46 protein-coding genes (1 of these 46 running past the window's edge) are annotated in these 57,671 nt (G+C 72.8%); 32 read left to right on the top strand and 14 right to left on the bottom strand.

Annotated features, from left to right (window positions below):
• Positions 1-24: 24 nt before the first annotated feature.
• From ACH9D3_RS01530 to ACH9D3_RS01550, 5 genes are all read right to left on the bottom strand, one after another.
• Positions 25-1,446, bottom strand: a complete 1,422-nt coding sequence (locus ACH9D3_RS01530) for a family 1 glycosylhydrolase (protein ID WP_396409596.1) — start codon at positions 1,444-1,446, stop codon at positions 25-27.
• 58 nt (positions 1,447-1,504) lie between these two features.
• The gene (locus ACH9D3_RS01535) at positions 1,505-3,493 is read right to left on the bottom strand and encodes a beta-glucoside-specific PTS transporter subunit IIABC (RefSeq protein WP_396409597.1); all 1,989 of its coding nucleotides are present in this window, start codon (positions 3,491-3,493) and stop codon (positions 1,505-1,507) included.
• Positions 3,494-4,034: 541 nt separating this feature from the next.
• Positions 4,035-4,994 carry an NAD(P)-dependent oxidoreductase gene (locus ACH9D3_RS01540; RefSeq protein WP_396409598.1) on the bottom strand — a complete coding sequence of 320 codons (960 nt, stop codon included), beginning with the start codon at positions 4,992-4,994 and terminating at the stop codon, positions 4,035-4,037.
• Positions 4,991-6,190, bottom strand: a complete 1,200-nt coding sequence (locus ACH9D3_RS01545; protein WP_396398125.1) for a pyridoxal phosphate-dependent aminotransferase — start codon at positions 6,188-6,190, stop codon at positions 4,991-4,993. The genes ACH9D3_RS01540 and ACH9D3_RS01545 overlap by 4 nt, the downstream gene beginning before the upstream one ends.
• A gap of 150 nt (positions 6,191-6,340) precedes the next feature.
• A complete protein-coding gene (locus ACH9D3_RS01550) occupies positions 6,341-7,258 on the bottom strand; it encodes a LysR substrate-binding domain-containing protein (RefSeq protein ID WP_396409599.1) in 918 nt (305 codons plus the stop codon).
• Between the two features lie 139 nt (positions 7,259-7,397).
• On the opposite strand from ACH9D3_RS01550, the gene ACH9D3_RS01555 reads away from it, so the two are divergent.
• From ACH9D3_RS01555 to ACH9D3_RS01600, 10 genes are all read left to right on the top strand, one after another.
• Positions 7,398-8,591 carry a cytochrome P450 gene (locus ACH9D3_RS01555; RefSeq protein ID WP_396409600.1) on the top strand — a complete coding sequence of 398 codons (1,194 nt, stop codon included), beginning with the start codon at positions 7,398-7,400 and terminating at the stop codon, positions 8,589-8,591.
• 60 nt (positions 8,592-8,651) lie between these two features.
• Positions 8,652-8,975, top strand: coding sequence for a 2Fe-2S iron-sulfur cluster-binding protein (locus ACH9D3_RS01560; protein ID WP_396398128.1), 324 nt, complete (start codon positions 8,652-8,654; stop codon positions 8,973-8,975).
• Between the two features lie 2 nt (positions 8,976-8,977).
• Entirely contained in the window at positions 8,978-10,222 is a 1,245-nt protein-coding gene (locus tag ACH9D3_RS01565) for an FAD-dependent oxidoreductase (protein WP_396409601.1), read from the top strand.
• A gap of 313 nt (positions 10,223-10,535) precedes the next feature.
• On the top strand, positions 10,536-12,104 hold the full coding sequence (locus ACH9D3_RS01570; RefSeq protein ID WP_396409602.1) for a fumarylacetoacetate hydrolase family protein: 1,569 nt from the start codon (positions 10,536-10,538) through the stop codon (positions 12,102-12,104).
• A complete protein-coding gene (locus ACH9D3_RS01575; protein ID WP_396409603.1) occupies positions 12,101-12,790 on the top strand; it encodes an FCD domain-containing protein in 690 nt (229 codons plus the stop codon). The genes ACH9D3_RS01570 and ACH9D3_RS01575 overlap by 4 nt, the downstream gene beginning before the upstream one ends.
• On the top strand, positions 12,787-14,340 hold the full coding sequence (locus ACH9D3_RS01580) for an aldehyde dehydrogenase (protein ID WP_396409604.1): 1,554 nt from the start codon (positions 12,787-12,789) through the stop codon (positions 14,338-14,340). Before ACH9D3_RS01575 ends, ACH9D3_RS01580 begins: the two co-directional genes overlap by 4 nt.
• 47 nt (positions 14,341-14,387) lie before the next feature.
• Positions 14,388-15,554 carry a 3,4-dihydroxyphenylacetate 2,3-dioxygenase gene (gene hpaD, locus ACH9D3_RS01585; RefSeq protein ID WP_396409605.1) on the top strand — a complete coding sequence of 389 codons (1,167 nt, stop codon included), beginning with the start codon at positions 14,388-14,390 and terminating at the stop codon, positions 15,552-15,554.
• A gap of 15 nt (positions 15,555-15,569) precedes the next feature.
• Entirely contained in the window at positions 15,570-16,355 is a 786-nt protein-coding gene (locus ACH9D3_RS01590; protein ID WP_396398135.1) for a 2-keto-4-pentenoate hydratase, read from the top strand.
• Positions 16,340-17,155, top strand: a complete 816-nt coding sequence (locus tag ACH9D3_RS01595; RefSeq protein WP_396409606.1) for an aldolase/citrate lyase family protein — start codon at positions 16,340-16,342, stop codon at positions 17,153-17,155. Before ACH9D3_RS01590 ends, ACH9D3_RS01595 begins: the two co-directional genes overlap by 16 nt.
• Before the next feature lie 61 nt (positions 17,156-17,216).
• On the top strand, positions 17,217-19,112 hold the full coding sequence (locus ACH9D3_RS01600) for an FAD-dependent monooxygenase (protein WP_396409607.1): 1,896 nt from the start codon (positions 17,217-17,219) through the stop codon (positions 19,110-19,112).
• A 273-nt stretch (positions 19,113-19,385) separates the two neighbouring features.
• Here ACH9D3_RS01600 and mdlC read toward each other — a convergent pair whose 3' ends face one another.
• Positions 19,386-20,981, bottom strand: a complete 1,596-nt coding sequence (mdlC, locus tag ACH9D3_RS01605; RefSeq protein ID WP_396409608.1) for a benzoylformate decarboxylase — start codon at positions 20,979-20,981, stop codon at positions 19,386-19,388.
• 548 nt (positions 20,982-21,529) lie between these two features.
• Here mdlC and ACH9D3_RS01610 point away from each other — a divergent pair.
• Complete coding sequence (locus tag ACH9D3_RS01610; RefSeq protein WP_396409609.1) at positions 21,530-23,182, top strand: amidohydrolase family protein; 1,653 nt, start codon at positions 21,530-21,532, stop codon at positions 23,180-23,182.
• Positions 23,183-23,517: 335 nt separating this feature from the next.
• Here ACH9D3_RS01610 and ACH9D3_RS01615 read toward each other — a convergent pair whose 3' ends face one another.
• Both ACH9D3_RS01615 and ACH9D3_RS01620 read right to left on the bottom strand, forming a co-directional pair.
• Entirely contained in the window at positions 23,518-24,636 is a 1,119-nt protein-coding gene (locus ACH9D3_RS01615; RefSeq protein ID WP_396409610.1) for a glycosyltransferase, read from the bottom strand.
• Positions 24,633-25,790 (bottom strand): alpha/beta fold hydrolase, encoded by a 1,158-nt coding sequence (locus ACH9D3_RS01620; protein ID WP_396398141.1) that lies wholly within the window; start codon positions 25,788-25,790, stop codon positions 24,633-24,635. Before ACH9D3_RS01620 ends, ACH9D3_RS01615 begins: the two co-directional genes overlap by 4 nt.
• A gap of 227 nt (positions 25,791-26,017) precedes the next feature.
• Here ACH9D3_RS01620 and leuS point away from each other — a divergent pair, with 227 nt between their 5' ends.
• From leuS to holA, 4 genes are all read left to right on the top strand, one after another.
• On the top strand, positions 26,018-28,510 hold the full coding sequence (gene leuS / locus ACH9D3_RS01625; RefSeq protein WP_396409611.1) for a leucine--tRNA ligase: 2,493 nt from the start codon (positions 26,018-26,020) through the stop codon (positions 28,508-28,510).
• A 221-nt stretch (positions 28,511-28,731) separates the two neighbouring features.
• A complete protein-coding gene (locus tag ACH9D3_RS01630) occupies positions 28,732-29,706 on the top strand; it encodes a helix-hairpin-helix domain-containing protein (protein WP_396409612.1) in 975 nt (324 codons plus the stop codon).
• A gap of 836 nt (positions 29,707-30,542) precedes the next feature.
• Complete coding sequence (locus ACH9D3_RS01635; RefSeq protein WP_449555774.1) at positions 30,543-32,324, top strand: ComEC/Rec2 family competence protein; 1,782 nt, start codon at positions 30,543-30,545, stop codon at positions 32,322-32,324.
• Between the two features lie 79 nt (positions 32,325-32,403).
• Complete coding sequence (holA, locus tag ACH9D3_RS01640) at positions 32,404-33,405, top strand: DNA polymerase III subunit delta (RefSeq protein ID WP_396409614.1); 1,002 nt, start codon at positions 32,404-32,406, stop codon at positions 33,403-33,405.
• A gap of 99 nt (positions 33,406-33,504) precedes the next feature.
• Here holA and rpsT read toward each other — a convergent pair whose 3' ends face one another.
• Entirely contained in the window at positions 33,505-33,765 is a 261-nt protein-coding gene (rpsT, locus tag ACH9D3_RS01645) for a 30S ribosomal protein S20 (RefSeq protein WP_396398146.1), read from the bottom strand.
• Between the two features lie 384 nt (positions 33,766-34,149).
• Here rpsT and lepA point away from each other — a divergent pair, with 384 nt between their 5' ends.
• Both lepA and hemW read left to right on the top strand, forming a co-directional pair.
• Entirely contained in the window at positions 34,150-36,006 is a 1,857-nt protein-coding gene (gene lepA, locus ACH9D3_RS01650; protein WP_396398147.1) for a translation elongation factor 4, read from the top strand.
• Positions 36,006-37,250, top strand: coding sequence for a radical SAM family heme chaperone HemW (hemW, locus tag ACH9D3_RS01655; RefSeq protein ID WP_396409615.1), 1,245 nt, complete (start codon positions 36,006-36,008; stop codon positions 37,248-37,250). The genes lepA and hemW overlap by 1 nt, the downstream gene beginning before the upstream one ends.
• Positions 37,251-37,270: 20 nt before the next feature.
• Here hemW and ACH9D3_RS01660 read toward each other — a convergent pair whose 3' ends face one another.
• Positions 37,271-37,735, bottom strand: a complete 465-nt coding sequence (locus ACH9D3_RS01660) for a DUF4870 domain-containing protein (RefSeq protein WP_396398149.1) — start codon at positions 37,733-37,735, stop codon at positions 37,271-37,273.
• Between the two features lie 132 nt (positions 37,736-37,867).
• Positions 37,868-38,731 (bottom strand): DUF3097 domain-containing protein, encoded by an 864-nt coding sequence (locus ACH9D3_RS01665; protein ID WP_396398150.1) that lies wholly within the window; start codon positions 38,729-38,731, stop codon positions 37,868-37,870.
• A 175-nt stretch (positions 38,732-38,906) separates the two neighbouring features.
• Here ACH9D3_RS01665 and hrcA point away from each other — a divergent pair, with 175 nt between their 5' ends.
• The 3 genes from hrcA (at position 38,907) to ACH9D3_RS01680 (ending at position 41,912) form a co-directional block, all read left to right on the top strand.
• Positions 38,907-39,914, top strand: a complete 1,008-nt coding sequence (gene hrcA / locus ACH9D3_RS01670) for a heat-inducible transcriptional repressor HrcA (RefSeq protein WP_396409616.1) — start codon at positions 38,907-38,909, stop codon at positions 39,912-39,914.
• Positions 39,915-39,984: 70 nt separating this feature from the next.
• Positions 39,985-41,136 carry a molecular chaperone DnaJ gene (gene dnaJ, locus ACH9D3_RS01675; protein ID WP_396398152.1) on the top strand — a complete coding sequence of 384 codons (1,152 nt, stop codon included), beginning with the start codon at positions 39,985-39,987 and terminating at the stop codon, positions 41,134-41,136.
• Positions 41,133-41,912: a 16S rRNA (uracil(1498)-N(3))-methyltransferase gene (locus ACH9D3_RS01680; RefSeq protein WP_396409617.1), complete on the top strand. Its 780-nt coding sequence runs from the start codon at positions 41,133-41,135 to the stop codon at positions 41,910-41,912. Before dnaJ ends, ACH9D3_RS01680 begins: the two co-directional genes overlap by 4 nt.
• A gap of 16 nt (positions 41,913-41,928) precedes the next feature.
• On the opposite strand, the gene ACH9D3_RS01685 is transcribed toward ACH9D3_RS01680, so the two are convergent.
• Entirely contained in the window at positions 41,929-42,855 is a 927-nt protein-coding gene (locus ACH9D3_RS01685; protein ID WP_396409618.1) for a GerMN domain-containing protein, read from the bottom strand.
• Positions 42,856-43,164: 309 nt separating this feature from the next.
• Here ACH9D3_RS01685 and ACH9D3_RS01690 point away from each other — a divergent pair, with 309 nt between their 5' ends.
• The 8 genes from ACH9D3_RS01690 (at position 43,165) to ACH9D3_RS01725 (ending at position 52,342) form a co-directional block, all read left to right on the top strand.
• On the top strand, positions 43,165-44,241 hold the full coding sequence (locus ACH9D3_RS01690) for a PhoH family protein (protein WP_396398155.1): 1,077 nt from the start codon (positions 43,165-43,167) through the stop codon (positions 44,239-44,241).
• Positions 44,241-44,747: an rRNA maturation RNase YbeY gene (ybeY, locus tag ACH9D3_RS01695; RefSeq protein ID WP_396398156.1), complete on the top strand. Its 507-nt coding sequence runs from the start codon at positions 44,241-44,243 to the stop codon at positions 44,745-44,747. Before ACH9D3_RS01690 ends, ybeY begins: the two co-directional genes overlap by 1 nt.
• A 9-nt stretch (positions 44,748-44,756) precedes the next feature.
• Entirely contained in the window at positions 44,757-46,085 is a 1,329-nt protein-coding gene (locus ACH9D3_RS01700) for a CBS domain-containing protein (protein ID WP_396409628.1), read from the top strand.
• Positions 46,078-47,136: a GTPase gene (locus ACH9D3_RS01705; protein ID WP_396409619.1), complete on the top strand. Its 1,059-nt coding sequence runs from the start codon at positions 46,078-46,080 to the stop codon at positions 47,134-47,136. Before ACH9D3_RS01700 ends, ACH9D3_RS01705 begins: the two co-directional genes overlap by 8 nt.
• Positions 47,137-47,260: 124 nt before the next feature.
• Positions 47,261-48,724 carry an LCP family glycopolymer transferase gene (locus ACH9D3_RS01710; RefSeq protein ID WP_396409620.1) on the top strand — a complete coding sequence of 488 codons (1,464 nt, stop codon included), beginning with the start codon at positions 47,261-47,263 and terminating at the stop codon, positions 48,722-48,724.
• A 177-nt stretch (positions 48,725-48,901) separates the two neighbouring features.
• Complete coding sequence (gene leuA / locus ACH9D3_RS01715) at positions 48,902-50,647, top strand: 2-isopropylmalate synthase (RefSeq protein WP_396398159.1); 1,746 nt, start codon at positions 48,902-48,904, stop codon at positions 50,645-50,647.
• Between the two features lie 145 nt (positions 50,648-50,792).
• Positions 50,793-51,545, top strand: coding sequence for a DNA repair protein RecO (gene recO, locus ACH9D3_RS01720; RefSeq protein ID WP_396398160.1), 753 nt, complete (start codon positions 50,793-50,795; stop codon positions 51,543-51,545).
• Positions 51,546-51,547: 2 nt separating this feature from the next.
• Positions 51,548-52,342, top strand: a complete 795-nt coding sequence (locus ACH9D3_RS01725; protein ID WP_396409621.1) for an isoprenyl transferase — start codon at positions 51,548-51,550, stop codon at positions 52,340-52,342.
• Here ACH9D3_RS01725 and ACH9D3_RS01730 read toward each other — a convergent pair.
• The gene (locus ACH9D3_RS01730) at positions 52,294-53,355 is read right to left on the bottom strand and encodes an alpha/beta fold hydrolase (RefSeq protein ID WP_396409622.1); all 1,062 of its coding nucleotides are present in this window, start codon (positions 53,353-53,355) and stop codon (positions 52,294-52,296) included. The two genes, ACH9D3_RS01725 and ACH9D3_RS01730, sit on opposite strands and share 49 nt — an antisense overlap.
• A 93-nt stretch (positions 53,356-53,448) precedes the next feature.
• Between ACH9D3_RS01730 and ACH9D3_RS01735 the strand changes: the two genes are divergently transcribed.
• Positions 53,449-54,537, top strand: coding sequence for a quinone-dependent dihydroorotate dehydrogenase (locus ACH9D3_RS01735; RefSeq protein WP_396409623.1), 1,089 nt, complete (start codon positions 53,449-53,451; stop codon positions 54,535-54,537).
• Between the two features lie 164 nt (positions 54,538-54,701).
• Here the strand turns inward: ACH9D3_RS01735 and ACH9D3_RS01740 are convergent, their stop codons facing one another.
• On the bottom strand, positions 54,702-55,262 hold the full coding sequence (locus tag ACH9D3_RS01740; RefSeq protein ID WP_396398484.1) for a DUF3043 domain-containing protein: 561 nt from the start codon (positions 55,260-55,262) through the stop codon (positions 54,702-54,704).
• A 97-nt stretch (positions 55,263-55,359) separates the two neighbouring features.
• Here ACH9D3_RS01740 and ACH9D3_RS01745 point away from each other — a divergent pair, with 97 nt between their 5' ends.
• The 3 genes from ACH9D3_RS01745 to ctaC form a co-directional block, all read left to right on the top strand.
• On the top strand, positions 55,360-56,781 hold the full coding sequence (locus ACH9D3_RS01745; protein WP_396409624.1) for a dipeptidase: 1,422 nt from the start codon (positions 55,360-55,362) through the stop codon (positions 56,779-56,781).
• An 85-nt stretch (positions 56,782-56,866) separates the two neighbouring features.
• The gene (locus tag ACH9D3_RS01750) at positions 56,867-57,238 is read left to right on the top strand and encodes a HesB/IscA family protein (RefSeq protein WP_396398165.1); all 372 of its coding nucleotides are present in this window, start codon (positions 56,867-56,869) and stop codon (positions 57,236-57,238) included.
• A 249-nt stretch (positions 57,239-57,487) separates the two neighbouring features.
• Positions 57,488-57,671 carry the 5' end (the start) of an aa3-type cytochrome oxidase subunit II gene (gene ctaC, locus ACH9D3_RS01755; RefSeq protein ID WP_396409625.1) on the top strand. Its footprint extends 701 nt past the window's final position, so only the first 184 of its 885 coding nucleotides appear in the window; it begins with the start codon at positions 57,488-57,490; its stop codon lies off the right edge, out of view.

Below are 57,671 nucleotides of genomic sequence, written 5' to 3' on the forward strand. Positions count from 1 at the left end.
CCACCGCGAGCGGTCGGACAGGCTCTACTGCAGGTGCGCACCGTTGGTGGCGATGACCTGGCGGTACCAGTCGAAGGACTTCTTCCGGTACCGCTCCAGGGTCCCGGTGCCGTCGTCGTCGCGGTCCACGTAGACGAACCCGTAGCGCTTGCTCATCTGCGCGGTCGAGGCGCTGACCAGGTCGATGCACCCCCAGGTGGTGTAGCCCAGCAGCTCCACCCCGTCGGCGACCGCCTCGCGGACCTGGACCAGGTGGTCGTTGAGGTAGGCGATGCGGTAGTCGTCCACCACGGTCTTCGTGCCGTCGACCTCCACCAGCTCGTCGACCGCCCCGATGCCGTTCTCCACGATGAACAGCGGCTTCTGCCACCGCTCCCAGTAGTCGTTGAGCACCACCCGAAGGCCCTGCGGGTCGATCTGCCAGCCCCACTCGGAGGCCTCCAGCGTCGGGTTGGGGACCCCTCCCATGAGGTTGCCCGCTGCCGCGATCTTCTGTGCCGGGTCGGCCGTCTCGCAGATGCTCATGTAGTAGCTGAAGGACACGAAGTCCACGGTGTGGCGCAGGTCCTCCCGGTCCTGGTCGGTGATCTCCAGCTCGATCCCGTTCTCCCGGAAACGGCGCAGCAGGTACCCCGGGTACTCCCCGCGGCAGTGGACGTCCCCGAAGGCGTAGCTGTCGTGGGCGGTGTGCATCGCCGCCACCACGTCGGAGGGGTCCGGGGTGAGCGGGTAGGTCGGCATGGCGATGATCATGCACCCCACCTGTGCGCCGGGTGCGATCTCACGGGCCAGCCGGGTCGCCCGGGCCGAGGCCACCAGCTCGTGGTGGATCGCCTGGTAGAGGTCCTGCTGGGACAGCTCCTCCTTCGGCGTCGGGATGCCCCCCGAGAGGAACGGCGCGTGGATCACCGAGTTGATCTCGTTGAACGTCAGCCAGTACTTCACTCGCCGGCCGTAGCGCTCGAACAGGGCCCGGCAGTAGTTCTCGTAGAACCCGATGAGCTCCCGGGACGTCCAGCCGTCGTAGGTCCGGGCCAGGTGCAGCGGGGTCTCGTAGTGACTGATGGTCACCAGCGGCTCGATGCCGTGGCGTTCGAGCTCGTCGAGGACCCGGTCGTAGAACGCCAGCCCCTCCTCGTCGGGGGTCTCCTCGTCACCGTGGGGGAAGATCCGGGACCAGGCGATGGAGAAGCGGAAGGTCCTGAACCCCATCTCGGCGAACAGGGCGATGTCCTCGGCGTAGCGGTGGTAGAAGTCGATGGCCTCGAGCTTGAGGTTGTCCTCGGTGGGGCCCTCGGTGGGGGGCGTCATGATGCCGTCGGGCATGACGTCCTGGATGGACAGGCCCTTGCCGCCCTCGGCGTAGGCGCCTTCGATCTGGTTGGCGGCGGTGGCCCCGCCCCACAGGAACCCCTGGGGGAAGGTCTGGGGGATAGTCGTCGTCATGGGCTGCTCCTTCGTCTGTCGTCCATCATTCATCAGTGGTGGTGCTGCAGGTGGTGTCTCAGATCTGCACGGTCACGGCCGGCTGACCGTGCGTGACCGCGCCCCGGGCGACCGGGACCACGCTCGCCAGCTGGGCGGTGTTGGTGACGACCACCAGGGTCGTCGGGTCGTAGCCGGCCTCGGCCACCACATCGAGATCGACGACGGCCAGCAGGTCCCCGGCCTGCACGTGGTCGCCGCGGGTGACGGCGGGGCTGAAGCCGTGTCCGTCGAGCTGGACGGTGTCGATGCCGATGTGCACCAGCACCTCCACACCGTCGGCGGACTTGATGCCGTAGGCGTGCCCGGACTTCATCGCGGCCCTCACGGTGCCGGAGATCGGAGCGTGGACGTGCCCGTCGGTGGGGACGATGCCCAGGCCCTTGCCCATGGCCTCGGAGGCGAAGACCTTGTCCGGGACCTCGGCCAGGGCCACAGCTCGGCCGTCGACGGGGGAGAGGACCTCCACGGTGCCGGCGATCCCAGATGCGGTGGCGGTGCCGGTGGGCAGGGTGGCCGTGGCCGGGGCGGCACCGGCCGGGGTGCCGGTGGAGGCGCTGGTGTGCGCGGTACCGGAGGCGCTCGGGGCGCCGTCAGCGGCCGGATCCAGTGCATCGGTGTCCTGGGCCTGGACGTCGGCGGCGGGGACCGCGGTCTCCCGCGGGCCGAACAGGAAGGTCAGGGTGAAGGCGATGACCACGGCGACGCCGGTGCCGATCAGCTGCAGGGCAAAGCTGCCGACCTGCGTGAACGCCGGCAGGGCCAGCAGGGAGGGAAAGACGAAAGCGTTGGCCGCGTTGCCGCCGGCGGCCGCTATGGCCCCGCCCACGACACCGCCGACGATGCCGAAGTAGAAGGGCTTCTTCAGCGGCAGATTCACGCCGTAGATGCCCGGTTCGGTGATTCCGGCCAGGAAACCCGACAGAGCGGCCGGGCCGGCGACCTGACGACGTGCGGCGTTGCGGGTGCGGAAGAACACGGCCAGGGTCGCGGCGGCCTGGGCGAGCACGGCCGCGAGCAGCGGTCCCGTCAGGAGGGAGTGGCCCTGGGTGGCGAGGTCGTTGGTGATGATCGGGATGAAGCCCCAGTGCAGACCGAACAGCACGAACACCTGCCAGAACCCGCCCATGATGGCTCCTGCGAGCCAGGGAGCGACGCCGAAGACCGCGTTGACACCGGAGGAGACGGCCTGCGCGGCCAAGGTGGTGACCGGGCCGACGGTCATGAGGATGAGGGGAACCATGATCAGGATGGTGAGCAGCGGGGTGGTGAAGTTGCGCAGGGCCGAGGGCAGGACCTTGTTGAGGAACCGCTCCAGATATCCCTGCAGCCACACCGCCACGATGATCGGGATGACGGAACTGGTGTAGTTCATCATCACCACCGGCAGGCCCGCGAAGGACACCGGTTCGCCCGCAGCGCCCAGCGCCACGATCGCGGGGTACACCAGCGCCCCGGCGATGGCCATGGACGTGAACTGGTTGGTCTTGAACCGCCGGGCGGCGGTGATCGCCAGGAACAGTGGCAGGAAGTAGAAGATCGAGTCGGCGGCCGCTGCCAGGATGACGTGGGTCTGGGACTCGGCGTCGAGCCAGCCGAACTGGACGGCCATGCTCAAGAAGGCCTTCAGCAGTCCGGCACCGGCCAACGGCCACAGGATCGGGGAGAAGATCGAGGAGATCAGGTCGATCAAGCGGTTGAAGACGTTCCCGCTCGAGGCCACGTCCCCGCCTGCGGTGGCCTCGTCACCGGTGAGCTCGGTGATCTTGCCCAGTTCGGCGTAGACGTGCGGCACGTTGTCACCGATGACGACCTGGTACTGGCCCCCCGCCTGCATCACCGTGATCACCCCCGGCAGCCTCTCGACGGCGGTCTTGTCCGCCTTGGACTCGTCGCGCAGCTTCAGGCGCAGGCGGGTGGCGCAGTGGGTGGCACTGGCGATGTTGTTCTCACCCCCGACCTCGTGCAGGATCCCTTCGGCCAACGACCGGTAGTCCACAGCAGCCATGGCAGACCTTCCTCTCCGATGTCGGGCACAAAAAAAGACCCGAGCCGCACCACTGGTGCGTCTCAGGTCTTGCCCCGTGTCCGGGTGACAATCCTTCGCGGACAGGTATCGTCCGACATCGGAAGCATAAAGGTGATCGCTCTCACGTGCAAGGCGTGCGAGAAGTCATCCGGGTCGGGCCCGACGCACTGCTGCCCGACGGGGCTGCGGAGGACGGACACCTGTGCGAGGGCTCTCCTGCTGCGCACCACAACCGCTGAGGTGGACGCCGAGGCGGGAGGCGACTCTCTCGTCAGCTGCTTCTTCGGTGCTGCCGGTGGTGGCCACCAAGAGAGCCCCTCCGGGGCGGCACGGTCATCGACCCGCGGTCGACCGTGCCGCCCCTTCTTCGAGGGCGGAGGTGCGGGGAGCGACGGTTCCGGCACCTCCCACGACCGGTCGTCGACCAGCCGCCGGGACTCCTTCTGCCGTGTCATGGCGACCACGGCCGTCACCGGCCCGCGCGCCCCGCTGCCCCGAACTCGAGCTGTCGGACCCGCCGCTAGCCGATCGGTGCGGGCGGTCGTTCCCCGCTGAGCACGGCGAGCACGTTGTCGGCGGCGAGCATCGCCATCGCGGTGCGCGTCTCGATCGTGGCGGAGCCCAGGTGCGGCACCAGCACCACGTTGTCGAGCTCCAGCAGCTCGGGATGCACCCGGGGCTCGTGCTCGAAGACGTCCAGCCCGGCACCCGCGATCCGGCCCTCGCGCAGCGCGGACGCGAGCGCCGCCTCGTCGACGATCGGTCCGCGCGCGGTGTTGACGAGGTACGCCGAGCTCTTCATCGCCGTCAGCTGCTCGGCGCCGATCAGGTGGTGCGTGGCGGACCCGTAGGGGCAGTGCAGCGACACGACATCGGAGACGGCCAGCAGCTCGTCGAGATCGACCCGCCGCGCGCCCAGCTCGGCGGCGATGCCGGGATCGATCTCACTGCGCGACTGGTAGACGACCTCCATGCCGAAGGCCCTGGCCCGCCGCGCGGTCGCCTGACCGATGCCGCCCATGCCGACGACGCCGAGGGTCTTGCCCTGCAGGCTGCTGCCGAGCAGGAAGAACATGCCCCACTTCCAGGCCTGGCCGGAGCGGATGAGCCGTTCCCCCTCACCGAGCCGGCGGGTGGCCATGAGGATGAGGCCGAACGCGATGTCGGCGGTGGCGTCCGTGAGCACACCAGGGGTGTTGGTGGCCACGACGCCCCGTTCGGCGCAGGCCGGCACGTCGATGTTGTCGTAGCCGACGGCGACGTTCGCGACCACCTGGAGCTGCGGGCCGGCGGCGTCGAGCAGCTCGGCGTCGACGCGCTCGGTGAGCAGGCTCACGACGGCGTCGGCGCCGGCCACCCGGCGCAGGAGCTCCTCGCGGCCGATCGACTCCGGACCCGGCCAGGCATCGACCTCGTGCGCGGCGCGAAGCTTCTCGACCGCGGCGTCGGGCACACGTCCCGTGACGACGACCCGGCTCATGCCGACTCGATCCACTGGCACAGGCGGCCGAGGCCGTCGCGGATGTCGGGGACGTCGATGCCCGAGTAGGCGAGCCGGATGTACTGCCGCTCCTCGCCGGGCTGGCGCCGGCCGAAGTGCTCACGCGTGCAGAAGGAGACGCCCGTCTGGTGCAGGGCCTCGGTGGCGAAGTCGCCGACGGCCGTGTAGCCCATGCGCTCCATGGCGGCGGTGACGTCGGGGAACAGGTAGAACGTCGACTGCGGGACGGCGACGTGCATGCCGGGGGTGGCGTTCACCAGCTCGCACGCGGCGTCCCGGCGCTCGCGCAGGACGTCGAGCATCTGCTGCACGGGTTCCTGGGTGCCGCGGAGCGCTTCGATGCCGGCCCACTGCACGTAGTGCGTAGTGCACGACTCGTCGTTGGTGTTGAGCGTGCTGAGCACCTTGGCGAGGTGGGGCGGCGCGACGGCGCAGCCGAGGCGCGAGCCGGTCATGGCGAACTTCTTGCTGAACGTGTAGAGGATGACGGTGCGCTCCGCCATGCCGGGGAGCGACGCGATCGAGGTCGAGACCCCCTCGTAGCGCGTCTCGAAATAGGCCTCGTCGGAGAGCACCCAGAGGTTGTGCTCCTGGGCGAGCTGCGCGATGGCCTCGCGCTCGGCCGACGTCGACTCGGCCGAGATGGGGTTCTGCAGGTCGTTGTAGATGATCGCGACCGTGTTCGCGGTGATCGAGGCGCGCACCTGGTCGAGGTCGATCGCGAAGCCCCCCTCCGTGGGGAGGTAGCGGTAGGGCACGGCCGTGCCCCCGAGGTACTCGATCTGCGACTCGTAGATGGGGAAGCCGGGGTTCGGGTAGAGCACCTCCTCGCCGGGGTTCATGACCGCCTGCAGGAACTTCGTGATGACGGGCTTGCCGCCCGTCATCACGACGACGTTGTCGGGGGTGAGGCCGATGCCACGACGCGAGCCGAGGTCGTCGGCGAGGGCCTCGCGCAGCTGCGGGATGCCGGGGCCGGGGCAGTAGCCCGTGTAGCCGTCGGCGATGGCCCGGTTCATCGCCTCGACGATGTGCGGGGCCGTCGGGATGTTGATGTCGCCGAGGTGGAAGGGGTACACGCGGTTCCCCTTCGCCTTCCAGGCGGCGGCGGCTTGGGCGACGCTGAAGGCGGTTTCGGTGCCCAGCCGGTCGAGCCGGTGCGCGAGTTGCGGCATGCTGTTGCACTCCTCATCGAGTTGGCGATCAAGCTCCGGCGGAGCCGGTTCTAATACACGACTAATATATCAGACCGTGCCGTCTGCCCTGTGATCGAGGTCTCACGGAAGACGCTCATGGACCTCGACGTCCACGGCATCGGTGCGTGATCACCGGTGGACGGCGTGGATCTCCCGCGCGAGGGAGACCATGGCGTCGGCTCGACGGGAGCGACGCACGCCGGCGTCCCAGGCGAGGCCGACTCCCACCGGCTGCGGACCCGGTTCCACGGGGCGCGTGGTGAGCGGCCGGCCTCCCCAGGTGAGACTGCTCGAAGGGTGCTGGATCAGGACCGAGTACCCCAGACCCCGCCCGACCAGGGAGCGGGTGAGCTCGAAGTCGGTGGTGCGGAAGCGGACCCGCGGCGTGATGCCGGCCAGGTCGAACAGCGCCATGGTGTTCTCACGGCTCGGGGGCAGGTCCAGGAGGATGAAGGGCTCGGCAGCGAGGAGTTCCAGCGGCAGAGGTCGGTCCCCGTCCTGGGCCAGACGGTGATCGGCGGGAAGCACGACTCGCGGGGTGGCCTCGTAGAGGCGGTGCACCTGGACGTTCGGCGGCAGGGCCACGTCGTAGACCACGGCCAGATCGAGCTGGCCACGGGCCAGCCGGTCCACGAGATCGGCCTGGCTGCCGCTGACGAAGTCCAGGTCCACGCCGGGGTGCCGTTCGGTGTAGGCGGCCAGCAGCTCGGCCAGCACCGTGGGCGCCAGGGTGTGGTAGCTGCCCACCATGAGCGGACCGCGCAGTTCGTCTCCGGAGTCCCGGGCGCGCAGCTCCAGCTCCTCGGCCTCGCCCAGGAGGTTCCGGGCCTGGCGCAGCACGTCGTGCCCGCTGGTCGTGAGGCTCACGCCGTGCGCCCGGCGGCGGACCGTGAGCTGGGTGCGCAGCACCCGCTCCAGGTCGTCCACGGCCCCGGAGACCGCCGAGGGGGAGACGCGCAGCTGCTCGGCGGCTGCGGTGATGCTGCCGTGCTCCGCCACGGCGACGAAGCACTGCAGCTGGCGCAGGGTGTAGCCGACAAGTCTCATCCCCATCCCCTTCCTCTGATTTTCCGGGAAACATAGATCAATTTATGTTCTTTTCCAAGCTTGTGCCCGGAGTCACACTGGGAGGAGTTCTTCCTCCGGCCCCGTGCCGGTCCCGCCGTCCGCGAAAGAGGCCACCGCCATGACCGACACCGCCCCCGAAGCCGTCGACTGCCCCACCGCGGACTGGGTCACCATCCCGGACCTGTACCGGGACCCGTTCCCGATCTACCGGCGGATGCGGGAGGAGGCCCCGGTGCACTGGGTGCCGGCGGTCAACCGGTACATGGTCACCGACTACACCGCCTGCCACATCATCGAGCAGGACGCCGAACGCTTCAGCGCCGACGAGACCGATTCACTCATGAAGCGCTCGATGGGCCACTCGATGCTGCGCAAGGACGACCCCGAGCACAAGGTCGACCGGGACTCCTACGGGGCCACGCTGCGCCCGAAGACCATCAAGCAGCACTGGAACGCGATCTTCGCCACCAACAACCGCACCTACCTGGACGAGCTGAAGGCCAAGGGCCCCGGGGCGGACTTCGTCCGGGACTACGCCGCCCCCTACGCGGCCGAGAACCTCCGGCTGATCTGCGGGTTCCACAACGCCACGCAGCACGACATGCAGCGCTGGAGCCAGACCATGATCGACGGCACCGGCAACTACGCCGACGACCCGGACGTGTGGGCCCAGAGCGAGAAGTCCTCCGCGGAGGTCGACGCCGCCATCGACGAGATGCTGCCCCACCTCCAGGACCACCCCGACCACAGCCTGCTCTCCGGGCTCGCGTCGATGCCGATCCCGCTGGAAGCCATCCGCGCCAACCTCAAGATGACCATCGGCGGGGGCCTCAACGAACCCCGGGACGTGCTCTCCACCACGATCTGGGCGCTGCTCACCCACCCCGAGCAGCTGCACCGGGTGCTCGAGGACCCGTCCCTGCACCTGGCCGCCTTCGAGGAGTCCGTGCGCTGGGTCGCCCCGATCGGCATGTACCCGCGCCAGGTCGTGGCCGACACGGTCCTGGAGGGGATCCGACTGCCCGCCGGGGCCCGGCTGGGCGTGGTGATCGGGGCGGCCAACCGCGACCCGAAGATCTGGGACGACCCCGAATCCTTCGACATCCTCCGGCCCAGACGCCCGCACCTGGCCTTCGGCGGAGGCTCCCACTTCTGCGCCGGCACCTGGGTCGCCCGCGCCTCGGTCGCCCAGATCGCCATGCCCGCCGCGCTCACCGAACTGCCCGGCCTCCGCCTCGACCCGCAGGACCCGCCCCTGGACGCCGGCTGGGTCTTCCGCGGCATGATCCACATGCCCGTCCACTGGAACTGACCCCACCCCGCACCCCCACCGCGCACCCCGCACACCCACTGACTCGCACGAGGAGCTCCCATGCCCACCATCACCTACCACCAGCCCAGCGGTGCAGCCCGCACCCTCACCGTCGACGACGGCACCTCACTGATGCGCGCCGCCGTCACCGACGGCGTCCCCGGCATTGTCGGGGAGTGCGGCGGCCAGGCCATGTGCGCCACCTGCCACGTCTACGTCCGCCCCGGCGCCGAGGAACTCCTGCCGCCCATCGGCGAGGACGAGGACGAGATGCTCGACTGCACCGTGGCCGAGCGCACCGACCGGTCCCGCCTGGGCTGCCAGGTGGCCGTCGGAGGAGAGCTGCAGGACCTCGAGGTCGACGTGCCCGCCGAGCAGGTGTGACCGTGAGCACCGAGGACCACCGGCCCGGGGCCGTCGTCGTCGGCGGCGGCCACGCCGGTCTGCAGGTCGCCGAGACCCTGCGCACCGAGGGATATCAGGGCAGCGTCACGGTGGTCGTCGACGACCCCCACCCGCCCTACCAGCGGCCACCCCTGTCCAAGGACTACCTCGGCGGCAAGGATGCGGCACCCCTGCCTCTGCGCGGCCCCCGGTTCGCCGAGGAGAACCGGATCCGCCTGCGCACCGGCGTCACCGCCACCGGGATCGACCGGCAGCGCCGCACCGTCCGCCTCGACACGGACAAGGAGGTGCCCTACGCGCACCTGGTCCTGGCCACGGGCGCGACCAACCGGCGTCTCACCTGCCCGGGGGGCGAACTGGACGGTGTCCACGGACTGCGCACCCTGGCCGACGCCCAGCGGCTGGGCGCAGCACTGGTCCCGGCCCGCCGGATCGTGGTCATCGGGGCCGGGTTCATCGGCCTCGAGTTCGCCGCGGTCGCCCGGGCCCGCGGGCTGGAGGTCACCGTCCTGGAGTTCGCGCCCCGCCCGATGGGCCGGGCCGTCAGCCCCGTCACCGGGGACTGGTTCGCCCGGGCCCACCTCGAGTCGGGCATCGACCTGCGCCTGGGGGAGGGCATCGAGCGCTGCGACGGGACCGGCCGCGTCGAGGCCGTCGTGTCGACCACGGGGGAGCGGTATCCAGCAGACCTGGTCGTCGTCGGCATCGGCGTGGTGGCCAACACGGCACTGGCCGAGCAGGCCGGGCTCGAGGTCGACAACGGCATCGTCGTCGATGCGTCCCTGCGCACCTCCGATCCGGCGGTGCTCGCCGTCGGGGACTGCGCCAGCTTCCCCAGCGTGCACGCGGGGATCCGGAGCCGGCTGGAGTCGGTGCAGAACGCGACCGATCAGGCCCGCCACGCCGCCCACACCATCCTCGGCCGCACCGACGACTACGACGACCTGCCGTGGTTCTGGAGCCAGCAGGGACCCTGGAAGCTGCAGATCGCCGGGCTGCACCGGACCGGCGACGACACCGTGCTGCGCGGAGACCCCACCACCGGGAAGTTCTCCGTCTACTGCTTCCGGGACGGAGCCCTGGTCGCCGTGGAGTCGATCAACCGCCCCGCCGACCACATGACGGCGCGGAGGCTCATCAACGGGCAGGTACCCCTGACGCCCGAACAGGTCGCCGATCCCAGGACCGACCTGAAAACCCTCAGCCGCTCTGCCGGCGTGGCCTAGGGCGTACCGACCCGCAGCGTGGTCGATGCGCCGGCGCGGGCACAGGCCGCCGGTGCCGGGCGACCCGGCCGTCGGAGGGCGGCCCACCGACGACACCGCCGGTGGGCCGCCCCGATCGTCCTGCTGCTGCGGATCCCTCCGGGCATCCCTGGGTGCGGCACTGCGAACCGCCCCCGGGCGGCCGAGGCGAGTCCCGTTCCGGGGGTGGCGCCCATCACGTCGCATCGTATACGATCTGGAGCAAGAGACCTGGGCCACACCGCTGGACGTTCCTGACCCGGGCCACCTCCGCAGACCACGAAGGCAGGACGGCATGGCAGAGACGACACCGGCTCCTCCGGGGGCCACGGGACCCGTTGACTTCACCGACAGGGCGAACCGCCCCGGGAAGGTCATCGCCCTGCACCTGAACTATCCCTCCCGCATCGCCCAGCGGGGCCGCTCCCCGAAGTTCCCCGGCTACTTCCTCAAGGCCGGAACCTCGATCGCCCGGACCGGCGCCACGATCGAGCGCCCGGCCGGCACGGAGCTGCTCGCCTACGAGGGCGAGATCGCGCTGGTCATCGGGCAGACGTGCCGCCGCGTGCGCCCGGAGGAGGGGTGGGCCATGGTCTCCGGCATCACCGCCGCCAACGACTGGGGCCTCTACGACCTGCGCCACGCCGACAAGGGCTCCAACGTCAAGAACAAGTCCGGGGACGGCTACACCCCGCTGGGCCCGGAGGTCATCCCGGCCGCCGGGCTCGATCCGGCCGCGCTGCGCATCCGGACCTGGGTCAACGGACAGCTCGTCCAGGACGACACCACCGAGGCGCTGGTCTTCCCCTTCGGCCAGCTCGTGGCGGACCTGTCCCAGCTCATGACGCTGGAGGAGGGCGACGTCATCCTGACGGGCACCCCGGCCGGCTCCTCCGTGGCCCGGCCGGGCGACGTCGTGGAGGTCGAGGTGGACGCGCCCGAGGCGCCCGGCGCTCCCTCCAGCGGACGGCTGGTCACGCGTGTGGTGGCCGGGGAGCAACCGATGGCGCCCTACGGGCACGGCCCCCAGGTGGACGACACCCAGCGGGAGGAGGCCTGGGGGTCCCGGGACGCCGCCGGGCTGCCGCCGGCCGCGGCGGACGCCGAGCCGTACCACTACGTGCCCGCCACTCCGGTCCCCGACCGCAGCCTGCTCACCGACGAGCTCACCGCGAAGATCAACGAGACGGCCGTGGCCACCATCACCGCGCAGCTGCGCAAGCGGGGGATCGACAACGCCACGATCGACGGCGTGCGGCCCACCCATCCCGGCCGCCGCATCCTCGGCTACGCCAAGACGCTGCGCTACGTGCCCAACCGGGAGGACCTGTTCACGGCCTTCGGCGGCGGGTTCAACGCCCAGAAGCGCGCCATGGACACGGTGCAGCCGGACGACGTGGTGGTCATGGAGGCCCGCGGTGAGAAGGGGACCGGCACCCTCGGCGACGTCCTCGCCCTGCGCGCCCAGGTGCGCGGCGCCAACGCGGTGATCACCGACGGCGGCGTGCGGGACAGCGCCGCCGTCGCCGAGGTCGGCATCCAGGTCTACTCCAACGGCGCCCACCCGGCCGTGCTCGGCCGCCGCCACATCCCCTGGGAGGTCGGCGGGACGGTGGCCTGCGGCGGGACCACCGTCCAGCCGGGCGACATCGTCATCGGCGACGACGACGGCGTCGTGGTCGTCCCCCCGCAGCTGGTGACCGAGGTGATCGCCGACGCCTGGGAGCAGGAGCAGCAGGACGCCTGGGTGTACGACCGGGTGGCCGAGGGCCACCCCGTGGACGGACTGTTCCCGCCCAACGCCGAGTGGAGGCGCAGGTACCAGGAGCACCAGGAGCTGCGCGACGCCCAGGACACCCGGTGAGCACCGAGGTCCTCCGGTCCAAGTCGGAGCTGGCCTACCAGTCCATCCTCGAGGGGGTCCAGCAGGGCCGCTTCGCCCCGGGCAGCCGCCTGGTGCTGGCCCAGCTGGCCGCCGAGCTCGGGATGTCCGTGGTGCCGGTGCGCGAGGCCGTGCGGCGGCTGCAGCAGGACGGCCTGGTGGCCTACGAGCGCAACGTCGGGGCCACCGTGGTGGGCATCGACCCCGTGGAGTACCGGAACACCATGGAGACGCTGGCCCTGGTCGAGGGATTCTCCACCGCCCAGTGCGCGCCGCTGGTCACCGGGGCCGAGCTGCACCAGGCGCGGGGGATCAACGAGCAGATGCGCCGGGTGCTGGACGAGTTCGACCCGGTGAGGTTCACCACGCTGAACAAGCAGTTCCACTCCACGCTCTACGAGCACCACCAGAACGCGCACATCCTCGACCTGGTGCACCGCGGCTGGAACCGGCTGGCCGCCCTGCGCTCGTCCACCTTCGCGTACGTCCCCGGCCGGGCCCATGCCTCCGTGGACGAGCACGACCACCTGCTGGACCTCATCGCCGAGGGCGCGCCCTTCGACGCCGTCGAGGCCGCCGCGCGACAGCACCGCCTCAACACGCTCGACGCCTACCTGGCGTCGCTGACGACACCGCACGACGCCGCACGCCGAAAGGACACACCATGAGCACCGAGAACACCACCACCGCCGCACGACGCTGGGTTCCGGCCAACCTGCCGGAGAGGATCCAGCACTACATCGGCGGCGAGCACGTCGACTCGATCGACGGCGACACCTTCGACGTGCTGGACCCGGTCAGCAACCAGCCCTACCTGAAGGCCGCCTCCGGCAAGGTCGCCGACATCGACGCCGCCGTCGCGGCCGCCAAGGACGCCTTCGAGAACGGCCCGTGGCCGAGCATGCTCCCGCGCGAACGCTCCCGGGTGCTGCACCGGATCGCCGACATCGTGGAGTCCCGCGGCCAGGACCTGGCCGAGATGGAGTGCTTCGACACCGGCCTGCCGATCAAGCAGGCGCTCGGCCAGGCCCGCCGCGCCGCCGAGAACTTCCGCTTCTTCGCGGACCTGATCGTCGCCCAGCACGACGACGCGTTCAAGGTCCCCGGCCGGCAGGCCAACTACGTCAACCGCAAGCCGATCGGCGTGGCCGGGCTCATCACCCCGTGGAACACGCCGTTCATGCTGGAGTCCTGGAAGCTGGGCCCGGCCCTGGCCACCGGCAACACCGTGGTGCTCAAGCCGGCGGAGTTCACCCCGCTGTCCGCGTCCCTGTGGCCGGGCATCTTCGAGGAGGCAGGCCTGCCGGCGGGTGTGTTCAACATCGTCCACGGCTACGGCGAGGAGGGCTTCGCCGGCGACTCCCTGGTCAAGCACCCGGACGTCCCGCTGATCTCCTTCACCGGCGAGTCCCGCACCGGCCAGATCATCTTCGCCAACGCCGCGCCGTTCCTGAAGGGCCTGTCCATGGAGCTGGGGGGCAAGTCCCCCGCGGTCGTCTTCGAGGACGCGGACCTGGAGGCGGCCATCGACGCGACGATCTTCGGCGTCTTCTCCCTCAACGGCGAACGCTGCACCGCGGGCTCGCGGATCCTGGTCCAGCGCGGCATCTACGACGAGTTCGTGTCCCGCTACTCCGCCCAGGCCCAGCGCGTGAAGGTGGGTCTTCCGCACGACGAGGCCACCGAGGTCGGCGCCCTGGTGCACCCCGAGCACTTCGAGAAGGTCATGTCCTACGTGGAGATCGGCAAGGGCGAGGCCCGCCTGACCGCCGGCGGCGGCCGTCCGGACGAGTTCCCCGAGGGCAACTTCGTCCAGCCGACCGTCTTCGCCGACGTCGCCCCGGACGCCCGGATCTTCCAGGAGGAGATCTTCGGACCCGTCGTGTCGATCACCCCGTTCGACACGGACGAGGAGGCGCTGGCGCTGGCTAACAACACCAAGTACGGCCTGGCCGCCTACATCTGGACGAACGATCTGAAGCGGTCCCACAACTTCGCCCAGAACGTCGAGGCCGGGATGGTGTGGCTGAACTCCAACAACGTCCGCGACCTGCGCACCCCCTTCGGCGGCGTGAAGGCCTCGGGTCTGGGCCACGAGGGCGGGTACCGGTCCATCGACTTCTACACGGACCAGCAGGCCGTGCACATCAACCTCGGCGAGGTGCACAACCCCGTCTTCGGCCGCCAGGAGCAGGCCTCCGAGGAGCTCCAGGCCTGATCCTCCCCGCCTCCTGACACCCACCACTCATCACGAAGGACAGCACCATGACCCACCTCGACGACCGGACGATGACGTCCTCCGGCTTCTACGTCTCGCAGGAAGCCCCGATCCGTTCCGACAACCCGATCCCGACACCGCAGGCCCCCGCGCCGGACATCCTGCGCTGCGCCTACATGGAGCTCGTGGTCACCGACCTGAAGCGTTCGCGGCAGTTCTACGTGGACGTGCTGGGGCTGACCGTGACCGAGGAGGACGGGGACGCCGTCTACCTGCGGTCCCTGGAGGAGTTCATCCACCACAACCTCGTGCTGCGGCAGGGCCCGGTGGCCGCCGTCGCCGCCTTCTCCTACCGCGTGCGCACCCCGGAGGACCTGGACCGGGCCGTGGCCTTCTACGAGGAGCTCGGCTGCCGCGTGGAGCGCCGCCCGGAGGGCTTCACCAAGGGCATCGGCGACTCGGTGCGCGTCCAGGACCCGCTGGGCTTCCCGTACGAGTTCTTCCACGACGTCGAGCACGTCGAGCGGCTGGCCTGGCGCTACGACCTGTACACCCCGGGCGCCCTGGTCCGGCTGGACCACTTCAACCAGGTCACCCCGGACGTGCCCCGCGCCGTGGCGTACATGCAGGACCTGGGCTTCCGCGTCACCGAGGACATCCAGGACGACGAGGGCACCACCTACGCCGCCTGGATGCGCCGCAAGCCGACCGTGCACGACACCGCCATGACCGGCGGCGACGGCCCCCGGATGCACCACGTCGCCTTCGCCACCCACGAGAAGCACAACATCCTGGCGATCTGCGACAAGATGGGCGCCCTGCGCATCTCCGACCGCATCGAGCGCGGCCCCGGCCGCCACGGCGTCTCCAACGCGTTCTACCTGTACATCCTCGACCCGGACGGCCACCGGATCGAGATCTACACCCAGGACTACTACACCGGGGACCCGGACAACCCGGTCGTCACCTGGGACGTGCACGACAACCAGCGCCGTGACTTCTGGGGCAACCCGGTGGTCCCGTCCTGGTACTCGGAGGCCTCCCTGGTCCTGGACCTGGACGGCAACCCGCAGGAGGTCGTGAAGCGCACCGAGAGCTCCGAGATGGAGGTGACCATCGGCGCCGACGGGTTCTCCTACACCCGGGAGGGCGACGAGAACGGCACCTACACGGGCGAGGCCGCCAAGGGCTTCAAGCTCGGGAACCAGCTCTGAGCGGGGGCGAGGACGATGCTGGACCACGAGACCCATGTGAAGATCGCCGATGAGCTGCACCGGGCCGGGCTGGACCGCACGCCGGTGCCGCGGCTGACCCAGCGGTACCCGCAGATGGAGATCGAGGACTCCTACGCGGTGCAGAGGATCTGGGCGCAGCGGCAGGAGGAGGCCGGCCGCACCAAGGCCGGGCACAAGATCGGCCTGACCTCCAAGGCCATGCAGGACGCCACCGGCATCGACGAGCCGGACTACGGGGTGATCTTCGACGACCAGGTGGTCGAGTCCGGCCACGTCTACGAATGGGCGGGGTACACCCACCCGCGCATCGAGATGGAGCTGGCCTTCGTCCTGAAGGAGGACCTCGCCGGCCCCGGCGTGAACCTCTTCGACGTGCTGCGGGCCACCGAGTACGTGGTGCCGGCCCTCGAGGTGCTGGACTCGCGCATCGAGATGGAGGGCCGGACCATCACCGACACCATCTCGGACAACGCCGCGCTCGGCTCCATGGTGATCGGGGGCCGCCCGGTCGCCCCGGACGCCGTCGACCTGCGCTGGGTCGCCGGGGCGCTGTGGCGCAACGAGGAGATCATCGAGACCGGGGTGGCCTCCGGGGTGCTCAACCACCCGGCCAACGGCGTGCACTGGCTGGCGAACCGGATCGCCGGCCACGGGGACCGGCTGGAGGCCGGGGAGATCATCCTCGCCGGGTCCTTCACCCGCCCCATGTGGGTCCACGCCGGGGACACCGTGTACGCCGACTACGGACAGTTAGGGACCATCACATGCCGATTCGCCTAGAACCACAGCCCAGCCTCAAGGACCTTTTCACCACATCGGCGCGCGCCGGCCGGAACGGCCGCCCCGCCGCCGGGATGTTCGTCAACTCCGGCGATCCGTCGACCACCGAGATCTGCGCGTCCGCCGGTCTGGACTACCTCCTGCTCGACGGCGAGCACGCGCCGCTGGGGCTGGAGACCGTCCAGTCCCAGCTGCGGGCCATGGCCGGCTACCCGGTCGTCCCCGTGGTGCGCGTGCCCGCCCTGGACACCGTGCTGGTCAAGCAGTACCTCGACCTGGGCGCACAGTCCCTGGTCATCCCGATGGTGGACAGCGCCGGGGACGCCGAGGCGGCGGTGCGCGCCATGCACTACCCGCCGCACGGGGTCCGGGGCGTCGGTTCGGCACTGGCCCGTTCGGCGCGGTGGAACCGGATCCCGGACTACCTGGACCGGGCCGCCGACCTGGTCACGCTGGTCGTCCAGGTCGAGTCCGCCGCCGCCGTCGGCAACGCCGGGGAGATCGCCGCGGTCGACGGCGTCGACGGTGTCTTCATCGGCCCGTCCGACCTGGCCGCCTCCATGGGCCTGCTCGGCCAGCAGGACCACCCGGACGTGGTCGCGGCCGTGAAGACCGTGATCGACCGGGTCCGGGCGACCGGGAAGTTCGTCGGCGTCAATGCGTTCGCCGCCGACCGGGCCCGCGACTACGCGGCGGCCGGGGCCGACTTCGTGAACGTCGGGGCCGACGTCGCACTCCTGGCCCGGGCCACCGAGGCCCTCGCCGACACCTGGTGCGGCGCGGCCGCACCGACCGCATAGACCGCATAGACCGCATAGACCGACCGGACCACTGAACCGCCTCCCCGCTTTAGGAGACCCCATGCTGTTCCACCACCACGGGTACGTGTCCACGGACCCCCGCGTCCAGCCCGCCGCCGGGGTGGGCATCGACCGATCCCCCGAGCTGCCCGAGACCATGGACGTGCTCGTGGTCGGTGCAGGCCCCGCCGGCATGACGGCCACCGCCCAGCTGGCCAGCTTCCCGGACGTCATGACCTGCCTCGTCGACCGCCGCCCCGACCGTCTGGAGATCGGCCAGGCCGACGGCATCCAGGCCCGCAGCGTCGAGACGTTCCAGGCCTTCGGCTTCGCCCAGGAGATCATCGCCGAGGCGTTCCACCTGAGCGAGATGAACTTCTGGAAGCCGGACCCGGCCGATCCGGAGCACATCGTCCGGACCGCACGGGCCGTGGACGACCCCACGGGGGTCAGCGAGTTCCCGCACCTGATCGTCAACCAGGCGCGCGTGCTGGACTACTTCGCCCGCTTCGCGAAGAACGCCCCGTCCCGGACCGCACCGTACTTCGGCTGGGAGTTCGTCAAGCTCGAGGTCGGCGAGGGGGAGTACCCGGTCGCCGTCACCCTGAAGCGCACCGGCGACCAGCCGGAGGGCGGCACGAGCCCGGGCGAGGAGCGCGTCGTGCGCACCAAGTACGTCGTGGGCGGCGACGGCGCGCACTCGAAGGTCCGCCGGGACATCGGGGCCCAGCACGTCGGAGCCGTGTCCTACCACGCGTGGGGCGTCATGGACGTCCTGGCCGAGACCGATTTCCCGGACATCCGCACCAAGTGCGCCATCCAGTCCAAGCACGGATCGATCCTGCACATCCCGCGCGAGGGCGGCTTCCTGTTCCGCATGTACGTGGACCTGGGCGAGGTCACCGCGGAGGACTCCGGCGCGGTCCGCAGGACCCCGATCGAGTCGATCGTCGCCCAGGCCAACCAGATCGTCACGCCCTACACCGTGGACGTCAAGGACGTGGCGTGGTGGAGCGTCTACGAGGTCGGCCACCGGGTGACGGACCGTTTCGACGACGTCCCCACGGAGGAGGCGGGGCAGCGCAGCCCGCGGGTGTTCATCGCCGGCGACGCCTGCCACACCCACTCGGCCAAGGCAGGCCAGGGCATGAACGTCTCCATCCAGGACGCGTTCAACCTGGGCTGGAAGCTGGGCCACGTGCTGGCCGGGCTGAGCCCGGAGTCGCTGCTGTCCACCTACTCGGCCGAGCGCCAGCCGGTGGCCCAGAACCTCATCGACTTCGACCGGGAGTGGTCCTCCATGATGGCCGCCAAGCCGGAGGAGCTGGAGAGTGCGTCCGCGCTGGAGGACTTCTACCAGAAGACCGCCGAGTTCCCGGCGGGTTTCATGACGGAGTACCCGGCCGGGCTGCTCGTGGGCGGGGCGACGCACCAGGACCTCGCCACGGGCTTCCCTCTCGGCAAGCGGTTCAAGGCCCATCCGGTCAAGCGCGTCTCGGACACCAACCCGAAGTTCCTCGGCCACCAGCACACCGCCGACGGACGGTGGCGGATCTACGCCTTCGCCGACGCCGCCGTCTCCACGGCCGAGGACTCGGCGCTGCGGGCCTGGGCCGAGTGGATGGACTCCCCGGAGTCACCGGTGCACCGGTTCACCCCGGACGGCCAGGACCTCGACGCCCTGTTCGACCTCAACGTGGTCTACCAGCAGCCGCACGAGGAGGTGGACCTGATGCGGGCCCCGTCCGTGTTCCGCCCGAAGGTGGGCAGGTTCCGGATCTCCAACCTGAACAAGGTGTGGGGTGTCGACCCGGAGAGCGACATCTACGAGGCCCGCGGCCTGAGCCGGGACGGCGTGGTCGTGGTGGTCCGCCCGGACCAGTACGTCGCCCACGTGCTGCCGCTGACCGCGACCGCCGAGCTGTCGGACTTCCTGTCGCGGATCTTCACCCCCTGACCGGTCACGGCGACCTGCGCCCACGCCTCCCGCCGTCGACACCTCCGAGGTGATCGTGCGCCGGTCCCGGCACCCCGGCCGGGCCGACCGGGGCCGGGGGCGGCCGCCCCCTCGTCGGCTCCCCTCGGGCGGGGCGGACGGGCGTGCAGCACGCGCGCGCCCGGCGCCGTGGGCGGCCCGCCCCGTGATCCGCCGAGGGGACCGCCTTCCGTCCGGGACGGCACGACCCGGGTCCGCTGACGACCAGGTGGACCACGGGTCGTGCCCGGGGCCTTACACCACCCGGGCGTCGATGAGGGCCGGGCCGTCCGCCTGCAGCGCGCGCCGGTAGGCGCCGTCGAACTCCTCCCGAGAGGTCGTGCGGGTGGCGGGCACCCCGTATCCCCGGGCGAGGGACACGAAGTCGATCTCGCCCAGGACCAGGCCCGGCACGTCGGGCACGCCCATGCGCTGGGCGAACCCGGCCAGCGCGCCGTACCCGGAGTTGTTGACGATCACGAACACCGTGCGGGTGCCCCGCTGCGCCGCCGTGTACAGCGCGGTGATGCCGTAGTTCGCGGACCCGTCGCCGACGGTGGCCACGACGGTCGCCTCCGGCTCGGCGAGGGAGATCCCGACGGCGGCCGGCAGACCGAAGCCGAGGCCGCCGGAGGCGGGGAAGTGGTACCCGCCCGGCCGGTCGATCGCAATCCGCTCGAGATACTCCAGGTCGAGGGTGGTGGTCTCGTTGACGTAGACGACCCGGTCGTGGACGTGCTGGTTCAGGACCTCGAGGATCTCTGTTCCCGTCATCCCGTCCGGGGAGGTCCTCGCCGCGGGCAGCCGGCGCTCCGGACGCCGGGCACCACGGTCCCGCACCCTCTCCGCCAGCACGGTGACGACGCCGGCAACATCGGCCACGACTGCCCGGCCGAAGGGTGCGCGGGTGGCCTCGGACGGGTCCTGCGTCACCTGCCAGACCTGCGTGCCGGGCTCGAGGTAGTCTCCCGGCTCCCACCGGTGGTAGCGGAACACCGGTGCGCCGAGCACGAGCACCGTGTCGTGTCCGGACAGTTGACGGCGCACCGACTCGATGCCCGGGACCATGACGCCGCCGAAGTTGGGGTGGGTGGTGGGAAACGGCGCACGCGACGGTGACGGCGCCACGTACACCGTCGCATCGGCGTGCTCGGCCAGCCGGACCACGGCCTCGAAGACCGCGGGATCCCCGACGGCGGCTGCGTCGACCTGGGGCCCCAGCACCAGCGCCGGGCTCCGTGCGTCGTCGACGGCGGCGAGCAGCTCACGGGCGATCCGCTCGGGCGGCGCACCCGCTGTGGTCACCGAGCGTTCGACGAGCAGGGCGTCATCGGGAAGGGCCGGTTCGCTCCAGTCGTCCAGTGGGACCGACACGTAGACAGGACCTCGTGGATGGGTGGTGGCCTCGAGCACGGCCTGGGACAGGGTGCGGGGCACGTCCGCGGCGGACAGTGGTTCGTGCGCGTACTTGGTCAGCGGGTAGGTCAGCATTCCCGCCTCCATGTTGGCGAGCATGGCCTGCTGCCCGACCGTGCGCCGGACCTGCTGGCCGGCCAGGAGCACCAGCGGCACGTGCGCGTACCGGGCGTTGGTCAGCGCGCCCATGGCGTTGCCGGTTCCGGACGCGGCGTGCAGGTTCACGAGGACCGGCCTGCCGGTCGCGCGGGAATAGCCCTCGGCCATGCCCACCACCACCTGCTCGTGCAGTCCGAGCACGAAGTCGAAGTCCTCGTCCAGTCCGGCCAGGAAGGGCAGCTCGTTGGATCCCGGGTTGCCGAAGATCGTGGTCATCCCGTGCGCACGGAACAGATCCGCGGAGGCCTTCAGCACTGTCCTGTCGTCTTCCATCATTCGACTCCGATCACTTGGGTGGTGCAGCGTGGCCGCTTCGTTCCGCCAGATGGCCTCGAGGACGGCTGGAGGCCCTCCGGGTCGGTCCGGCCGAGGACCCGGGTGGCGGAGCTGCGGGCCCCGGGCCTGTCGGAGGGCGAGTCCCGCACGACGTCTCTGCTCCACCTGCTGGGGGAGCGGGCCGTCCTCCTGCACAAGGTATCCCGTGTCCGCTCCGAGGGCCTCGCCCCATGCCCGGAGAAGTTCCCGGAGACCGGCCGCCCACCCAGCACGCAAGGAGGTGCCCCGGGGCGGAAGCCGCGGGGCAGTCGGTTCCCACCGACGGGCATCGACCGTCCACGACGGCGTCCTCGTCGTCCTGCACCCACCGTGCACCGCTCCCGGGGGGTGGCCACGACAGGGCGGGTCTCGACACCACGTCGAGAGAGCAAACTCTGCACCAGGGGCCAAATCGCATGCGCTGGCGGTCAAGTCGATGCGCCCGGCGACGCCGATAGTTGAAGACACGCCCGGGACGTCCGGATCCCGGGGGCGATCCAGGAGGACCCGTGAGCCGAGCCGACGTCATCGTCACCAATGCTGTCGTCCACACCATGGACCCGGAGCGGCCGAGTGCGACGGCCTTCGCTGTCGCCGACGGCCGCATCCTGGTCGTCGGATCCGACGACGACGTGCGCGCCACGGCCGGAGCCGGCACCAGGATTATCGATCTCGCCGGCGCAACCGTGATCCCCGGTCTCGTCGACGTGCACAACCACCACCTCATGGCGGGTGAGGCGGACCTGTACCAGCTGGCCTTCGCACCGACCACCACCTTCGACGAGGTCATCGAGGCGGTGCGCGGCTACTCCGCCGGGCTGGCACCGGACGCATGGGTCATCGGCGAGGCGTTCGGAAGCCTGCTGATCGAGGACTTCTCGAAGAGCTCGGCCCGGGAGCGGCTCGACGAGGCGGCGGGCGGACGGCCCGTCGCCCTCACGGACGACAGCCACCACAACCGCTTCGCCAGCACCCGCGCCCTGGAACTGGCGGGGATCACCGCGGACACCCCCGACCCGGACCAGGGGCACATCGTCCGCGACCCCGAGACGGGGGAGCCGACGGGTCTGCTGCTCGAGTCCGCGACCATCGCCCTGACGGAAGCGGTGGACGCCGGACTGCAGCGCACCCCGGAGCGATATCGCGCTGCGAGCCGGCGGGCGCTCGAGATCCTGCACTCCTACGGAGTCACCGCCTTCCAGGATGCCGCGGCCACGGTGGAGATCATGGGGGCGCTGCGCGACCTCGACGAGGCGGGCGACCTCCAGGCCTGGGTCTCCTCCTGCATGCTGTCCTCGGGGTTCCTCTTCGCCAACACTCCCTTCGGCGACGAGCTCGTCGCCCGTGGCGAGGAGTTCCGCACGACACATCACCGGCCGGACTTCGTCAAGGTGGCCCTCGACGGTGTGCCGCCGACCTACACCGGAGCCTTCCTCACCCCCTATCTCGAGACGCCCGAACACGGTCACGAGCACTGCGGAGTGACGACGATGGAGCCCGCGGAACTCGAGGACTGGCTGCTCCGCACGGCGGCGCGCGGGCTCGGCGCGAAGATCCACTGCACCGGAGACGCGTCGGTGCGAGTGGCACTGGATGCCATCGAGGCGGTCCGCGCTGCGGGGCATCGTGAGCCGAAGTACCACATCGCGCACGGCCAGTTCGTGCATCCCGACGACCGGCCGCGGTTCGCCTCCCTGGACGTGGCCGCTGACATCTCGCCGTACCTCTGGTTCCCCGGCGTCATCCCCGACGCCATCGCCAACGTCCGGCCCGCCGCTGAGGCGAGCCGGCTGCAGCCGAACCGTGATCTCCTCGACCTCGGCGTGCTGGTGGCAGGAGGTTCGGACTGGCCCGTGAGCGTGTCCCCGAACCCGTGGGAGGGCATCCAGGGCCTCGTGACCCGGGCGGATCCGCTCGGCCGTGCGCCCGGCACCCTGTGGATCGAGCAGGCGGTCACGCTCGAGGAGGCGCTCGAGATCTTCACCATCAACGGCGCGAGGGCCATGGGCCTGGACGACGTGACCGGCTCCCTCCGTGCCGGCAAGTCCGCCGACTTCGCCGTGCTCAACCAGGACCCCTTCGCCGTGCCGGCGGACCGCATCGTCGACACGCACGCCGTCGAGACCTGGTTCGCCGGCCGACGCGTCCACACCCACGCGTGAGCCCCGGTCGCTCCACCCCTGTTCCACGTGCGAACACACCGAGGAGACCAGCACCTGCGCACGGCCCCGTGCCGGGGCCAGCAGCAGCTCGGTAGAGCCGCTCCGGCGGTCGCCGGAGCGGTGCGGCGCCGACAGCGGGCGTCCTCGTGCCCTGCCCGAGGCAGGAGTCCGGTCTCTCCGCGCCGGCGGCGGTGGTTCGACCCGTCGACGGCCTGGAATCCTGCGGGCAGGCTGGTTCCGTGGACGCACCGGTGCACCGGTTGCCCCCGCCGGCGCAGGACGATCGGCTCCCGGTACTCCGTGGCGCGCTCGCCGGCCCGGTGGGAGGGACGTGCTCAGGCGGGGCGGCGGGTGCGGCTCTCGTGCACGCCGTGGGCGACCGCCAGCAGCTCCCGCGCGGAGTCCTCCCACGAGTAGGCCCGTGCGCGGCCGAGACCGGCCAGCACCTGGGCCCGGGCCCCGGCCGGGTCCCCGAGCGCGCGCACGGCCGCGGCGAACCCGGCGTCGTCGTCGGCCCCGGCGTAGGCCGCGCCGTCCCCGGCGACCTCCCGGAAGATCGGCAGGTCGCTGCACACCACGGGGGTGCCCGCCGCGAGCGCCTCCACCAGCGGCAGCCCGTAGCCCTCGGCGTGCGAGGCGTGCAGTAGGGCGGCGGCCTCGGCGAGCAGGTCGGCGTACTCGGCCTCGTCCACGCCGTCGTGGAACACGACGTGCGCCCCGTCCGGGACGAGGGCCTGGAGCTGCGCCCGGCGGGCGGGATCGATGCGGGAGAGCAGGTGCAGCTCGTGGTCCGGGAGCCGCCCCGCCGCGCGCAGCAGGGTCTCCACGTTCTTGTAGGGCAGGAAGGAGCCCATGTAGAGGAGCTTCCGGCCGCGGCGCGGCAGCCGGTCCAGCGCCTGGTCCGGGGTGAGCACGGTGCCGGGCTGGGGGGCGTTGGGCACCACGTGCACCGGGCGGCGGGTGAGCCGGTGGGCGGCGATCAGGTCGCGGGTGGTGTGCGAGACGGTCACCACGGCGTCGGCGCGGTCCAGCAGGACCCGCTGGGGCCACCAGGCCCGGTGGTACAGCCGCCAGCCCGCGCGCACGGCGGCCGGCAGGTCCGCGGGCGGCTGCGGGTGGTCGTAGTAGATGAGGTCGTGCAGGGTGAGGAGCAGTCCGTGCCGGCGGCCCGCGGAGCCCATGGTCTGCATCGGGGAGAACACGACGTCGGGGGCGCAGCGGTTGAGCACCAGCGCCGTGGCGGCCTCGGCCGCGGACACGGGGGAGGGGCCGAGGACGTGGGGGACGTCCGGGAGCACCTCGAGCTGGCGGGGGTCGCTGACGAGCATCGCCAGCTCCAGGTCGGAGGAGGCGCCGGCGAGCCCGGCCACGGCCTCGACCAGGCTCGCGCCGTAGCGGCTGATCCCGTCGTGGCGGCCCGTGCGGGTGTAGCGGGCGTCCATGAGCAGTCTCACCGGCGTCCCCTGCGTTCTCGCCGGTCCTGCCGCTCGTGCCGTCCTCGTGGTCCTCGCCGCACGATGCGCTGCAGGCCGGTGAACTGGGCGGTGTCGGGGGCCGCGAGATCGGCGGCGGGCAGCCGCGCGTGCAGCGTCGGCGGCTCCCCGGCCGTCCCGGGCGCGGACCCGGGGCCCGGCTCGTGCGTCGGCTCGGGGGCGGGGGACGAGAGGAAGTCGTGGACCAGTTCGGCGGTGCGCCCGGGCGCCTCGTAGTGCACGAGGTGGCCGACGCCGTCGATGACCTCGAGGCGGTGGCGGGGGATCCAGGAGGCCATCCGCCGCTGCGCGGGCACCGAGCCCAGCTCGTCCTCGGCGCCGACGACCAGCAGCGTCGGCATGGACAGCTGCATCGCGACCTCCGCGACCGTGTGCGAGACCGACGCCCGGTACGCCTCCAGCAGCACGTCCCGGTCCGCGAAGGCGGAGAAGTACGCCCGGTGCTGGTGGCGCACGTAGCCGCGGACCCGCGGGTCCTGCGACCGGGTCAGCACCCGGCTCATCGTGTCCGTGACGAACCCGCTGGAGAGCAGCCGGTGGCCCAGCCGCCGGGGCAGGGCCCGCCCCAGCCGGTAGTAGGCGACGGTGAGGCGGCTCAGCAGCGCCTGCTCGCCCTCGAGGGCGGGCTCGCAGATCGGGTTGACGAGCACGAGCCGCTCGACCATCGCCGGGTGGGCCGCGGCGAAGTGCGCGGCGACCACGGAGCCGAAGGAGTGGCCCAGCACGGCGACGCCGTGCGGGGCGTCGTCGTGCACCGCCCCGTCCGTGAGGGCCTCGACGAGAGCGCGCAGGAAGTCCGCGTAGCCGGCGATGTCGTGGGGCCGGTCCGGGAACGGCTCGGACCGGCCGAAGCCGGGCAGGTCGGGGACGACGACGTGGTAGCGCGTGCGGAGCCGGTCCGCGATCAGCTGCAGGCCGTGGTGGTCGCCGCGGAACCCGTGCACGAGCACGAGCAGCGGTTTGGGGGCCCGGTCGGCGTCGTAGAACCAGTAGCGCACCTTGTGCCCGTCCAGCACCACGCTGCGCCGCTCGGCCCAGGGGTTGCGCACCGTGCTCCCCGGCACGTCGGCGTCGTGCCCCGCGCCCGTGGGCGTGCCGCCGTCCGCTGCCGTCATGGTTCCTCCCCGCGGGCCCGTCGGGCGCCCGGTGCGTCCCGGCCCGCTGTCGATGCTAGCGGCCGCCGCGCACGGGCGGGCGGTGGGCCGTGCTGGGCTAGGATGGGACGGATTCCAGCACCGTCGGCGCACCGCCGGGCATCCGTGATGCCCGCGTGCCGCCCCCGGGACCGCGCGCCGCCCGTTCCGTGGGCCGGCGGCGGTCCACGACCGCGAAGGCGAGGACCGTGACCGAACAGCAGCACACGACCGAGAGCACCGGGTACGACTTCCGCGCCATCGAGGCGGCGTGGCCGTCGTTCTGGGCGGAGCAGCAGGTCTACGCGCCCGTCGACGACGGCTCGCGGGAGCGCCGCTACGTCCTGGACATGTTCCCGTACCCCTCGGGCGACCTGCACATGGGGCACGCCGAGGCCTTCGCGATGGGCGACGTGGTGGCCCGGTACTGGCGCCAGCGCGGCTACGACGTGCTGCACCCGATCGGGTGGGACTCCTTCGGGCTGCCCGCGGAGAACGCGGCGATCAAGCGCGACGCGCACCCGGCGGAGTGGACCTACGCCAACATCGAGACGCAGAAGGCGTCCTTCCAGCGCTACGCCATCAGTGCGGACTGGTCCCGGGAGATCCACACCTCCGACCCCGAGTACTACCGGTGGACGCAGTGGCTGTTCCTGCAGTTCCACCGCAAGGGCCTGGCCTACCGGAAGAACTCCCCGGTCAACTGGTGCCCCAGGGACCAGACCGTGCTCGCCAACGAGCAGGTGGTCGACGGGGCCTGCGAGCGCTGCCACACCCCGGTGACGAAGAAGGCCCTGAACCAGTGGTACTTCAAGATCACCGACTACGCCGACCGGTTGCTCGAGGACATGTCCGCGCTGGAGGGGCACTGGCCCGAGCGCGTGCTGGCCATGCAGCGCAACTGGATCGGGCGCTCCGAGGGCGCCCACGTGCGCTTCGCGATCGAGGGCGCCGGCGAGGACGGGACGGACCGGGAGGTGACTGTGTTCACGACCCGGCCGGACACCCTCTACGGCGCCACGTTCTTCGTGGTCGCCGCGGACGCGGACCTGGCCGGGGAGGTCGTCGCCCCCGAGCACGCCGGGGAGCTGGCCGCCTACCGCGAGCAGGTCAAGGCGCTGTCCGACATCGAGCGCCAGGCCACGGACCGGCAGAAGACCGGCGTCTTCCTGGGCCGCCACGCCGTCAACCCCCTCAACGGCGAGAGGCTGCCCGTGTGGGCCGCGGACTACGTGCTGGCCGACTACGGCACCGGTGCGATCATGGCCGTGCCCGCCCACGACCAGCGCGACCTCGACTTCGCCCGCACCTTCGACCTGCCCGTGCGCGCGGTGCTGGACACCGGCGAGGAGGACCCGGCCGTCACCGGGACCGCCACCACGGGCGAGGGCACCCTGATCAACTCGGGCGAGCTGTCCGGGCTGGCGAAGGCCGAGGCGGTCGAGCGCGCCATCGGCCTGGTCGAGGCCGCCGGGACGGGCAACCGCCAGGTCAACTTCCGGCTGCGGGACTGGCTGCTGTCCCGCCAGCGCTTCTGGGGCGCCCCCATCCCGATCGTGCACTGCCCGGACTGCGGCGAGGTGCCGGTGCCCGAGGAGCAGCTGCCCGTGCGGCTGCCCGAGGACCTGCGCGGCGAGCAGCTCGCGCCCAAGGGCCGGTCGCCGCTCGCGGCGGCCGAGGACTGGGTCAACGTCGCCTGCCCCGCCTGCGGGGGCCCCGCGCTGCGGGACACCGACACCATGGACACCTTCGTGGACTCCTCCTGGTACTACCTGCGCTTCGCCTCCCCGAACGACGAGAACGCCGCGTTCGACCTCGAGGAGACCCGCAAGTGGCTGCCCGTGGACCAGTACGTGGGCGGGGTGGAGCACGCGATCCTGCACCTGCTCTACTCCCGGTTCTTCACCAAGGTGCTCTTCGACCTGGGCCTGGTGGACTTCACCGAGCCGTTCAAGGCGCTGCTGAACCAGGGGCAGGTGCTCAACGGGGGCCGGGCGATGTCCAAGTCCCTGGGCAACGGCGTGGACCTGGGCGAGCAGCTCGACCGGTTCGGCGTGGACGCCGTGCGCCTGACCATGGTCTTCGCCTCCCCGCCCGAGGACGACGTGGACTGGGCCGACGTGTCCCCGCAGGGCTCCCAGAGGTTCCTGGCCCGCGCCTGGCGCCTGGCCCAGGACGTGGCCTCCGAGCCCGGCACCGACCCGGCCGACGGGGACCGGTCCGTGCGCCGGGCGACCCACCGGGCCGTCCACGACGCCGCCCAGCTGCTCGACGCCGCGAAGTTCAACGTGGTGATCGCCAAGACCATGGAGCTCGTCAACGTGGTCCGCAAGGCCATCGACGCCGGCTGCGGTCCGGCCGACCCCGCCGTGCGCGAGGCCGTCGAGGCCGTCGCGGTCCTCCTGTCGCTGGTCGCCCCGTACACGGCCGAGGACATGTGGCACGGCCTGGGCCACGAGGGCTCCGTGGTGGTCGCCGGCTGGCCCGCGGTCGACCCGGAGCTGCTGGTGGACGACACCGTCACCGCCGTGGTGCAGATCAAGGGCAAGGTCCGGGACCGGCTCGAGGTGCCCGCCGACATCGGCGAGGACGCCCTGCGCGAGCTGGCCCTGGGCTCGGAGACGATCCGCCGCCAGCTGGGCGACGCGGAGATCCGCAAGGTGATCGTGCGCGCGCCCAAGCTCGTCAACATCGTGGCCTGAGCCCGGTTCCCCGGGGCGGGGAGCGCACCGGGAACGCACCGGCGGTTCCTCGGGCCCGGGCGGCCGCTCCGGGTCCGGTCCCGGTCCTCGTCGGCCCCGCTCCCGGCGCCGGCCGGGGCTGAGCCGGCGTCCGGGCTGCACAGGCCACTCCTCGGGGACCGGGCGTCCCCACCGGCACCCCGGGCAGGACGCCCGGGCGCCCTCCCGGGTTGGCTGGGGCCATGACCGGCACCGTGCCGCGCGCCCGACGTCGCGCGACCCCCACCCCGCCCGAGCCCGCCACGGGGCCCACGACCCCCGCCGCACCCGGGACCGGGAGCGCGTCCGGGACCACGGGCTGCACGGCGCCGGCCGAGCGGCTGGCCGCGCTCCTGGCCGAGGCCGGCACCGCCCCCGCCGCTCCGGGCACGGACCCGCCCGCCGGCCACCGGAGCGGCGGCGCACCGTCCGGGACGGTCCCCGCCCACCGCTGGGAGGTCGCCACAAGGACCCGGGTCCCGCCCTCGTTGCTGCTGATCGCCCTGCTGGCGCTGGCCGGGCTCGCCTGGACGGTCCTGGGTCCCGGCGCGGCCGGGCCGGATCCGGACGCCGCCGCGCTGCCGGCCATCGCCGAGGCGGACCTGGACCCCGGCACCGCAGCCGGCGCCCCGAACGGCGCCCCGAGCGGTGCCGGGGCTCCGCCGCCGGGGACGTCCGCCCGGCCGTCGCCAGGACCGACGCTGTACGTGCACGTGACCGGGGAGGTGGCCCGCCCCGGGGTCGTGCCCCTCGAGGCCGGTGCCCGGGTCGTCGACGCCGTCGAGGCCGCGGGAGGGCTCACGGACGGTGCCGTGACCGAGACCGTGAACCTGGCGGCCCCCGTGACGGACGGGCAGCAGGTGCTCGTCCCGGACGCGGACGCGGCCCCCGCCCCGGGCCTCCCTCCCGCCCCCGGGGCACCGGCCGCGACCGGCGAGCAGGGCGGGGCTCCGGCTGCGGCCGGCGTGCAGGGCGCGGCGCCGGCCGGGCTTCTGGACCTCAACACGGCCACGGCGGCGGACCTGGAGACCCTCCCGCGGGTCGGCCCGGTGCTGGCCGGACGGATCGTGGCGTTCCGTGGGGAGCATGGCGGGTTCGCCGCCGTCGCCGACCTCGACGCCGTGCCGGGGATCGGCCCCGCCCTGATGGAGGCCCTCACCCCGCTGGTGACCGTGTGAGGAGCCCCGCCGCCTGGTGGGCCCGCGCCCTGGAGCACCAGGAGCACCGCGACGCCCGCGCCCCGGGCCGCACGTGGGACCTGCGTCTCGTCCCCGCCGCCCTGGGTGCCTGGCTCACGGGCCTGCTCGCCACCACGCACGCCCCGGGGACGGCCGCCGCCGCCGCCGGGCTCTACCTCCTCGCGCTCGTCCTCGGCGCCGCTCTGGTTCCCGCCGGCGTCCGCGCGGTGGTCCGCGCCGGGGTCCGCGCCCACCGGCCCGCCGCGTCCGGCTCCGGGTCGCCGGACCGTCCGGGCACGCCGGAGCGGCCCCGGGTGTGGCGGGCGGTCCCGTGGTCGGCCGTGGCCCTGAGCGCCCTCGCCGTCGCGGCGGNGGTGCTGCTGAGCAGCACCGCCGCCCAGCGCGACACCGCCCACGGCCCCCTCGGGCAGGCCCTCGCCGAGGGAGGCACCCTGTCCGTCACGGCCGAGGTGGTCCAGCCGCCCCGGCGGTGGGCGGCCCCCGCCCCCGGGTCCGCGCCCGCGGGGGAGGATCGCACCGGAGTGGTGCTCGAGCTCGCGCTCGAGCGGGTCACCCACCGGGGACGCAGCACGGCCGTGGACGTCACGGCCACGGTCTTCGCGGACGGCCCCGCGTGGGCCGCCCTCGACCCGGGACAGCGGATCACCGCGGTGCTCGCCGCCGCCCCGTCCCCGCCCGGGGCCCCCGCTCTGCGCGCCGCGGCCCCGCCCGTGCACCTCGCGGCCCGGGAGCCCGACCGGCGGGAGCGCGTCCGGGAGCGCTTCGTCCTCGCCACCGCCGGACTCGGCCCCGACGCCGCGGGACTGCTGCCCGGCATGACCTTCGGCGAGCGCTCGGGACTCGGCGCCGAGCTCGAGCAGGCCATGCGGGACACCGGCCTGACCCACCTGACCGCCGTCTCGGGCGCCAACTGCGCCCTCGTCACGGCCCTGGCCGGGCACGCCGCCCTGTCCCTCGGCGCGGGACGGCGCACCTGCCTCGTCGCCGGCCTCGGCGCGCTGACGGCGTTCGTGCTCCTGGTCGGCCCCGACCCCTCCGTGCTGCGCGCCGCCGTGATGGGAGGGCTCGCCGCACTGAGCCTCCTCACCGGGCGCACCGCCGTGTCCCTGGCGACCCTCGCCGGCGCCGTCGTGGCCCTCGTGGTCGTGCGGCCGGCGCTCGCCGCCGAGTACGGGTTCGTCCTGTCGGTGCTGGCGACCGCCGGCATCGTGGTCACCGGGCGCCCCCTGACGCGGCTGCTCGGCGCGCGGGTCCCGGAGGTGCTCGCCGTGGCGGTCGCCATCCCGGCGACCGCGCAGCTCTGGTGCGCCCCGGTGCTGGTGCTCCTCCAGCCGGCCGTGCCCGTGTACTCGCTGCCGGCCAACGTCCTGGCCGCCCCGCTCGTGCCGGTGGTGACCGTGTGCGGCCTCGCGGGACTGCTGCTGCTGTCCCTGCCGGACGGGGCCGCGGCGGCACAGCTGCCGCTGGGCGTCGGCGCGGTGGGCGCGCGCCTGGTCGCCGGGACCGCCCGGTCCCTGGCTGCGGCCCCGGGGGCACTGGCCCCGTGGCCGCCGGGACCCGCCGGCGTGCTGCTGATGACCGTGCTGAGCACCGCGGCGGTGGCCCTCGTGCACGCCCTCGACGTGCGCCGCCGCCGCCCCGCACCGCCCACCGGCAGCCTGCGGGAGGGCCCGGCCCCGGCCCCCGTGCCCGAGGAGCACTGGCGGGAGCAGGCCCGCCGGCGCCGGGCACGGCGCTCCGCGGTCGCCGGGGCGGTGCTGCTGGCCCTCGCGCTGCTCGCCGTGCGAGCCGTGCTGGACGCCCACCGCCCGCCGCCGGCGTGGGAGGCCGTGCTCTGCGACGTCGGGCAGGGCGACGCCGTGCTCCTGCGCACCGCCCCCGGGCGGGCGGTCCTGGTGGACACCGGCCCCGATCCGCGCTCCCTGGAACGGTGTCTGCGGCGCAGCGGCGTCGACCACCTGGACCTCGTCGTCCTCAGCCACGCCCACGCCGACCACACCGGCGGCCTGCCCGCCCTCGCCCGGCACGGGGGGACCGACGAGGTCTGGTACGCCACGGCCACGGCCGCACCGCCGGACGAGCTCGCCGCGGCCCTGCCCGGCACGCCCGCCCGCCGCCCGGCCCCGGGAGAGACCCGGACCCTGGGCGGACTGCACCTGACCGTCCTCGCCCCCGAGCCGACCCACTTGGGCCGCCGGTCCGACCCCACCTCCTCCGACGAGAACAACGCCTCCCTCGTGCTGCGCGCCGAGCTGACCGGCGCCGACGGCAGCACCACCTCCTGGCTGCTCACCGGAGACCTCGAGGAGGAGGGGGCGAGCGCCCTCCTGCGCACCGCCGGCCCGCTCGTGGACGTCGACGTCCTCAAGCTCTCCCACCACGGCGCCCGCAACGGGGGCACCGCCGTCATCGACGCCGCGAGCCCCCGCCTGGCCGTCGCCTCCGTCGGCCGGGACAACGGCTACGGCCACCCGCACCCCCGCATCCTCGCCCACCTGCAGAGCCGGGGCGTTCCCCTCGTGCGCACCGACGAGCACGGCGGGGCCTACCTGCTGCGGGAGGGGCAGCGGCTGCGCGCCGTACCGGCCGACCCCTGACGCCCGGACGTGAGAAGCTGGAGACCACCCCAGCACGCGGCGGCCCGCCCGGCCCCCGCCACCATAGGAGGACCCGGCCATGACCCCAGCACGGCGCCCCGCACCCGCCGCCGGACCCACCTGGCGCGACGTCGAGCCCACCCCGCTCGTGCTGCTCACCGGACCCGAGGACTACCTCGCCGCCCGCGCCCGCGACCACGTCCGCAGCGTCCTCCAGGACCGGCGCGGACCCGTCGAGCTCTCCACCGTCGACGCCGCCGCCTACGCCCCCGGACAGCTCGCGGCGCTCGCCAGCCCCTCCCTGTTCGACGACGCCAAGCTCATCCACGTCCGCAACCTCGCCGCCATGAACGACGACTGCCTCGCCGACGGCCTCGCCTACGTCCAGGCCCCCGACCCGGACGTCGTCGTGCTCTGGGAGCACAGCGGCGGCAACCGCGGCAAGAAGCTCCTCGACGCCCTCCGGGCCGCCGGCGCCGCCGTCGTCGACTGCAAGCCCCTCAAGAACGACCGGGACAAGACCGACTTCATCGTCACCGAGTTCCGCACCCACCGGCGCCGCATCGACCCCGACGCCGCCCGCGCGCTCGCGGCGGCCGTGGGCAGCAGCACGGCCGAGCTGGCCGCCGCCTGCTCCCAGCTGCTCTCCGACGGCCCCGAGAGCATCAGCTTCGACGACGTCGAGAAGTACTACGGCGGCCGCGTCGAGGCGACCGCCTTCAAGGTGGCGGACGCCGCGCTGGCCGGCCGGGCCGAGAACGCGCTCAAGCTGTGGCGCCAGGCCCTGGACACCGGCGTGGACCCCGTCCCGATGGTCGGGGCGCTGGCCGCCAAGCTGCGCACGATCGCCCAGGTGCACGGGACCCGCGGCGGGGCGGGTCAGCTGGCCCAGCGCATCGGGGCGGCCCCGTGGCAGGTCGAGCGCGCGCAGGACGAGTCCCGCCGCTTCTCCGAGGAGGACCTCGTGCAGGCCCTGCGGGCCCTGGCCGAGGCCGACGCCCAGGTCAAGGGGGAGGGGCGGGACCCGGCCTACGCGGTCGAGCGGGCCATCACGACGATCGCCCTCTCGGGCCGGCGCTGAGCCGCGGCACCCGGGCACGACGGAGGCCCCGTCCCTGGTCGGGACGGGGCCTCCGTGCGCTCCGCCGGTGCGGCGGGCGTGGTCCGCGGGGGACCGGGATCAGATCTTGGCGACCAGCTTGGCCAGACCGGACTTCTTGTTGGCCGCGTTGTTCTTGTGCAGCACGCCCTTGCTGACGGCCTTGTCGAGCTTGCGCGAGACGACGCGCAGGGCGTCCTGGGCGGTCTCCTTGTCGGAGGAGCTGACGGCGTCGTCGACGCGGCGGACCAGCGTCTTCAGCTCGGACTTGTACGCGTTGTTGCGCAGGCGCGCCTTCTCGTTGGTGAGGTTGCGCTTCTTCTGTGACTTGATGTTGGCCACGTATAACTCCTTGGCGGTGGGTGCGGAATTCGGTCAGTGAGGGCAAACAGGACAGCCAGATGACTGAGTGGGAGTGGGGACGCCCGTGTGGCGACCGCCCTGCAGTGCCCGACGACCAGCGCGGACACACAGCAGGACAGTCTAGCAGATCCCGCCCGGCCGCCGGACGCCGAGGGCACGCGGCCGGGCGCCGCGATCCATGGCCGGGCCGGGGAGCGACGGCGGCCGGCCGTGCCACCGCCCCGGCGTCGTCGTGCCCCGCGGGGAGAAATGGCTCCCCATGCCCAAACGTGGGAAACTGGACAGTTGAATCCCCGGCGCCATCCTCCCGCCGGTACCCCAGGACCTGCCGGAAGCGACGATCTCCCGGAGAAAGGACCGCCCGTGTCCCCGCTGGCCGTCAACGCCCCGGTTCCCGCCTCGACCGACCCGTCGATCCTCCGCAACTTCTGCATCATCGCCCACATCGACCACGGGAAGTCCACGCTCGCGGACCGGATGCTGCAGGCCACCGGGGTGGTCACCCCGCGGGAGATGAAGGCGCAGTACCTGGACCGGATGGACATCGAGCGCGAGCGCGGGATCACCATCAAGTCCCAGGCGGTGCGCATGCCCTGGAACGTGACGGGCACGGACTTCGCGCTCAACATGATCGACACGCCCGGGCACGTGGACTTCACCTACGAGGTCTCCCGGTCCCTGGCGGCGTGCGAGGGGGCCCTGCTCCTGGTGGACGCCGCGCAGGGCATCGAGGCGCAGACCCTGGCCAACCTCTACCTGGCCATGGAGAACGACCTGACGATCATCCCCGTGCTGAACAAGATCGACCTCCCCTCGGCGCAGCCGGACAAGTACGCCCAGGAGCTGGCCAACCTCATCGGCGTGGAGCCCGAGGACGTGCTGCGGGTCTCGGGGAAGACCGGCGAGGGCGTGGAGGCGCTCCTGGACCGCATCGTCGAGCTGGTCCCGCCGCCCGTCGGCCGGGAGGACGCGCCGTCGCGGGCCATGATCTTCGACTCCGTGTACGACACCTACCGCGGGGTGGTCACCTACATCCGGGTGGTCGACGGCAGGCTCGTCCCGCGCGAGCGGATCAGGATGATGTCCACCGGCGCGCAGCACGAGCTGCTGGAGATCGGGGTGATCTCGCCCGAGCCGAAGCCCACGGAGGGCCTGGGCGTGGGCGAGGTGGGCTACCTCATCACCGGCGTCAAGGACGTGCGGCAGTCCCGCGTGGGCGACACCGTGACCAACCACCAGCGGCCGGCCGCCGAGAACCTGGGCGGCTACGAGGACCCCAAGCCCATGGTCTTCTCGGGGCTGTTCCCGATCGACGGCTCCGACTACCCGGTCCTGCGCGACGCCCTGGACAAGCTCCAGCTCAACGACGCCGCCCTGGTGTACGAGCCCGAGAACTCCGCGGCCCTGGGCTTCGGGTTCCGCTGCGGCTTCCTGGGCCTGCTCCACCTCGAGATCGTCCGGGAGCGCCTCGAGCGGGAGTTCGACCTCGACCTGATCGCCACGGCGCCCTCCGTGAGCTACAACGTGACCCTCGAGGACCGCTCCGAGCGCGAGGTCACGAACCCCTCCGAGTTCCCCGAGGGGAAGATCGCCGAAATCCGCGAGCCCATGGTCGCCGCCACGGTGCTGGCGCCCTCCGAGTTCATCGGCGCGATCATGGAGCTGTGCCAGTCCAAGCGCGGTCAGCTCAAGGGCATGGACTACCTCTCCGAGGACCGGGTGGAGCTGCGCTACCGGCTGCCCCTGGCCGAGATCGTCTTCGACTTCTTCGACCAGCTGAAGTCGCGCACCAAGGGCTACGCGTCCCTGGACTGGAAGGCCGAGGGCGAGGAGGCCTCCGACCTCGTCAAGGTGGACATCCTGCTGCAGGGGGAGCCGGTCGACGCCTTCAGCGCCATCACCCACCGGGACAAGGCCTACTCCTACGGCGTGATGATGACCGGCAAGCTGCGCGAGCTCATCCCGCGCCAGCAGTTCGAGGTCCCCATCCAGGCGGCCATCGGCTCCCGGGTGATCGCGCGCGAGAACATCCGGGCGATCCGCAAGGACGTGCTCTCCAAGTGCTACGGCGGCGACATCTCGCGCAAGCGCAAGCTGCTCGAGAAGCAGAAGGAGGGCAAGAAGCGGATGAAGATGGTGGGCCGCGTGGAGGTCCCCCAGGAGGCGTTCGTCGCGGCGCTGTCCTCCGACGACGCCGGGACGAAGGACAAGAAGAAGTAGTGGCCCCCGCACAGCCGGACGGCCTGCCCGGCCCGCTCGACGGCCTGCTGCCGGCCTCCGCGGCGGAGGGATCCGCCGACCGCACCCTGAGCCTCTACGTGCACGTGCCGTTCTGCGCGGTCCGGTGCGGGTACTGCGACTTCAACACCTACACGGCCGTGGAGCTCGGCCCCGGGGTGTCCCAGGACGCCTACGCCGGGGACGCCGCGGCGGAGGTCCGCTGGGCGCGGGGGGTGCTGGCGGACTCGGGGGTGGCGCCGCGCCCCCTGCACACCGTGTTCTTCGGCGGCGGCACCCCCACGCTGCTGCCCGCGGAGGACCTGGCCGCGATCCTGGCGCAGGCGCGGGCGAGCTTCGGCCTGGTCGAGGGCGCCGAGGTGACCACGGAGGCCAACCCGGACTCGGTGACCCCCCGGTCCCTGGCCGTGCTCGCGGAGGCCGGGGTGACCCGGGTGTCCTTCGGCATGCAGTCGGCCGTCCCGCACGTGCTCGCGGTCCTGGACCGCACCCACGACCCGGACAACGTCCCGCGCGCCGTGCGGTGGGCGCGCGAGGCCGGTCTGGGCGTCAGCGTGGACCTCATCCACGGCACCCCGGGGGAGTCCCTCGCCGACTGGGAGCACTCGGTGCGCACGGCCGTGGGCTACGAGCCCGACCACGTCTCCGCGTACTCGCTGATCATCGAGGACGGCACGAAGCTCGCGGCGCGGATGCGGCGCGGGGAGGTCCCGCCCGTCGACGAGGACGACCAGGCCGACAAGTACGAGCTCGCGGACCGCCTCCTCGGAGAGGCCGGCTTCGAGTGGTACGAGGTGAGCAACTGGTCCCGGCCCGCCGGCGGTGCCGACGCCCGCGCCCACCGCAGCCGGCACAACCTCGCGTACTGGCACAACCAGGACTGGTGGGGGATCGGCCCCGGCGCGCACTCGCACGTGGGCGGGACGCGCTGGTGGAACCTCAAGCACCCCGTGCCCTACACCAACCGGGTGCGCGCCCAGGAGTCGCCGGCGGCCGGGCGCGAGATCCTCGACGCGGACACCCGGCACCTCGAGCGCGTGATGCTCCAGGCCCGCATCAGCGACGGACTGCCCACGGCCGCGCTGTCCGGCGACGGGCGCACCGCGGTCGCCGGGCTCATCGCCGACGGCCTGGTGGACCCCGCCGCGGCGCTGCGGGGAGCCGTGGTCCTGACCCTGCGGGGGCGGCTCCTGGGCGACGCCGTGGTGCGCCGGCTGCTCGCCTGACCGGGGTCCGGGCGGAGGCCTCAGCCGCGTGCGGCGCGCTCCCGGGCCCGTTCGCGGAGACGGTCGGTGATCCGGTCGTAGAGGCGGGCGTTGAAGCGGTAGAGGTGCGGCTCCCCGCGGTTCACCCGGATCCCCCCGATCAGGGAGCCGACCGCGAGCAGCAACCACGCGGCGGCGGCGGCCAGGGCGAAGATCCACCCGATGAACGGCACCGGTGCGAGCAGGATCCCCGCCACCACCACGAGGGTGGGCAGCAGGGTGAAGTTCATGGCCTCCATCGACTCCTGCTCGGTGAACCGTCCCCGGCCGCGGAAGACCCGGTGGACGAGGAACGACGGGACGAAGCCGACGACACCGCCGAAGTGCGCCAGGGTCGCCCACTGGTGGTCCTCGGTGACGCTCAGCGGCTGGGCCGCGGGGGAGAGGCCCTCGAACGGGGCCTCGGCGTTCTCGCGGCTCGATCGGGGGTCGGTCTGCACGGGCACGGACGTCCTTCGGCGGTGGGCCGCGGCGGTGCCGCGGCCGGTGGGTGGTGTACCCCCATCCTACCGACCGGTCCCGGCGGCGGGGGAGCGCGCCCCCCGCACGTGTGCCTGTGTGACGCGAGCCCGGCCGGGTCAGGCCCCCGGAGCGGTGAGGAAGTCGATGAGCTCCTCGACACGGCCCAGCAGGGACGGCTCGAGGTCGGCGTAGCTGTCCACGCGGGCGAGGATGTGCTGCCAGGCCCGCCCCAGGTCCCCGGGGCTGCGGTGCGGCCACCCGAGGGCGGCGGCGGTGCCGGTCTTCCAGTCGGTGCCCCGCGGGACCACGGGCCACGCCTCGAAGCCGAGCGTGCGGGGCTTGACCGCCTGCCAGATGTCGACGTAGGGGTGGCCCAGCACGAGGACGTTGCCGGCCGCGCCGGGCACGCGCAGGGCCTCCGCCGCGATCCGGGACTCCTTGGAGCCCGCCACGAGGTGGTCCACGAGGATCCCGAGCCTCCGTCCGGGACCCGGCGCGAACTCCCGCACGGCCGCGGGGAGGTCGTCGATCCCGTGCAGCGGCTCGACGACGATGCCCTCGACCGCCAGGTCGTGGCCCCACACCTTGGCCACCAGCTCCGCGTCGTGGTAGCCCTCGACCCAGACCCGGGAGGCCTTCGCCGTGCTCGCCCGCAGCCCCTCGACGGCCACCGAGCCCGACCGCGTGCGCGACGGCTTCCGCCCGGCCGGTGCCCGTCGCGGCTCGACGACCACCACGGGCTCGCCCTCCAGCAGGAAGCCCGGCCCGAGCGGGAAGGCCTTGACCCGGCCCCTGCGGTCCTCGAGGCCCAGCACCCGCATCCCCCCGATGGTCTCCAGGGACACCACGGCCCCCACCCACCCCGTCGTGACGTCCTCCAGGAGCATCCCCGGGGCGACCGGGACCTCGGCGGAGACCGGCCGGCGGCGGGCGAGGGCGTCGTCGTCGAGGCTCCGCGGCCCCCAGCCGTAGTCGCTCATGGTCGTCCTCCCGGGTCGCGTGCGCCGTGCGTCCCCGGCACGGATCAGCCGGAAGCGTACCAAACCGCGGGCGGCGGACCGCCCGTCGGACACGGGGGCTACACTGGACCGCGCTAGCACTGTCGCGGCCCGAGTGCCAGGGGCCGGACGGCGAGGACGAACCGGGAGGAGGACCGTGAACCATCCGAGACGACTGCAGATCCTGCAGGCCATCGTGGAGGACTACGTCCACTTCCGTGAGCCCGTGGGCTCCAAGGCGCTCGTGGACCGGCACCGCCTCGGGGTCTCCTCGGCCACCGTGCGCAACGACATGGCCGTGCTCGAGGACGAGGGGCTGATCGCGGCCCCGCACACCAGCTCGGGCCGGATCCCCACCGACAAGGGCTACCGCACGTTCGTGGACCAGATCGCGGCCGTCAAGCCGCTGTCGGGACCGGAGCGGCGGGCCATCCAGCGACTGCTCGACGACGCCGCGGACATCGACGACGTCATGGAGCGCACCGTGCGCCTGCTCGCGCAGCTCACCCAGCAGGTCGCGGTCGTGCAGTACCCGCACGCCTCGGGGGTCACCGTGCGCCACGTCGAGGTCGTGGACCTCGGCGGCGGCGGGGTGCTCGTGGTCCTCATCCCCACCAACGGGCGGGTGGCCCAGCGCGCGGTCGCGCTGCGGGCCCCGCTCGACGAGAGCCTGCTGCTCGAGCTGCGCGCCCGGGTGCTGGCCGCGGTCGTGGGACGCCCCCTGACCGCGGTGCCGGACGCCCTCGCGGCGATGGCCGCCGGCATCTCCCCGCAGCTCCGGCCGGCCGCCGTGGCCGTGGGGGAGGCCGTCGGCGCCCTCGCCGCGGGCGGGGCCGAGCACCGGCTGGTCATGGCCGGCACCGCCAACCTCGCCCGTGCCACCGGGGACTTCCACCTGAGCATCGGACCGGTCCTCGAGGCCCTCGAGGAGCAGGTGGTGATGCTCCGGCTGCTCTCCGAGATGGAGCAGGACGCCCGTGGGGTGGCCGTGCGGATCGGCACCGAGAACGCCGAGGGGCCGCTCTCGGAGGCCGCGGTCGTCGCCACCGGCTACGGACCGCAGTCCAAGGTGGGGGTCGTGGGACCCATGCGGATGGACTACCCGTCCACGATGGCCGCCGTGCGCGCGGTCGCCCGCTACCTCTCCCGTATCCTCGAGGGCTGAGCCCTCGCGGGCCCCGCCCCCGGAGCCCGCCGCAGAACTCCCAACAGACCTTTCGACAGAACGGACCACGGTGAGCGATCACTACGAGACCCTGGGCTTGTCCCGGGACGCCAGCCAGGAAGAGATCAAGAAGGCCTACCGCAGGAAGGCCCGCAAGCTGCACCCCGACGTCAACCCCAGCCCGGAGGCCGCCGAGGACTTCAAGCGCATCTCCCACGCCAACGACGTCCTCTCCGACCCCGAGAAGCGGCGCGTCTACGACGCCACCGGCAACGAGAACGGCACCGACACCGGTTTCGGCGGGGGCTTCCCGGGCACGGGCTTCGGCTTCGCGGACATCTTCGACACGTTCTTCCAGGGGGCCGGCGGGGCCGGCTCCGGGCGCCGGGGCCCCGCCTCCCGCACCCGCCAGGGCCAGGACGCGCTGATCAACGTCCGGGTCTCCCTCAAGGACGCCGTCTTCGGCACCGAGAAGAAGATCACCGTGGACACGGCCGTGGTCTGCCCCACGTGCGACGGCACCTGCTGCCAGCCGGGCACCCGGCCCGAGACCTGCGAGGTCTGCCACGGATCCGGCCAGGTCCAGCGCCAGGTCCAGTCGATCCTCGGCACCGTGGTCACGGCCGCCCCGTGCGCCACCTGCCAGGGGTTCGGCACCGTGATCAAGCACCCGTGCCACGAGTGCTACGGCGAGGGACGCGTGCGCGACCGCCGTCCGCTGACCGTCAAGATCCCCGCGGGCGTCTCGACCGGCAACCGCATCCGTCTCTCGGGACAGGGCGAGGCCGGGACCGCGGGCGGACCGAACGGCGACCTCTACGTCGAGCTCAAGGTCGACCCCGACCCGACCTTCGAGCGCCAGGGCGACGACCTGCACGCCCGGGTCCGGGTGCCCATGACCTCGGCCGCGCTGGGGACCACCGTGACCCTCGAGACCTTCGACGGGGAGCGCGAGGTGTCCGTGGCCCCCGGGACGCAGACCGGCCACACCGTGACCCTGCACGACCTCGGCACCACCCGGCTGCGCGGCGGCGGGCGGGGCGAGCTGTACGTCCACCTCGAGGTCGAGACGCCCACGGAGCTCGACGACGAGCAGCGCGAGCTGCTCGAGCAGCTGTCCCGGCTGCGCGGCGAGGACCAGTCCACCGGCACGACCCTGAACTCCCCGGCCGGATCCGGCGGCTTCTTCTCCCGGCTCAAGGACAGGTTCTCCGACCTGTGAGCCTGCCGGTCTTCAAGGTCGAGCCGGGCCGGCTGGCCGGCCTCGGGCCCGGTTCGGTGCTCACCGTCACCGGCCCCGAGGCCCGGCACGCCGTCACGGTGCGCCGGCTCGCGCCGGGCGAGCGGCTCGAGCTCGTCGACGGGGCGGGGACCCGGGTCGCCGGCGAGCTGCGCACGGGGGACGGGGACGGCATGGAGGTCGCCGTCACGGCGGTGACCAGCGAGCCGGCCCGCCGGCCCCGGCTCGTCCTGGCCCAGGCCCTCGCGAAGGGGGACCGGGACCTGCTGGCCGTGGAGACCGCCACCGAGCTCGGCGTCGACGCCGTGGTGCCCTGGCAGGCCGACCGCTCGATCGTGCGGTGGAAGAAGGAGCGCGCCGCGAAGAGCCACGAGAAGTGGGTCCACACCGTCGCGGCCGCCGCGAAGCAGTCACGGCGCGCGACCTGGCCCGAGGTCCTGCCCCTGCACACCACCCGCGACCTCGCCCGGCTGCTCGGGGAGCCGGGGACCCGGGGGCTGGTCCTGCACGAGGAGGCCCGGGAGTCCCTCGCCGACCGGGCGGGCCGCGCCGGGGCCCCGTGGGACGGATCGGACCGGATCGTCCTCGTCGTCGGCCCCGAGGGGGGCATCGCTCCCGCGGAGCTCGACATCCTGGCCGCCGCCGGGGCCCGCACGCTCCGGCTGGGTCCCGAGGTGCTGCGCAGCTCCACGGCGGGCCCGGCCGCGCTGGCGGTGCTCAGCGCCGGTCTCGGCCGCTGGGCCGACGGACCCCGCTGAGCCCGCACCGGCCGGCTCAGCGGGGCAGGATCTCCACGTCCTTGTCGTCGCGCACCGTCCTGCCGTCGGCGTCCCGGCCGAGGACGGTGACCACGTACTCCCCGGGCTCCAGCTCGACCTCCGCCCGGAAGCCGGTGCTCCCGTCGCCCCGCTCGTCGACCGTCGCCGCACCGCCCGACACCGTCCGACCGTCCGGCCCGGCCACGCTCCACCGGTGGTCGCGGACACCGTCCAGGGCCCGCCCCGCGATGGTGAGGGCCCCCGCGGGCCGCGTGTCCTGCCGCGGTTCGACGAGCCAGACGGGGGCCTCGGCCCGCTCCTCGGCCCGGAGCGGAGCGTCGAGCCGGACGGATCCGAAGACCTCCTCGTCGGGCCGGCCGTCCACGAGGACCACCACCTCGGCCGCCGTGCCCCGGGGGAGCAGGCCCGCCGTGTCCGCGGCGGCGGTCACGGTGTGCGCGAGCTGCTGGAGCGCCAGGTCGGCCTCGCGGTCGTCCAGGTCCGAGCGGAACGCCTCGGACGGCAGGTCCACGGTGATGGTCCCGTCCGAGGAGGTGGCGCTGCCGACCTGGTCCACCGGGGACCAGAGCGTCCGGTAGTCGGGGTCGTCGGGGGTCGAGGCGGTCATCAGCGTCGCGGCCGCGGAGATGGGGTCCACGGCCGGCATCGCCTCGTCGGGGTCCCGGAACTCGCGGAACAGGCGCTCCTCGCCGTCGGCGTCCCCCACCCAGTACACGGGCAGCTTCGTGGTGGCCACGCCCCCGTCGTCCGTGCTCGTGGTGGTGGGCGTGGCCGGCGCCGCGCTGGACGCGGGGACCGGTCCGTCGAGGACCTGGTCCGCGCCCGTGCCGCACGCGCCGAGCGCCAGGAGGCAGGCCGCGGACAGCCCGAGCACGCAGGACCTGCCGCGGGCAGGAGCCTGCCGGGGGACGGGGGTGGCCATGGGGCGACGCGCACCTCGGCTTTCCGGGGTATGGGGGGTGCCGGTGCCGGCCTGGGGGAGCCGCACCTGTCCCCCTGCCGGAGGACCGGACCATTCCAGCACAGCGGCCGGGGGCGTCCCCAGCCCGGGAGCCCTGCTCGCGGTGACCGATACCAAATCGGAATGTGCGTCCCGCGCGCTCCCGCGCTGCGCGCGCACGGTACCCTGGAGGAAGGACGAGACCCGCCGCGGGCGCCCGCAGCGCCGACCGGCGCACCGTCCGCGGCCATCCACGAAGAGAGCGAGAGCACGGCCCGACGGGCCGGACCCATGACTGAGACGCTGCCCGGCACCACGCACCCACTGACGGCACGCACCGTCATCACCTTCCCCGACCGCGAGACGATGGTCCGCTGCCTCGGGTCCGGGGACGACACCCTGCGCCAGGTGGAGACGGCCTTTCCCGGTCTGGCGACCAGCCCGCGCGGTCTCGAGCTCGGCATCGAGGGACCGGGCGGACCCGTGCGGATCGTGGCCACGCTCTTCGACGAGCTCAAGGTCCTGGCGGGCCGCGAGACCCCGATCACCCCCCAGGTCATCACCCAGCTGCTCGAGCTGATCGGCCGGGACCTGACCGCCCGCCCCAGCGGTGCGCTGACCCAGAACATCCTCTCCAGCCGCGGCCGCAAGATCCGCCCCAAGACCCTGCACCAGAAGGCCTACGTCGACGCCATCGACGAGCACACGGTGGTCTTCGGCATCGGCCCGGCCGGCACGGGCAAGACCTACCTCGCCATGGCCAAGGCCGTCCAGGCGCTGCAGGCGAAGGAGGTCTCCCGGATCATCCTCACGCGCCCGGCCGTGGAGGCGGGGGAGCGCCTCGGCTTCCTCCCCGGGACCCTCAGCGAGAAGATCGACCCCTATCTGCGCCCGCTCTACGACGCCCTGCACGACATGATGGACCCGGACTCGATCCCCCGCCTCATGGAGGCGGGCACGATCGAGGTGGCCCCCCTCGCGTACATGCGCGGACGCACCCTCAACGACGCGTTCATCATCCTCGACGAGGCGCAGAACACCACGCCGGAGCAGATGAAGATGTTCCTCACCCGGCTCGGGTTCGGCTCCCGGATGGTCGTGACCGGTGACGTCACCCAGGTGGACCTGCCGGGCAGCACGTCCTCCGGCCTGCGCCAGGTGCAGCACGTGCTCGGCGGCGTCGCGGACGTCGCGTTCACGGAGATGACCGCGGAGGACGTGGTGCGCCACGAGCTGGTGAGCCGGATCGTCAGCGCCTACGACGCCTTCGACACCACCAACCGGCACCGCAACGAGCGGCGCCGGCGCAAGGAGGACGCCCGCACCGCCGCACCGTCCGGGCCCGCCCAGGACGGGGCGGAGGCCTGATGGCCGTCGAGTTCGACCTCCAGGTCGACCCCCAGGACGTCCCCGCGGAGGAGCGCGCGGCCTACCGGGCGGTCGACGTCGACCTGCTGAGCAGGCTCGCCGACCACGTCCTCGAGCGGTTGCACGTGCACCCCGACGCGGAGCTCTCGATCGCGGTCGTCGACGAGGAGGAGATGGCCCGCCTGCACGTCGAGTGGATGGACCTTCCGGGGCCCACGGACGTGCTGTCCTTCCCGATGGACGAGCTGCGCCCGGGCACGCCGGAGGCCCCGGCCGAGGGCACGCTGGGCGACATCGTGCTGTGCCCCCCGGTGGCACGGCGCCAGGCGGAGGCCGCCGGGCACCCGGTCGAGGACGAGCTGTGCCTGCTCACCACGCACGGCATCCTCCACCTGCTCGGCCACGACCACGCCGAGCCCGAGGAGAGACAGGTCATGTTCGCCCTCCAGCGGGACCTGCTCACCGACTTCCTCGGCCGGCCCGCGCCGGTCGAGACCATGGAGTAGGGCCCCGTGCTGACCACCGTGGTGCTGGTCGTCGCGGCGATCGTGTTCCTGGGCACGGCCTTCGTGCTCACGGCGGCCGAGACCGGCCTCACCTACCTCCCGCGTGCGGACGCGGAGGCGATCGTCCGGGACGACCCGGGCTCGGCGGCCGCCAGGATCCTGGCGACGCCCACCGCCCACCTGCAGGCCCTGCGCTTCTGGAGCGTGTGGTTCGAGACGGCCTCCGCCGTGGCCGTCGCCCTCGCGATGTTCCACGGGCTCGACGACGTCTGGCTCGCCGGCCTCCTGGCCACCGTGGTCATGGCCGCGGTCGGCTTCGTCCTCACCGGGGTCTCACCCCGGCAGGTGGGCCGCGGGAACGCCGCGGGCACCGTGCGGGCCACCGCCGGCCTCGTGCGCGTGCTGCGCACGGTCCTGGGCCCCGTCCCCGGTCTCCTCGTGCGCCTGGGCTCGTCCGTCGCCCGGGACCCGGGGCGGACCGCGCCCGGCTTCCTGACCGAGGAGGAGCTGCTCGAGTTCGTGGACCGCTCCACGGACCGGGACCTGATCGAGGACAACGAGGCGGAGCTGCTGCACTCGGTCTTCGACCTCGACGACACGAACGTCCGGGCCGTCATGGTGCCCCGCACCGACATGGTCTCCGTCGACGACGACGACACCGTGGACAACGCGCTGAACCTGTTCTTCCGGTCCGGCTACTCCCGCATCCCGGTGATCGGCGAGAGCGCCGACGACGTCCTGGGGATCCTCTACCAGAAGGACGTGGCGGAACGGGTGCACCGCCTGGGCACGGAACGCCTCGTCGGCGGACTCTCCGAGCTCGCCCGGGAGGTCCGCTACGTGCCCGAGTCGAAGAAGGTCAACGAGCTGCTGCGCGAGATGCAGCTCGAGTCGATCCACGTGGCAGTCGTCGTCGACGAGTACGGCGGCACCGCCGGTCTCGTGACCCTGGAGGACCTCATCGAGGAGCTGCTCGGGGAGATCGTCGACGAGTACGACCGGGAGAAGCCCGAGGTCGCCGACCTCGGCGACGGCCGGTACCGCGTCTCGGCCCGCCTGGGGGTCGAGGACCTGGGCGACCTGTTCGGCGTCGACCTCGAGGACGACGAGGTGGACACGGCCGGCGGGCTGCTCGCCAAGAGCATCGGCAGGGTGCCCATCGTGGGCTCCCGCGCCACCGTGGAGGGCATCGTCCTCGAGGCCGTCACCCTGGAGGGCCGGCGCAACCGGGTGGGCCAGCTCGAGGTCCACCGCGACCCCGACTGGGTCCCCCCGGGCTCCACCGCCGTGGAGCCCGCCGCACTGCCGTCCGAGGAGGAGTCCCACCACCATGTCTGAGCCCACCCCCGCCGACGCCCCCGCCGGAAAGCACATCCCGTTCCGTGCCGGTTTCGCCGTGCTCGTCGGACGCCCCAACGCGGGGAAGTCCACGCTCACCAACGCGCTGGTCGGGCAGAAGGTCGCGATCACGTCGAGCCGGCCGCAGACCACGCGGCACACCATCCGCGGCATCGTGCACCGGCCCGAGGGCCAGCTCGTGCTCGTGGACACGCCGGGCCTGCACCGGCCGCGCACCCTGCTCGGCCAGCGGCTCAACGACCTCGTCGCGGACACCCTCTCCGAGGTGGACGTCATCGGCTTCTGCGTGCCGGCCGACGAGAAGATCGGTCCCGGCGACCGGTTCATCGCCCAGCAGCTGGCGGCGTCCGGGAACAAGCCGGTCGTGGCGATCGTGACCAAGACGGACACCGTTCCGCGGGCCGCGCTCACCGAGCAGCTGCTCGCGGTGACCGAGCTCGGGCGCACCGTGATGGCGGCCGAGCACCAGGTGCGTGCCGAGCGCGCGGAGCGGGCGGCCCGCAAGCCCCGCCACCGCGCCGGGACGGGCACCGCGCCCGCGCCGGACGCCGACGACCCGGGCTGGGCCGACGTCATCCCCGTCTCGGCCGTCGACGGCTTCCAGGTCGAGGCCCTCGCCCGGCTGCTCGTGGGCCGGATGCCGGAGTCCCCCGCGCTGTACCCGGACGGCGAACTGACGGACGAGCCCGAGATGACGATGGTCGCCGAGCTCGTCCGGGAGGCGGCCCTGGAAGGGGTGCGGGACGAGCTGCCGCACTCCCTCGCCGTCGTCGTCGAGGAGATGGTGCCCCGCGAGGGACGCCCCGCCGACCGTCCGCTGCTCGACGTGCGCGTCAACGTCTACGTCGAGCGGTCGTCGCAGAAGGCCATCATCATCGGCAAGGGCGGCTCGCGGCTGCGGGAGATCGGCACCCGGTCCCGCACCGCCATCGAGGCCCTGCTCGGCACGAAGGTCTACCTCGACCTGCACGTGAAGATCGCCAAGGAGTGGCAGCGCGACCCCAAGCAGCTGTCCCGCCTCGGCTTCTGACCCGCCGGGCCCTGCCGCCCGAGCCGCCCGGCGGGCGGCTACCATGGCAACCGGAGCCCCGGCCGGGCGCCGTTCCCCCCGATACCGGGCCTCGCGCGCGGGGCCGTCCCAGGAGAAGATCACCGTGTCCACACCGCTCCCCGACGCCCCCGGGCGCCCACGCGCCCGCCGCTGGTCCCGGAAGCGCTGGGCCGCCCTGGTGCTGGTCGTCGTGCTGCTCGCGGTCCTCGGTGCGGGAGTGGCCGCGACGTGGCGGCTCCAGTCGAACCTCGACACCTCCCCCCTCGACCTCGGCGGTGGGGCCGGGCCCGAGGACGGTCCGCTGGACGTCCTCGTCATGGGCACGGACACCCGCGATGGGCAGGGCAACGAGCGGTACGGGGACGACGAGGACAGCTCGGGTGCCGGGCTGACCGACGTGATGATGCTGGTGCACGTGAACGAGGACCGCAGCGACGTGACCGTGGTGTCCCTCCCGCGCGACCTGGTGGCCGACATCCCGCGCTGCACGGACCCGGAGAGCGGTGAGGTGCACCCCGCGCAGCAGGACGCGCTCCTCAACTCGGCGATCGCCAACGGCGGGCCCGGCTGCACGGTCGCGACCGTGAACCGGATGACCGGTCTCAGCATCGACCACTTCATGCTCGCCGACTTCAACGCCGTCAAGGAGCTGTCCTCGACCGTGGGGGGCGTCGAGGTGTGCGTCAACGAAGCGGTCGACGACCCGAAGTCGGGCCTGGACCTGCCCGCGGGCGTGTCCTCCGTGGAGGGGGAGCAGGCGCTGGCGTTCCTGCGCAGCCGCGCCGCCTTCGGGGACGGCGGGGACAGGAGCCGGATCCGTTCCCAGCAGTCGTTCCTCGCGTCCCTGGCCCGCAAGATCAAGGAGGAGGGGACGCTGACGGACCTCCCCAGGCTGTACGAGATCGCCGACGTCGCCACTCGCAACCTGCACGTCGACGACGGGCTGGGCTCGGTGCCGACGGTGGTCGGCCTCGCCACGGCCCTGCGGGGCATCGACCTCGGCAGCATGGTCTTCGTCACCGTGCCCACGGAGCCCTACGACCTGGACCCGAACCGCCTCCAGCTCGACGAGGAGCCGGCCGAGGACCTCTTCGAGGCGCTGCGCGAGGACCGGTCGCTCACGTCGCTGTCCCCGGAGCCCACGGACGGCCCCTCCGGGAGCACGCCCCCGGTCGACCCCGACCCGACCCCGTCGGTCGACCCCGCCTCGGTCCCGCTCACGGTCGCCAACGCCTCGGGCGTGGCCGACCGGGACGACGAGATCGCCGACGTGCTCGAGGACGAGGGCTACACCGCCGTCGGCTCCGGGCCCCAGGACACCGTGCTGCCCGGCACGCAGGTCTTCTTCGGCACGGGCTGGTACGACTCGGCCCTCGACGTCGCCGAGGTGCTGGGCGTGCCCTCGTCGCAGATCGTGCCCACCACCGACGTCGTGGGGGTGTACGTCTCGGTGGGCCGGGACTTCCGCGAGGGGCAGCGTCTCGACCTCGGGCCGGTGCTGCCCGGGCAGCTCAACGGGCAGACCGCCGAGCAGTACACGTGCCAGCAGGCGGCGGGGGACTGGTGAGCACCCGACCCGGCGCGCCGACGGCCCCGTGGTACGTTGGTCGCATGCGGACTGGGACGTTCCTCCTCCTTACGTGCCGCAACGGGGCCTGACCCGTCGTCGGATGGCCGGCCTCCCGTTGCGGAGTTCCTGATGCCCGGCCACCCGCAGACGTCTCGAGCAGAACAGGCCCACCCCATGCGCAACCAGCAGCAGCCCTCCGGCATGCCGATCCACAAGTACGTCCCGTACCAGCAGCAGTTCCCCGTCGACCTGCCCGACCGCACCTGGCCGGACAGGGTCATCACCCAGGCGCCCCGCTGGTGCGCGGTGGACCTCCGCGACGGCAACCAGGCGCTGATCGATCCCATGAACGGCGACCGTAAGCTCCGGATGTTCGAGCTGCTCGTCCGGATGGGCTACAAGGAGGTCGAGGTCGGCTTCCCCTCGGCCTCCCAGACCGACTTCGACTTCGTGCGCCGCCTCATCGAGGAGGACCGGATCCCCGACGACGTCACGATCCAGGTCCTGACGCAGTCCCGCGAGCACCTCATCGAGCGCACCTACGAGGCCATCGACGGCGCCGACAAGGCGATCGTCCACCTCTACAACGCGACCTCCGCCCTGCAGCGGCGCGTGGTCTTCGACCAGGACATGGACGGGATCGTGGACATCGCCCTCACCGGGGCGCGCACGTGCATGAAGTACGAGGAGCAGCTGAAGCGCACCTCCGTGACCTACGAGTACTCCCCGGAGTCCTACACGGGCACGGAGCTCGAGTTCGCCGCCCGCATCTCCAACGCCGTGGCCGAGACCTTCGAGATCGGCGGGGACCGCGAGATGATCCTCAACCTGCCCGCGACCGTCGAGATGGCCACCCCCAACGTCTACGCGGACTCCATCGAGTGGATGTGCCGCAACCTCTACAACCGCGACGCCACCGTCGTGTCCCTCCACCCGCACAACGACCGCGGCACCGGTGTGGCCGCCGCGGAGCTGGGCTACCTCGCCGGGGCCGACCGCATCGAGGGCTGCCTGTTCGGCAACGGGGAGCGGACCGGCAACGTGGACCTCGTGACCCTGGGGCTGAACCTGCTGACCCAGGGCGTGGACCCGCAGATCGACTTCTCCGACATCGACGAGATCCGCCGCACGGTCGAGTACTGCAACCAGCTGCCCGTCCCCGAGCGCGCCCCCTACGGCGGGGACCTCGTGTTCACGGCCTTCTCCGGCTCCCACCAGGACGCCATCAAGAAGGGCTTCGACCGGATGGCGCGGGACGCGCAGGACCAGGGCAGGAGCGTCGACGAGCTGGTGTGGGCCGTGCCGTACCTGCCCATCGACCCCAAGGACCTGGGCCGCACCTACGAGGCCGTCATCCGCGTCAACTCGCAGTCGGGCAAGGGCGGCGTGGCCTACCTGCTCGCCAGCGAGCACGGACTGGACCTGCCGCGGCGGGCCCAGATCGAGTTCTCCCGCGTGGTGCAGGAGCACACCGACACCTCGGGCGGGGAGGTCTCCGGCGGGGAGCTGTGGAAGGTGTTCGCGGACGAGTACCTGCCCACCGTCCAGGACGGGGACGCCGGACGCTGGGGCCGGTACCGGATCACCAACATCACCACGACGTCCGAGGAGGACGGGGAGACCACCCTCGAGATCGGCCTGGACGTCGACGGCACGCAGCACCACCGCACGGCGCAGGGCAACGGCCCCATCGAGGCGCTGCTCGCGGTCTTCGCGGCGGAGGGCGAGGACGTGCGCGTCCTCGACTACAGCGAGCACGCGCTCTCGGCCGGCGGCGACGCCCAGGCGGCGAGCTACGTCGAGGCCGCCGTGGGGGACCGGGTGCTGTGGGGCGTCGGCATCGACGCGAACACGACCCGCGCCTCCTTGAAGGCGGTCGTGTCGGCCGTCAACCGGGCCGTGCGGGACGCCCAGGACTGATCCCGCCCCCCACCGGTGCCATGGCACGGCGGGCCGTCCCGGACCAGGGGCGGCCCGCCGTCGTCGTCCCGGCCGGCCCCACCGCCGGCACGGTCCGCCTGCACGGTCCGCCTGCACCGTCGGCCGGGCGTGGGACAATGAGCCGGTGGCCAGGACGACGTTCGCATCTCGCAGCTATCGGGACGACGCCGTCGTGCTGCGCACCTACAAGCTCGGCGAGGCCGACCGGATCGTCGTCCTGCTCACCCGTGACCACGGCCAGGTGCGGGCCGTCGCGAAGGGCGTGCGGCGCACGACCTCCCGCTTCGGATCCCGGCTCGAGCCGTTCAACGTCGCCGAGCTGCAGCTGGTCACCGGGCGCAACCTCGACATCGTCTCCCAGGCCCTGGGCAGACGCGGCTACGGGTCGGTCATCGCCGCGGACTACGCCAAGTACACGGCGGCGGCCGCCATGGCCGAGGCCGCGGAGAAGTTCACGGAGAACGACGACGAGTCCGCCGCCCAGCAGTACCGGCTGCTCGTCGGGGCCCTCTCCGCACTGGCCCGCGGCCTGCACGAACCGGGGGCCGTGCTGGACTCCTACCTGCTGCGCGCCGTGTCCACGGCCGGCTGGGCGCCGAGCTTCACCGACTGCGCCCGGTGCGGCGCACCCGGGCCGCACGAGGCGTTCGCGGCCCCCCTCGGCGGCGTCGTCTGCCCCGGCTGCCGGCCGCCCGGTGCCGCGGCCCCCGATCCCGCCACCCTCGCGCACCTCTCCGCCCTGCTGACCGGCGACTGGGAGCGCATCGACGCCGCGGAACCGCGTGCGGGCCGGGCCGCCGCCGGAATCGTGGCGTCGTACGTACAGTGGCACCTGGAGAGGGCCGTCCGGTCCCTGAACCTCGTGGAACGGAGCTGACCATGCCCGGCTTTGCCGCCCCGCCCCCGCACCCCAGCGGCGCCACCGCCCCGCCGATCCCGCGGCAGTTCGTGCCCCGGCACGTGGCCGTGGTCATGGACGGGAACGGGCGCTGGGCCAATCTGCGCGGCCTGCCGCGCAACGAGGGCCACAAGGCGGGCGAGGCCGCCCTGATCGAGGTCATGGCCGGGGCCATCGGCATGGGCATCCCGTACGTCAGCGCCTACGCCTTCTCGACCGAGAACTGGAAGCGCTCCCTCGACGAGGTGACGTTCCTGATGAACTACACCGCCGACGTCATGGAGCGCCAGCTGCCGACCTTCCAGGAGTGGGGCATCCGGATCCGCTGGGCCGGCCGCAAGCCCCGCCTGTGGCGATCGGTCATCCACCGTCTCGAGGAGGCGGAGCGGGCGACGCGCGACAACGACGTCGTCACCCTCACCATGTGCGTCAACTACGGAGGGCGGGCCGAGATCGCCGACGCCGCGGCGGCCATGGCCGCCGACGCCCGGGCGGGGACGCTCAATCCCCGCAGCATCGACGAGAAGACCGTCCAGCGCTACCTCGACGAGCCGGACCTGCCGGACGTCGACCTCTTCCTGCGCTCGTCCGGGGAGCAGCGGATCTCGAACTTCCTCCTCTGGCAGTCCGCCTATGCCGAGCTCGTCTTCCAGGACGTCCTGTGGCCGGACGTCGACCGCCGGACCCTGTGGGAGGCCGTCGAGGTCTACGCGCGGCGGGACCGGCGCTACGGCGGCGCCGTCGACCGCGTCGCCGGCCCCGGCGTGTCCGCCTGAGGTCGCCGGCGCCGTTCCAGGCCCCGCAGCCAGGCCACGAGGTCCCGCTGCGCCGCCCGCCGCACGGCCTTCCGCGAGAGGTGGACGTCGTGGACCGCCCCCTCGTAGGAACGCAGCGTCACGTCGGTCCCCAGGTCCGACGCGTGCCGGCGGATCTGCCGGACGTCCAGCACCGTGTCGGCGGACCGCATGGCCTCGCTCCACCACGGCCGGATGCAGGAGCGAGCAGAGGTCTGGACCAGCACTGGAAGGTGAAGGTTCAACCCCTCGGCAACCTCACCCTGAGCCTGAAGCACGGCGTTGAGCCAGCCCGGGGTGATGTCGAAGCTGGTCTCCGGGCGCCACCGCGGATCGATCGGCCACTCGCCCTCCGCGTGCTCGCTGATGACCCGGTAGTAATGGCTGCGCAGCCGGGCCGGCACGGGGTGGTCCGGTCGCTGCTCCGCGAGCCTGGCCACCAGGGGACGCAGCGCGGCGCCCACGGCGTCGGACCCGTGCGTGCCGATCCAGGGGGCGTTGAGCGCTAGGCCATCGAGCCGGTCGGGGTGCCGCGAGGCCCACATCGCGGCGGTGAGCCCCCCGGTGGAGTGCCCCATCAGCACGAGCCTGCCGTCCGGGCCGGGCACCCCGTCCTCCGCCATCAGCCCGAACGCGGCCGCGATGTCGTCGTCGTAGTCCGCGAGGTCCGTGGTGTGCCCCGGACGGCCGTCCTCCTCGGCGAGCACCTGCTCGGTGAGGTTGCGGCCGTAGCCGTGCAGGTCCAGGGCGTAGAACGCGTACCCCGCGGCGTCGCAGGTCCGGGCGAGCTCCGCGTTGAAGAAGTAGTCGGACCAGCCGTGCAGGTACAGCACCCCGCCGCGGGGACGGCCCGGTGCGGGCGGGACGTCGCCCGGCCGGAACCGGACCACCGTGGCGGTGTCGTGCGGCGCGGAGCCCGGTCCGAGGTCCACCGTCCGCGCACGGAAGCCGGGCCCCAGGACGTCGGGGACCCACGGGTCCGCGGATGCGCTCATCCCTCACCTTCCGAGGACGGTCGTCGGGACGGAGGCCCGGGAGCCCCTCCGCGACCGCCGGGTCGGAGGAGTGCCCTGTGGAAGACTGGGACCATGCGCTTCTACCCTATGTTCTTCACGGCCGTCTTCTCCCGGATGGACCCGGAGAGGGCCCACCGGATCGGCTTCCTGGGCATCCGGACCGCGCGCGCCGTGCGCCTGAGCGCGGCCCTGCGGGCGCGCACCCGCCCCGACCCCGCCCTCCAGGTGACGGCCCTGGGCCTGCGGTTCCCGTCGCCGTTCGGGCTGGCGGCCGGCTTCGACAAGGGCGCGGAGGGGATCGGCGCCCTCACCGACCTCGGCTTCGGCCACGTCGAGATCGGCACCGTGACCGCACAGGCGCAGCCGGGCAATCCCCGGCCCCGGCTGTTCCGGCTCGTCGGGGACCGGGCCGTGGTCAACCGGATGGGCTTCAACAACGACGGTGCCGCCGCCGTCGCACCGCGTCTCGCGCAGGCCCGCCGCGCGCTCGAGGCGGACCACCGCGGCCGTGCCCGGCCCGTGGTCGGCGTCAACATCGGCAAGACCAAGGCGGTGCCGCTGGAGGACGCGGTGGACGACTACCGGCAGAGCGCCCGGGCCCTCGCCCCGCTGGCGGACTACCTCGTGGTCAACGTGTCCTCGCCCAACACGCCGGGGCTGCGCCAGCTGCAGGAGATCGAGAGCCTGCGGCCGCTCCTCCGCGCCGTGGGCAGCACGGCCGACGAGGCCGCGGACCGGCACGTCCCCCTGCTCGTGAAGATCGCGCCCGACCTGTCCGACGAGGACGTGCTGGCGGTCGCGGACCTCGCCCTCGACCTGGGTCTGGACGGCATCGTGGCCACCAACACCACGATCGCCCGCGACGGGCTGGGACTGGTCGCGGAGCCGTCCGAGGTCGAGGCGCTCGGTGCCGGGGGGCTCTCCGGCGCACCGCTGCGACGGCGCTCCCTCGAGGTGCTGCGGCTGCTGCGCGAGCGCGCGGGGGACCGGCTGGTTCTCGTCTCCGTAGGAGGCGTGACCACGGCGGAGGACGTGCAGCAGCGTCTCGACGCCGGAGCCACGCTCGTCCAGGGCTACACCGGTTTCCTCTACGAGGGTCCCTTCTGGGCCGACCGCATCAACCGTGGCCTGGCACGGGCACGACGAGCCCGGCACCGGTGAGGTGCACCCGGCGCTGCCGCGGCGCTCCCCGCACGGACGCGGCGGCCGGACGCTGACGCGGCGGCACGGTGCGGACACGGCACTGCCCCCGACCGGCGGGTCGGGGGCAGTGCGCGCAGGAGCGGGTCGTGCGTCCGTCGCGGGCGCGGGCGCCCCGCGGGCGGTCAGGAGGGGCGCTCACCGCGCGCGACCCGGGGCTTGGGGAGCCGGAGGCGGCGCATCGTGAAGGAGCGCATGGCGGCGTACCACCGGACGCCGCGCTCGACGGTCCCGAACTTCGCCTGCATCGCCTTCTTCATGCGGGCCGTCGAGAGGGTGGCGTCCACGATGCCGGCGATCATCAGGGCCCAGATGAGGTAGACACCGTAGGCGGCGACCTCCTGGACGGGGAAGAACAGGATGACGAGCGCCAGCAGCGCCACGACCATCAGGTACTCGCCGAGGTTGAAGCGGGAGTCGACCCAGTCGCGTGCGAACCGGCGCTGCGGGCCCCGGTCCCGGGGGCCGAGGAACCGCTCGTCCCCGGCGGCCATGCCGGCCTGCGCCCGCAGCCGCTGCTCGCGCGCGGCGTCACGGGACTGGGCCTTCGCCGCCTTGCGGTCCGCCGGCACCAGCGGTCGGCGCCGGGCCGCCTCCTGCTGCCGGCGGCTGGGGGTCGGCCGGCCCTTGCCCGGCGTCTGCCGCGGGGCGGGCACCGGGTCGGTCGGAGGGGGCGCGGCGGTCACCGACGTGGAGCCTGCGCGGTCTGCGTCCTTCTTGCGTCCAAACACCCGTCAAGGATAGCCGACGGACCTGCCGGTCCCCGGACGTAGGGTGGACCCCGTGACCGAGCCCTGCGCACCGACCGTTCCCGTTCCCATTGACGTCGTGCGCGCCGCCGTGCGCGCGGACATGCCGAGGACCGTCGAGCAGCTCGTCGAGCTGGTCGCGATCCCGGGCATCGCCTGGGAGTCCTTCGACCCCGCGCAGCTCGAGCGCAGCGCGGAGGCCGTGGCCGGGGTCCTCTCCGGCGCGGGGTTCGACGACGTGCAGGTCCTGCGCGTGCCGCTGGGGGACGGGCCCGGCCATCCGGCCGTCGTGGCCCACCGGCGGCCGGCGCCCGGGCACCCCACCGTCCTGCTGTACGCCCACCACGACGTCCAGCCCCCGGGCCGGCGCGAGCTGTGGGACTCCGAGCCGTTCGCCGCACAGGAGCGCGACGGCCGCCTCTACGGCCGGGGCGCGGCCGACGACAAGGCCGGGATCATGGCCCACGTCGGGGCGCTGCGCGCCGCGACCGCCCTGCTGGGGGACGATCTCGGGCTCGGGGTGACCGTCTTCGTCGAGGGGGAGGAGGAAGCCGGTTCCCCGTCCTTCCGGGACTTCCTGCAGGTCCACCGGGACCGGCTGGCCGCCGACGTCATCGTCATCGCGGACTCCTCCAACTGGGAGGTCGGCGTGCCCGCGCTGACCACGAGCCTGCGGGGCATGGTGGGCGCCGTGGTGGAGCTGTCCGTGCTCGAGCACGCCGTGCACTCGGGCATGTACGGCGGACCGGTCCTGGACGCTCCCACGCTGCTGGCCCGCCTCATCGCCACGCTGCACGACGAGGACGGCGCCGTCGCCGTCGCCGGGCTGCTCGCCGAGGACAGCACCGAGCTCGTCTACGACGCGGAGAGGTTCCGGGCGGACGCCGCGGTCGCGGACGGGGTCCGGCTGGCCGGCCGCGGCTCGATCGCCTCCCGCCTGTGGACCCAGCCCGCCCTGTCCGTGACCGGCATGGACGTGACACCCGTGGACGTCGCCTCCAACACCATCGCGCCGTCCGCACGCGCGAAGCTCAGTCTGCGCACGGCCCCCGGACAGGACCCCGACGACGCCGCGGAGGCGCTGCGGCGCCACGTCGAGGCCCACACGCCGTTCGGGGCGCACGTGCACTTCGAGCTGGAGGAGACCGGGCAGTCCTTCCGCACCGACATGGGCTCCGCAGCCGCCCGGATCGCCCGGTGGGCGCTGGGGGAGTCGTGGGGCCGCCCCGCCGTGGAGACCGGCATCGGCGGCTCCATCCCCTTCACCGCCGACCTGACGGAGGTGTACCCGGACGCCGCCATCCTCATCACGGGCGTCGAGGACCCCGACTCCAGGGCGCACAGCGCCAACGAGTCCCTCCACCTGGCGGAGTTCGAGCGGGCCGTGCTGGCCGAGACGCTCATGCTGCTCGCCCTCGACGGCACCGCCCTCCACACCGGGTCGTGCCGGGAATGAACCGGAGCGCCCAACCGTTGTGCCCCCTGGTAGACCCGCCGCCGGCCCGACTCCGTGCGGTACCCCTCCACAGAAAGTGAGCATCATGAGCGTCACGACCGACAACGACGCCGCAGTGGACGGCCTCCCGACCCACGGCGTCAACCTGACCGATGTCGCGTCCCAGAAGGTCCGCGCCCTGCTCGAGCAGGAGGGCCGCACCGACCTCCGGCTGCGCGTGGCGGTGCAGCCCGGCGGCTGCTCCGGCCTCATCTACCAGCTGTACTTCGACGAGCGCATTCTGGACGGCGACTCCGTGCGCGACTTCGGCGGCGTCGAGGTCGTCGTGGACAAGATGAGCGTGCCCTACCTCGAGGGCTCGACCGTCGACTTCGAGGACACCATCTCCAAGCAGGGGTTCTCCATCGACAACCCCAACGCCGGGGGATCCTGCGCCTGCGGTGACTCCTTCCACTGACCCCGCCGGTGCCCCCGAGAGGCCCGCCGTCCGTCCGGACGGCGGGCCTCTCGGCGTTCCGGCCGGCGCCCGGGAACCGGTCGCGGACGTGCCGGTGAGCGCCGCGCGGAAGCTGACACTGTGTCACCAGATGTCAGCGACACGGGGTAAGCTCGGAGGGAAACATTCCACCTGACGGTGTCCGGGCTCGCGGAATCGGGGCCCCCGGCGCGCAGGCGACGAGCACGAGAAGAAGAGGAAGGGCCGTCTGTGAGTTCGCACACACGAACCGACAGCCTCCGGCGCCGCACGGCGAAGGTGTCTGCGGTAGCAGTCCTGGCAGCAGCAGCGCTGACGGGCTGCGCGGAAGAGGCGAAGCTCGGGTGGATGCCCACCGAGCGTGGCACCACCGACAACGCGGACCTGATCCTCGACCTGTGGATCGGGTCCTGGA

This window comes from Kocuria kalidii (genome assembly GCF_044462225.1).
Classification (GTDB): Bacteria; Actinomycetota; Actinomycetes; order Actinomycetales; family Micrococcaceae; genus Kocuria; species Kocuria kalidii.

Excerpts from the sequence above, each read along its gene's own strand:
- ACH9D3_RS01530 (WP_396409596.1), bottom strand. The coding sequence starts at position 1,446 with ATGACGACGACTATCCCCCAGACCTTCCCCCAGGGGTTCCTGTGGGGC.
- ACH9D3_RS01535 (WP_396409597.1), bottom strand. The coding sequence starts at position 3,493 with ATGGCTGCTGTGGACTACCGGTCGTTGGCCGAAGGGATCCTGCACGAG.
- ACH9D3_RS01540 (WP_396409598.1), bottom strand. The coding sequence starts at position 4,994 with ATGAGCCGGGTCGTCGTCACGGGACGTGTGCCCGACGCCGCGGTCGAG.
- ACH9D3_RS01545 (WP_396398125.1), bottom strand. The coding sequence starts at position 6,190 with ATGCCGCAACTCGCGCACCGGCTCGACCGGCTGGGCACCGAAACCGCC.
- ACH9D3_RS01550 (WP_396409599.1), bottom strand. The coding sequence starts at position 7,258 with ATGAGACTTGTCGGCTACACCCTGCGCCAGCTGCAGTGCTTCGTCGCC.
- ACH9D3_RS01555 (WP_396409600.1), top strand. The coding sequence starts at position 7,398 with ATGACCGACACCGCCCCCGAAGCCGTCGACTGCCCCACCGCGGACTGG.
- ACH9D3_RS01560 (WP_396398128.1), top strand. The coding sequence starts at position 8,652 with ATGCCCACCATCACCTACCACCAGCCCAGCGGTGCAGCCCGCACCCTC.
- ACH9D3_RS01570 (WP_396409602.1), top strand. The coding sequence starts at position 10,536 with ATGGCAGAGACGACACCGGCTCCTCCGGGGGCCACGGGACCCGTTGAC.
- ACH9D3_RS01580 (WP_396409604.1), top strand. The coding sequence starts at position 12,787 with ATGAGCACCGAGAACACCACCACCGCCGCACGACGCTGGGTTCCGGCC.
- hpaD (WP_396409605.1), top strand. The coding sequence starts at position 14,388 with ATGACCCACCTCGACGACCGGACGATGACGTCCTCCGGCTTCTACGTC.
- ACH9D3_RS01590 (WP_396398135.1), top strand. The coding sequence starts at position 15,570 with ATGCTGGACCACGAGACCCATGTGAAGATCGCCGATGAGCTGCACCGG.
- ACH9D3_RS01595 (WP_396409606.1), top strand. The coding sequence starts at position 16,340 with ATGCCGATTCGCCTAGAACCACAGCCCAGCCTCAAGGACCTTTTCACC.
- ACH9D3_RS01600 (WP_396409607.1), top strand. The coding sequence starts at position 17,217 with ATGCTGTTCCACCACCACGGGTACGTGTCCACGGACCCCCGCGTCCAG.
- mdlC (WP_396409608.1), bottom strand. The coding sequence starts at position 20,981 with ATGATGGAAGACGACAGGACAGTGCTGAAGGCCTCCGCGGATCTGTTC.
- ACH9D3_RS01620 (WP_396398141.1), bottom strand. The coding sequence starts at position 25,790 with ATGACGGCAGCGGACGGCGGCACGCCCACGGGCGCGGGGCACGACGCC.
- ACH9D3_RS01630 (WP_396409612.1), top strand. The coding sequence starts at position 28,732 with ATGACCGGCACCGTGCCGCGCGCCCGACGTCGCGCGACCCCCACCCCG.
- ACH9D3_RS01635 (WP_449555774.1), top strand. The coding sequence starts at position 30,543 with ATGACCTTCGGCGAGCGCTCGGGACTCGGCGCCGAGCTCGAGCAGGCC.
- holA (WP_396409614.1), top strand. The coding sequence starts at position 32,404 with ATGACCCCAGCACGGCGCCCCGCACCCGCCGCCGGACCCACCTGGCGC.
- ACH9D3_RS01665 (WP_396398150.1), bottom strand. The coding sequence starts at position 38,731 with ATGAGCGACTACGGCTGGGGGCCGCGGAGCCTCGACGACGACGCCCTC.
- ACH9D3_RS01685 (WP_396409618.1), bottom strand. The coding sequence starts at position 42,855 with ATGGCCACCCCCGTCCCCCGGCAGGCTCCTGCCCGCGGCAGGTCCTGC.
- ACH9D3_RS01690 (WP_396398155.1), top strand. The coding sequence starts at position 43,165 with ATGACTGAGACGCTGCCCGGCACCACGCACCCACTGACGGCACGCACC.
- ybeY (WP_396398156.1), top strand. The coding sequence starts at position 44,241 with ATGGCCGTCGAGTTCGACCTCCAGGTCGACCCCCAGGACGTCCCCGCG.
- ACH9D3_RS01705 (WP_396409619.1), top strand. The coding sequence starts at position 46,078 with ATGTCTGAGCCCACCCCCGCCGACGCCCCCGCCGGAAAGCACATCCCG.
- leuA (WP_396398159.1), top strand. The coding sequence starts at position 48,902 with ATGCGCAACCAGCAGCAGCCCTCCGGCATGCCGATCCACAAGTACGTC.
- ACH9D3_RS01725 (WP_396409621.1), top strand. The coding sequence starts at position 51,548 with ATGCCCGGCTTTGCCGCCCCGCCCCCGCACCCCAGCGGCGCCACCGCC.
- ACH9D3_RS01730 (WP_396409622.1), bottom strand. The coding sequence starts at position 53,355 with ATGAGCGCATCCGCGGACCCGTGGGTCCCCGACGTCCTGGGGCCCGGC.
- ACH9D3_RS01735 (WP_396409623.1), top strand. The coding sequence starts at position 53,449 with ATGCGCTTCTACCCTATGTTCTTCACGGCCGTCTTCTCCCGGATGGAC.
- ACH9D3_RS01750 (WP_396398165.1), top strand. The coding sequence starts at position 56,867 with ATGAGCGTCACGACCGACAACGACGCCGCAGTGGACGGCCTCCCGACC.